We start from the raw sequence: 46,929 nt of genomic DNA, 5'->3' as shown, positions 1-46,929 counted from the left end.
GCGCGCGTAGTGAAGACGCGCAATGTCGTCCTCGCCTCCCCCGCAAGCGGAGGAGGGCTTCTGCTCTCCGGGCAGATCACCGCGTCGTGTCCAGCACCCGCCGGGTGTCGCGACGACCAAGCGGATATCGGGCCGCGACTCGGCGTGATACCCGGCGGGTGCACGCGGGAGGTGCTGGTCGCACAAATCGAATCAATCGCCCCTCATGCGCCCGCACGCGCGGGAGGGGATGACTGCATCACTTTCTTCCGAAGTCCGGAGTCCGGAGCTTTGGAGCCCGGACACGACACGGGGCCCGAAGGCCCCGTGTTTGACGCCGTGTTGGCGAGTGACCTCAGCGGCCGCCGCCGCGCGGACCGCGATTGCCGCCGCCGGGCGGACGACCGCCAGGGCCACGGTTGCCGCCCGGTGCGCCGCCCGGACCGCGATTGCCACCCGGGCCCCGGGCACCGGCGCCCTTCGGGCCGCGGTTGCCGCCCGGACGCGGGCCGCGCGGGCCGGCATTGGGGTTGAAGCTGCCCGGGTTGGCGTGGTCGGACGGAAACGTCGGTGCGCTGTCGGGGTGGCCGTAGGGCGCGCGCGGCCGGCCCGCGCCGCCGGCCGGCTTCAAGGCCCAGGGGCCCTGTGCGCCACCGCCGCCACGCGGCCCCTGGCCGCCCGGGCCGCCGGGACCGCGCTTCTTCGCGCCGGCACCGCCGTAGGGCTTCTTGGGGCCGCGGCCGTCGGCGTTGCGGTGGCCGGTCGGACCGGTCTCCACGCCGTCGGGCACGTACCAGGTGCGGAACGCCGCCGGGTTGCCCTCGGGCAGCGCGCGCGCGCCCTTGTCCTTGCGCTGCTTGAACGGCTTCTGCGACTGCTTGGCGGCGGCGTCGCCGCTGACGGTCAGGCCGCCGTGCGGCTTGCGCGGACCGCCGCGGCCGCGGCCGCGGTCCTCGCGCACGTGGTCGAAGCGGCGCAGCTCGCGCCCTTCGTCGGCGGTGTTGTGGCCGTTGACGTAGGCCTTGCCGGGCGTGCGGCCCAGATGCACCGTCGACTTGGCGGCCTTGCGCTGGCCGATCACCGGCTGCAGCGTCAGTGCCGGCGGCGGGCCTTCCTCGAGCTTGAGCTCCTTGCGCAGCGCGTCGACCTGCGCATCGGGCAGTTCCTGCGACTGGCCGCGCAGCAGCGGTTGCGGCAGCACGACCTGGCCGTAGCGCACGCGCTTGAGCCGGCTGACCTGGCAACCCTGCGATTCCCACAGCCGGCGGACCTCGCGGTTGCGGCCTTCCTTGAGCAGCACCTGGAACCAGTCGTGCGACTCGGTGCCGCCGATGCGTTCGATCTCGTCGAACTTCGCCGGCCCGTCCTCCAGCGCGACGCCGCGGCGCAGCCGGTCGACGATCTTCTCCGACACGGTGTCCTCGCCCTCGGGGGCGCGCACGCGGCAGACATACTCGCGTTCGACCTCGTAGGAGGGATGCATCATCGCGTTGGCGAGCTCGCCGTCGGTCGTGAGCAGCAGCAGGCCGGTGGTGTTGATGTCCAGGCGGCCGATCGCGATCCAGCGCGCGCCCTTGAGCGCGGGCAGGGCGTCGAAGATCGTCGGCCGGCCCTCGGGATCCTCGCGCGTGGTGACCTCGCCCTCGGGCTTGTTGTAGATCAGCACGCGCGCCGGCTCGGTCAGCGCGCTGGCGACGAAGACCTTGCCGTCGAGCTCGATGCGGTCGCCGCCCTTGATCGACATGCCGGTCTGCGCGACCTCGCCGTTGACCTTGACCAGGCCGTCGGCGATGCGCTGCTCGAGCGCGCGGCGCGAGCCCAGGCCGGCCTGCGCGAGCACCTTGTGCAGGCGCTCCTCGAGACGCGGCGCGGTCTCCGCGGCGGGCGTCTCGCCGCGCTTGAGGGACAGGGTGCGTGCGGGTTTTTCGGTGTTGCGTTGCTGCGTCATGTGGGGCTCCGGTCGCTGTCGCCGTCTGCGGCGAGGGCTTCGTCTTCGTCGGGTGTTTCGGGATGGTCGGGGCCGGACTGCGGGTCCGGCGGAAGGTCTTGCGGTGTGTCGGGTGTCGCGTCCTCGGCGTCGTCCGGCGCATCGGATGCGGGGGCCGGACCGTTGGCGGCGGCGCTCGTATCGCCGCCATCGCCATCGCCCCCGGCATCGGGCGTGTCGTCGCCGTCGTCGGCGCCGGCGATGCCGCCGATTCCGCGCGGTTCGCCGTCGTTGCCGTCGTCGCCGCCGCCGGCGGCACCGGCCAGGCGCAGTTGCGGGTCGAGTTCGGCGAAATCCTTGAGCTCGGACAATGGCGGCAGCTCGTCGAGCCGCTTGAGGCCGAAGTAGTCGAGGAAGGCCTTGGTGGTGCCCAGCAGTTCGGGGCGGCCGGGCATGTCGCGATGGCCGACGACGCGGATCCACTCGCGCTCCTCGAGCGCCTTGATGATGTTGCTGTTGGTCGCCACGCCGCGGACCTGCTCGATCTCGCCGCGGGTGATCGGCTGGCGGTAGGCGATCAGCGCCAGCGTCTCGAGCGTGGCACGCGTGTACTTGGTCTGGCGCTCGCTCCACAGCCGCGCGACCCAGCCGTGGACGTCGCCCCGGACCTGGTAGCGCCAGCCCGAGGCCAGCTCCACGAGTTCGACGCCGCGGTCGGCGCAGGCGGCCTGCAGGTCGGCCAGCGCCTGTTTCAGGCTGCCGTCGGGCGGCGCCTCGTCGAGCGTGAACAACGCGCCCAGCTGGGCGACGGTCAGCGGCTGCGTGGAGGCGAGCAGGGCGGCCTCGACGATGCGGTTGATCAGGGTCTGGTCCATCGGGACGGTCGAAAGATCCGTGGAAAGGGTCAGGACTGCGGCGCGTCGGGCACGTCGTCGTCGAACTCGCTGGAGAAGCGCGTCGGCGGCGCCTCGCCGTCGGCGCTGGCCAGCGACTTGATGTAGATCGGCGCCAGCGGCGCCTCCTGCACGATGTCGAGCAGGCGTTCCTTGGTGAGCTCGAGGACCGAGAGGAACGTCACCACGACGCCCAGACGGCCTTCCTCGGGCTCGAACAGCGACTCGAAACGGTGGAACGCGCCGCCGGCCAGGCGGGTCAGCACCTCGCCCATGCGCTGGCGCACGCTCAGCGCCTCGCGCCGGATCGCGTGCCCGGTGAACAGCTCGGCGCGCTTGAGCACGTCGTGCAGCGCCAGCAGCATCTCGCGCAGCTCCACCTGCGGCGGCTCGCGGTTGGCCGGCCGCTCGGGCAGCGCGACCTGCGCCGGCGTGGTGTCGCGGTCCTGTCGCGGCAAGCGGTCGATGTCCTCGGCCGCCTGCTTGAAGCGTTCGTACTCCTGCAGCCGGCGCACCAGTTCGGCGCGCGGGTCGCCCTCGTCGCCGTCCTCGACCGGCGGCCGCGGCAGCAGCATCCGCGACTTGATCTCGGCCAGGATCGCGGCCATGACCAGATACTCGGCGGCCAGCTCGAAGCGCAGTTCCTGCATCACGCCGATGTAGTCGACGTACTGCTGGGTGATCTCGGCCACCGGGATGTCGAGGATGTCGAGGTTCTGGCGGCGGATCAGGTACAGCAGCAGGTCGAGCGGGCCTTCGAAGGCCTCCAGGATCACCTCGAGCGCGTCCGGCGGGATGTACAGGTCCTGCGGGATCTGCAGCACCGGCTGCCCGTGCACCAGCGCCAGCGGCATCTCCTGCTGCTGGGGCGAGGGGCCGGCGGCCGCGGGCGCGGTCTCGGGCTGGCTCATTCGGGGCGCGACCCCATCGGGTCGCTCGGGAGCGGGATCACTGGCGAGGCATCATTGGCATGGCGTGGCGACAGGACGGCGGCCACTGCGGCGCGGGTCCGATCGGGTGCGCGGCATCGGCCTGCGCGATAGGGACAACGGTGCTGCGAGGACGTCTTCGGACCGTGCGCCATGCGCGACGCGCGTCTGCGGGCGGACAGGCGCGGGAATCGAAAGGCGTCGGACCCGGACCGGTGCGACGACCGCGGGCGGGCCGGCGTCGGAAAGACGCGCCGCCGCGGCGGAACGGGCCGGGGGGTGCTGGCGCACAGGGTACGCGCGTCGCCCGGGGGCTGTCCAGCACCCGGCGGCGATGGCGGCGATCGTCGCGAACGCGCCCGTCGCGAGGCCGGCCGCGCGTGTCCCGGTCGCGGCCGCGGACCGGAGGCGACCGCGCCGACGACGGCGTGTCGGAGCCCGGGCAGGGGGGACTCTCGGGCAGGGCGGGCACCTGCCCCACGACCATGCCTGGAGATGTCCCTGCTGCGCCGCAGCATTACAGAATTGGATGAAAACGCTTACATTCCGCCGCAATCGCGAACCGCGGAGTATGGATGAGCGTCACCATCAAGGATGTCGCGAAGGCCGCCAACGTGTCGGTGGCCACCGTGTCGCGCGCACTCAACGGCCACCAGAACGTGGCCGAGGCCGTGCGTCGGCGTGTGGTCGAAGCGGCGGCGGAGCTGCGCTACAGTCCCCACCATGCGGCGCGCAGCCTGAGCAGCCGGCGCACGCAGACGGTGGGTGTCGTGCTGCCGGATCTGCACGGCGAGTTCTTCTCCGAGCTCATGCGCGGCGTCGACCAGGTCGCGCGCACGCGCGGGCTGCACCTGCTGGTGTCCAGCTACCACGGCAATCCCGAGGCGCAGGGCGCTGCGCTGCGCGCGATGCGCGGGCGCGTCGACGGCCTGCTGTTGATGTCCCCCTACGTCCACGACGCGGATTTCCTCGAGCGCAACGTCGACATCAGCCTGCCGCTGGTGCTGATGAACGCGGCCGGCGAGAGCGCCTACCGGTCGATCGGCATCGACAACTATGGGGGTGCCCGCGAGATGGTCCGCCACCTCGTGGCGGCGGGCCACCGCCGCATCGCCTTCATCACCGGTCCCGACGACAACGACGATGCGTGCGAGCGCCTGCGCGGTTATCGCGACGGTCTGTCGGCCTCGGGCGCGGGGTATGCGCCCTGGGAACTGAAGGGCCAGTTCGACGAGGATTCCGGGCACCGGGCCGGCGAGGCGCTGCTGGCGATGGACGAGCGTCCCGATGCGGTGTTCGCGGCGAACGACATGATGGCGATCGGCTGCCTGTACGCCCTGGGGCGCGGCGGCGTGCGCACCCCGGACGAGGTGGCGGTGGTGGGGTTCGACGATATTCCGCTTGCACGCTACGTTCACCCGGCGCTAACGACGATGCGCGTCGACATCGCTGAACTCGGCGCGCGTGCCCTCAAGGCACTGGTGGCCCTGGAAGCGCATGCCGAAGGCGCGTCGTCCGCCGACGACGCGTTGCTGCGCCCCGTGCTGGTGGTCCGCGATTCGTGCGGCAGCCGGTCGTCGGGATGACCACAGCGCCACGCAGGGCACCTTGGGAGGGGCGCCGATGAAGACTCACTCGCACACGCGGGACCCGTCCGGTCATCTCCGGTCCGGATGACGGCGTCGCGCGTCGTGCGCACGACCGATCCTCCGGGCACCGCCCTCCGATCCGATCCCCCGATCCCTTTTCCAGAGAATCCCAGATGAAACCCCTTCGCCAACGCTCGCGCCTGATCTCGCGTTCCCTCCTCAGCATCGCACTGACAGGTTGCCTGTCGATGACCGCGCCGGCCGTGCTGGCGCAGTCCACGGCCGCGACCATCCGCGGCCAGGTGACCGTCGATTCGGCACCCGCCGGCGACGCGCGCGTGACCGCGATCAACACTGCGACCGGCCTGACCCGCAGCGTCGCGGTCGGCGCCAACGGCAGCTACAACCTCGCCGGCCTGCCGCCGGGCACCTACCGCCTGCAGGTCGAGGCGAACGGGCAGAGCACCTCGCAGAACGTGACGGTGGCCGTCGGCCAGACCGCGACGCTGAACCTGGGCGTGGGCGGCGTCGCCGAAACCGCGACCGCGGGCGAGGCGACCGACATGGACGCGGTGCGTGTCACCGCCGCGGCGCTGGTCGAGACCAAGACCTCGGAGGTGGCGACCTATGTGTCGCAGAAGCAGATCGAGTCGCTGCCGCAGGCCACGCGCAACTTCCTGGCGTTCGCCGACACCGTGCCGGGCATGGTGTTCGAGCAGGACGGCAACGGCAACGCGAAGCTGCGCTCGGGCGGCCAGTCGGCCAACAACATCAACGTCTTCATCGACGGTGTCGGCCAGAAGAGCTACACGATGCCCGGCGGCGTGCCCGGCCAGGACTCGAGCCGCGGCAATCCATTCCCGCAGTCGGCGATCGGCGAGTACAAGGTCATCACGTCCAACTACAAGGCCGAGTTCGACCAGATCAGCAGCGCCGCGGTCGTCGCCGCGACCCGCAGCGGCACCAACGAGTTCGAGGGCAGCTTCTTCTGGGATCGCACCGCCGCCGAGTGGCGCGCGCGCACCCCGGCCGAGCTCGACAACGGCACCAAGTCCGATTCCAAGGAAGAGCAGTACGGCGTGTCGTTCGGCGGCCCGATCCTGCAGGACCGCCTGCACTTCTTCGTCGCCTACGAGGCGAAGGAATACAACACGCCGCGCACGCTCGAGCTGCTCGACGACAGCCGCTACGACGAGGCCGATGTGCCGGCCGAGCTCGTCGCCGGCATCGGGCCGGCCAACTCGCCGTTCAAGCAGGACATGTACTTCGGCAAGCTGAGCTGGTCGGTCGACGACTACAACCTGGTCGAGCTGTCGACGCAGATCCGTCGCGAGGAGGAGACGATCCGCAACAACGGCGAGTACACGATCGACCGCGCGAGCTTCATCGACAACGACGTCAGCCGCTACGACCTGCGCTGGCAGTACAGCGGCGACCGCTGGCTCAACGACATGCACCTCACCTACGAGGACTCGGCCTGGGTGCAGCAGCCGCTGGTCGGCGGCAACGGCTACATCCTGACGGTGTCCGATTACAACACCACGAACGGTTTCCGCGAGAACACCCGCAATATCGTCAGTTCCGGTCCCGGCTCGGGCAACCAGGACAAGGGCCAGAAGGGCTGGTCGTTCCAGAACGACCTGACCTTCAGCGGCTGGGACGCGCACACGTTGAAGATGGGCGTGAAGTTCAAGCAGGTGGACCTGCTGTCGACCGAGCGCAACTTCACCAACCCGCAGCTCTACTACGACATCGCGCAGAGCACCGACCAGCCGTACCGCATCGAGTTCGGCCGGGCGATCCCGGGCACGCCCGGCGGCGTGTCGCAGTCCGACAACAAGCAGTTCGGCATCTACGTCCAGGACGACTGGGAGGTCAACGAGCACCTGACGCTGAACTTCGGCCTGCGCTACGACTACGAGACCACGCCGGCCTACGAGGACTACGTAACCCCGGCCGCCCTGGCCGAGAACCTGCGCAACTACCCGAACCTGCAGAATTCCGACATCGACGTCGAGAACTACATCAGCAACGGCAACAACCGCAGTGCGTACAAGGGCGCATGGCAGCCGCGCCTGGGCTTCTCCTACGACCTGGCGGGCGACCAGCGCCACGTGATCTTCGGCGGCGCGGGCCGGTCGTACGACCGCAACCTGTTCACCAACCTGCAGAAGGAGGAGCAGACGGTCTCCTACGCCGCGCCGTACCGCGTGTGGTTCACCGACGTCGACGGCCAGTGCCGCAACGCCGGCGGCTGCGTGGATTGGGACCCGATCTACCTGACCGAGGCCGGCCGCGACCAGCTGGTGAACTCCGGCCAGGTCTCGCGCGAGTACTACCTGATCAACAACGATCTCAAGGTGCCGTACTCCGACCAGTTCAGCCTCGGCATCCGCAACGCCTGGGACTTCGGCGAGACGACCTGGAACAGCGAGGTCGCGGTCGCCCACGTCCGCAGCCGCGACGGGCTGTCGGTGCGCCTGGGCAACCGCCGTCCGGACGGCAGCTTCTTCGAGCCGGGCACCGACTTCGGGCCGCCGTGGAACTACGACGCGCCGTTCGGCCGCCTGGTGCTGCTCGACAACGGCCTGGAAACCAAGACCAATTCGCTGCTGGTCAAGTTCGACAAGCCCTACACCAACGCATCGGGCTGGGGCGTCACGACCGCCTACACCTTCACCGATGCGGAGCGGAACTCGAACGAGGACGGCGCGGGCATCTTCGACTGGCCGTACGCGGGCTACTACGGCTACCTGCCGGTGTCGCAGATCCCGCGCCACCGTTTCGTTACCACCGGCATCTGGGACGGTCCGGGCGGCATCACGTACTCGGGCAAGCTCACGCTCGAGAGCCAGCGCGAGCGCGTGGGCGTCAACCGCAGCGGCGACGCCCCGTTCTTCGATTACTACAAGCCGGACGGCACGTTCGGCCACCTGCAGCTCGATCTCGCGGCGCAGAAGGTCTGGCAGGCGTCCGACGACATCAGCCTGCGCGTGCGCGCCGACGTGCTCAACGTGACCAACCGCTACAACTGGGAGTCGTACAACGACGACTGGACGAGCGCGAACTTCGGCCAGAACAATCTCGCCATCCGCCTGCCGACCCGCACCTTCAAGCTGTCGTTCGGCATCGACTGGTAATTCCCGCCTGCCGGTCCCCTTCGGGGGACCGGCAGTTTTATACTCCACCCTGAAAACGATTTCACCGCGAGGTTTCCTTCACGATGCGATCCCGTCTCCGTGCGTTCCCACTCCTGATGCTCGTCGCACTCGCGGCCCTGTTCCTGGCCGCCTGCGGCAAGCAGGAGCCCGCCGAACCGACGGTGCCGCCGCCCAAGCCGGGGCCCATCGCGCAGGTGCCCGAGCCCGAGCCCGAACCCGAGGAGCAGGGGCCGCCGGAGCTGCCGCCGCTGTTCGCCGACATCGAGCGCCGGACGTTCCAGTACTTCTGGGACACCACCAACGAGGTCAACGGGCTCACCCCCGACCGGTTCCCGTCGCGGCCATTCTCCAGCGTCGCCGCGGTCGGCTACGCGCTGACCGCGTATCCGATCGGCATCGAGCGCGGCTGGGTCAGCCGGACGCAGGCGGTCGATCGCACGCTGACCACGCTGCGGTTCTTCCGCGACGTGAAGATGGGCCCGCAGGCCACCGGCACCGGCGGCCACCAGGGCTTCTTCTACCACTTCATCGACATGGACACCGGCCACCGCGTCGAGCCGTGGGTGGAGCTTTCGAGCGTCGATACCGGCCTGATGATGATGGGCGTGCTGTTCGCGCAGTCGTACTACGACCGCGACGATCCGCGCGAGGCCGAGATCCGCAAGCTCGCCGACCAGCTCTACCGCAACGTGCGCTGGCCGTTCCTGCAGCAGCGCAAGCCGCTGATCTCGATGGGCTGGTATCCCGAGAGCGGCTTCATCGAGCACGACTGGACCGGCTACGACGAGGCGATGCTGGTCTACATCCTCGCGCTCGGTTCGCCGACCCATCCGGTCGGTCCGGAGGCATGGGAGGTGTGGACGCGGACCTACGACCGGCTGTGGGGCGTGTTCCGTGGCCAGGAGTACCTGAGCTTCGCGCCGCACTTCGGCCACCAGTACAGCCACGTGTGGGTCGATTTCCGTGGCATCCGCGACGACTACATGCGCCGCCGCGGCATCGACTACTTCGAGAACAGCCGCCGTGCGACCTATGCGCAGCGCCAGTACGCGATCGACAACCCGATGGGCTGGAAGGACTACGGCGAGAACGTCTGGGGCCTGACGGCCAGCGACGGGCCGCAGCGCACCGACCAGGACTACAACGGCGAGCAGCGCGAGTTCCGCCACTACAGCGCGCGCGGCGCCGGCCTGGACGTCGCGTTCGATGACGGCACGATCGCGCCGACCGCGGCGGTCGCCTCGATCGCGTTCGCGCCGGAGATCGTGATCCCGGCGACCGAGGAGATGCACCGTCGCTACGGCGACTACCTGTACTCGAGCTACGGCTTCCTCGACGCGTTCAACCCGAGCTTCACCTACGAGGACGTGCCGCTGAAGACCGGCCGCATCGTGCCGGGCAAGGGCTGGGTGGCCAGCGACTACATCGCGATCGACCAGGGCCCGATCCTGGCGATGATCGCCAACTACCGCAACGACTTCGTCTGGAACGTCATGAAGAAGAACCCCTACATCCGCGCCGGTCTGGAGCGGGCGGGGTTCACCGGCGGCTGGCTCGCCGGCGAGGACGAGCCGAAGGATTCGGGCCCGCCGGACGCCGACGCGGCGACCGCGCGCGCGGTCGGCATCGCCGAGTCGCGCGCTGCCAACCAGACGCCGCCGCGCGATGCGCCGGCGCCGGCGCCCGCGCCCGCGCGTGCGTCCGACCCGGTGCCGGTCGAGTGAGTCGCGGCGCGCGTCGCGCGTGGCGTGCACGGTCGGGTCGCGCATGACGACCGCGCTCCGCCGTGTCTGGCTGTTGTGCGCGCTGGTGCTGGTCCTGGCCGGCTGCGCGCGGCGGTCCGACGAGACGGTGATCCGCTTCTGGGCGATGGGCCGCGAGGCCGAGGTCGTCGCCGAACTGGTGCGAGAGTTCGAGGACCAGCATCCGGGCATCCGGGTGCAGATCCAGCAGATCCCGTGGACCTCGGCCCACGAGAAGCTGCTCACCGCCTACGCGGCCGACGCGTTGCCGGACCTGTGCCAGCTCGGCAATACCTGGGTGCCGGAGTTCGCCGTGCTCGGCGCGCTTGAGCCGCTGCAGTCGCGGGTCGACGCCTCGGCGACGATCGACCAAGCGGACTACTTCCCGGGCATCTGGGACACCAACGTCGTCGACGGCACGCTGCTCGGCGTGCCGTGGTACGTCGACACGCGGCTGGTGTTCTACCGCCGCGACCTGCTCGAGGCGGCCGGCGTGGAACGCTTCCCGGAGACCTGGGCGGAATGGGAGACGGCGATGGCGGCGGTCAAGCGCCACGTCGGCCCATCGCGCTACGCGGTGATGCTGCCGCTCAACGAATTCGAGCAGTTGCTGTCGTTCGGGCTGCAGCAGGACGATCCGTTGCTGCGCGACGACGACGGCCGCGGCAACTTCGCCAGCCCGGGCTTCCGCCGGGCGCTGGGCTTCTACACCAACATGTTCGAGCAGGGCTGGGCGCCGCGGATGTCGGAGACGCAGATCTCCAACGTCTGGGACGAGTTCGGCCGCGGCTTCTTCACGTTCTACGTGTCGGGCCCCTGGAACATCCGCGAGTTCCGCACGCGGTTGCCGGCCGAGCTGCAGGACAAGTGGGCGACTGCGCCGCTGCCTGGGCCAGAGGGTCCGGGTGTGGGGATTGCCGGCGGCACGTCGCTGGTGATGTTCCGCGATTCGCCGAACAAGGAAGCGACCTGGCAGCTGGTCGAGTTCCTGTCGCGGCCCGACATCCAGGCGCGCTTCTACCAGATGATCGGCAATCTGCCGCCGCGCCGCAGCACCTGGGCGTCGGGCGAGATGCGCTACGGCGTGGAGGCGATCGCGTTCCGCGAGCAGCTCGAGCGCGTGCGGCCCACGCCGAAGGTCCTCGAATGGGAGCGGATCGTGCAGGAGATGCGACTGGCCAGCGAACGCGTGGTGCGCGGCGGCATGCCGCAGGACCAGGCGCTGCGGGCGCTCGACGCGCGCGTGGACACGCTGCTCGAGAAGCGCCGCTGGGTGCGCGAGCAGGCGGCGGAGGCCGAAGCCGATGCCTCCGTAGGAGCGCGCTCGCGCGCGCATGACGCTGCCGGGAACGTCCCGTCGCGTGTTGGCAGTTCGACCGGGACAGCGCCATCGCGCGCGAGCGCGCTCCTACAGGGAGGCGATGGCCATGCGCGCTAGTACCGCCGGCTGGGTGTTCGCCGGGCCGGCGCTGATCCTGCTCGGGGTGTTCTTCGGCATCCCGGTGGCGTCGGCGCTGCTGCTGAGCCTGACCGACTTCGACCTCTACGCGCTGTCGGACACCTCGAACCTGCGCTTCGTGGCGCTGGGCAACTATCTCGACCTGCTGCAGACCCCGCTGTTCTGGAAGTCGCTGGGCAACACCGCGTACTTCGTCGTCATCGGCGTGCCGCTGTCGATCGCCGCGTCGCTGGGCGCGGCGCTGCTGCTCAACGCCAAGGTGGCGCGGTTCAAGGGCCTGTTCCGCACCGCGCTGTTCGCACCGGTGGTCACGACGCTGGTCGCGGTCGCGGTGATCTGGCGCTATCTGTTCCACACCAGCTACGGGTTGGTGAACTGGGCGCTGGGCCACATCGGCATCGCGCCGATCGACTGGCTCGGCGACCCGACCTGGGCGATGCCGACGATCATCCTGTTCGCGGTGTGGAAGAACTTCGGCTACAACATGGTGATCTTCGTCGCCGGCCTGGCGGCGATCCCCGAGGACCTGTACGAGGCCGCGCGCATCGACGGCGCCTCGCGCTGGAAGCAGTTCGTCCACGTCACGCTGCCGATGCTGGGCCCGGTGCTGCTGGTCGTGGCCGTCATCACGGTCTCGGGCTACTTCCAGCTGTTCGCCGAGCCCTATGTGATGACCCGCGGCGATCCGCTGCAGAGCACGGTCAGCGTGCTGTACTTCATGTACGAGGAAGGCTTCATGTGGTGGAACCTGGGCCGTGCGTCGGCCGTGGCCTTCATGCTGTTCCTGATCATCCTGGGCGTGACCACGCTGCTGCTGCGCGCCGGCCGGCGCCGGGAGATGGTATGAGCGCGGCGCAACGCGAGGTCGGCGCGTCGCGCTGGTCGGGCTGGCTGGTCAACGGCGCTCTGGCGGTGCTGGCGCTCGTGGCGCTGGCGCCGCTGCTGTGGATGCTGTCGGTTTCGTTCATGCCCACCGGCGAGGCCAGCAGCTTCCCGCCGCCGCTGCTGCCCTCGATGCTGACCACGGCGAACTACGAACAGTTGTTCCTGCGCGCGGGCATGGTCGGCTACTTCACCAACAGCCTGCTGGTCTCGGGCGCGATCACGCTCGGCGCGCTGCTGATCAACACCATGGCAGGCTACGCGTTCGCCAAGCTTCGCTTCGCCGGGCGCGAGCGGCTGTTCCAGCTGCTGCTCGCGGCGCTGGTGATCCCGGCGCAGGTCGCGATGCTGCCGCTGTTCCTGATGATGAAGGGCATGGGCCTGGTCAACAGCTTCGGCGCGGTGATCATCCCGGGCCTGGCGACGGTGTTCGGCATCTTCCTGGTGCGCCAGTACGCGCGCTCGATCCCCGACGAACTGCTCGAGGCCGCGCGCATCGACGGGGCAGGGGAGCTGCGGATCTTCTTCCAGATCGTGCTGCCGATGCTCAAGCCGGTGCTGGTGACGCTGACGATCTTCACGTTCATGGCCGCCTGGAACGACTTCATGTGGCCGCTGATCGTGTTGACCGACCAGAGCAACTACACGCTGCCGGTGGCGCTGGCCGCGCTGTCGCGCGAGCACATCCAGGACGTGGAGATGATGATGGCCGGCGCGGTCGTCACCGTGATCCCGGTGCTGGCGCTGTTCATCGCGCTGCAGCGCTACTACATCCAGGGCCTGCTGCTCGGCAGCGTGAAGGGGTGAGGGCGCATGCTTGCGAAGCACTGCTTCGCATGCGCCCGAACGCCGCGCCAGGGATGGCGCGGCCGGGCTCTCCGGAGCCGACCCTGCCGCGCCATGGATGGCAGAGGAACAATCCGGGGTGTGGGAGCGCTTGCGCGGCACTGCCGCGCGCTCGCCCGAACGCCGCGCCAGGGATGGGGCGTGCCCGTAGGAGCGCGCTCGCGCGCGATGGCGCTGTCCAGCAGGATCCGATCGCGCGCGAGCGCGCTCCTACACGGACGGCACCACAGGGCGTTCGAACGAACGCCTGCACGGACGGATGACGATCCGCCATCGATCCAGACACGAACCACGGAGTCACCGCACCGCATGAAGATCCTCGACACCCGCGCCGACCGCGTGCCTGCCGGACCCGACATGACGCCTGCCGGCGACGCCCCCGTGGGCGACGGCCGCGTCCGCATCGTGCGCACCGCCGGCATCGTCGCGCTCGCCGCCGCGCTGGCGGCCTGCGATGTCGCCCCGACGCCAGGCGGCGACACCGTCTCGACGAGCGATGACGGCGTCCGCGTGCTCGACGATTTCGAGGACCCGTCGGCCTGGACCGTGGTCACGTCCAACCAGGTCACCGGCACGCTGCGCCCCGTCGACGGCGCCGACGGCGCCGCGCTGTGCCTGGACTACGACTACAACGGCGTGTCCGGCCACGTCGGCATCCAGCGCGACCTGCCGCTCGACTATCCCGACAACTACCGCATCGGCTTCCGGCTGCGCGGCGAGTCGCCGGCCAACGACCTGCAGTTCAAGCTCATCGACGACAGCGGCGACAACGTGTGGTGGGTCAACCGGCCCCGGTACGATTTCCCCACCCAGTGGACGCAGGTCCAGTACCGCAAGCGCCACATCGACAAGGCCTGGGGCCCGGACCCGGACAAGACGCTGCGCGCGAGCCGCAAGGTCGAGTTCACGATCTACAACAACGCCGGCGGCAAGGGCAGCGTGTGCTTCGACACGCTGACGTTCGAGCCGTTGCCGGCCGACGACGATTCGCCGCTGACCGCCAACGCCGCCTCGACGACCACGCCCGACGGCGCGGGGAATGCGGTCGACGGCGATGCCGCGACCGCCTGGCAGGCCGGCGCCGCCCCGCAGAAGCTGGTGTTGGACCTGGGCAAGGTGCGCGAGTTCGGCGCGTTGCGCCTGCAATGGCTCGACGGCCGCCACGCGGCCGACTACACCGTCTCGCTGTCGCCCGATGGCGAGCAGTGGACACAGGTGCGCGACGTCGCGGGCGGCAACGGCGGCATCGACTGGCTGTCGCTGCCCGAATCGGAGGCGCGCTACGTCGGCCTCGACCTGCGGGCGGGCCCGGGGACGGGCTTCGCGCTGGCCGAGGCGGCGCTGCAGCCGGTGGCGGTCTCCGCCCATCCCAACGACTTCCTGAAGGCGGTCGCCGCCGAACGCCCGAAGGGCCACTTCCCACGCGGTTTCAGCGGCGAGCAGCCGTACTGGACGATCCTCGGCCTGGACGGCGGCACCGAGCAGGGGCTGATCGGCGAGGACGGCGCGATCGAGGTCGCGGCCGGCGGCTTCTCGATCGAACCCTTCATCCGGGCCGGCGACGGCCTGGTGACCTGGGCCGATGCGCGGATCACCCAGTCGCTGCAGGACGGCTACCTGCCGATTCCCAGCGTCGACTGGGCGCACGACGCGGTGTCGCTGCGCGTGACCGGCTTCGCGCGCGGCACGCCGGAGGCCTCGCAACTGGTCGCGCGCTACCGCCTGACCAACTCGGGCAGCCAACCGCGCGACTTCCAGTTCGCGCTCGCGGTGCGACCGTTGCAGGTCAATCCGCCGAGCCAGTTCCTCAACATCAAGGGCGGCGTGAGCCCGCTACACAAGTTGGCGGTGGCGCCTGACCGGATCGACGTCGACGGTGTACCGCGCGTGTTCGCGCGCGAGCCGGCGCAGCAGGCCTTCGCCACGACGTTCGACGGCGGCATGGACATCGAGCACGTTGCCGCGGGCGCATTGCCGGCGACGACCGAGGTTGAGGACGCGCAGGGGCTGGCCTCGGGCGCGCTGGTCTATGCGCTGCGGCTCGAGCCGGGCCAGTCGCGCGAGTTCGACCTGGTGCTCCCGATGACCGGCGAGATGCCGTTCGCGGCCGGCCAGTGGCAGCCGCAGGCCTGGCAGGACGAGATGGCGCGTGCCTGGCACGGCAAGCTCGGCGAGGTCGGCATCGAGGTGCCCGAGGCCGGTCGCGATCTGGCCAACACGCTGCGCACGTCGCTGGCGCACATGCTGATCTCGCGCATCGGGCCACGCCTGCAGCCGGGCACGCGCTCGTACGCGCGCAGCTGGATCCGCGACGGCGCGATGATCTCCGAAGGCCTGCTGCGGATGGGGCGGCCGGAGGTCGTCAGGGACTACGTCGAGTGGTACGCCCCGTACCAGTTCGACAACGGCATGGTGCCGTGCTGCGTCGACGACCGCGGCAGCGACCCGGTCCCCGAGAACGACAGCCACGGCGAACTGATCTTCAACATCGCCGAATACTGGCGCTACACCCACGACGACGCGTTCCTCGCGCGCATGTGGCCGCACGTGCTCGGCGCGTTCGACTACATGGAGACGCTGCGCGCCAGCGAGCGCACCGAGGAGAACCGCAAGGTCAACGCGGCGTTCTACGGCATGATGCCGGTCTCGATCAGCCACGAGGGCTACTCGGCCAAGCCGATGCACTCGTACTGGGACAACTTCTGGGCGCTGCGCGGCTACAAGGACGCGGTCGAGATCGCGCAGGCGCTGGGCAAGACCGAGGACGTGCGCCGGATGACCGCCGCGCGCGACGAGTTCCGCGCCGACCTCGACGCGTCTCTGCGCGCCGCGGCGCAGCTGCACGGCATCGACTACCTGCCCGGCGCGGCCGAGCTCGGCGACTTCGACCCGACGTCGACGACGATCGCGCTGGCCCCCGGCGGCGAGCAGGGCCGGCTGCCCGAGGACCTGCTGGTCAACACCTTCGAGCGCTATTGGACGCTGTTCGCCGACCGCCGCGACGGCCGCAAGCCGTGGAAGGACTACACGCCCTACGAATGGCGCAACGTCGCCGCGTTCGTGCGGCTGGGCTGGCGCGAGCGCGCCAACGAGGTCCGCGAGTGGTTCTTCGGCCATCGCGCGCCGCTGGCGTGGAACCAGTGGGGCGAGGTCGTCACGCCGACGCCGCGCACGCCGTTCTTCCTCGGCGACCTGCCGCATGCCTGGGTCGGCTCCGATTTCGTGCGCTCGGCGCTGGACATGTTCGCCTACGTGCGCGAGGTCGACGAGAGCATCGTGCTGGCCGCCGGCGTGCCCGCCGAGTGGCTCGACGGCATCGGCGTACGGCTGCACGGCATGCGCACGCCGCAGGGCACGCTGGGCTACCGGCTGCGCCGCGAGGATGGCGTGCTGTCGCTGGACGTCGACGCCGATGCCGGGCTGCCGCCGGGCGGTCTGGTGCTGCAGTGGCCGTATCCGAGCGTTCCGGGCACGACGACCATCGACGGCCGGCCGGCGCAGTGGCAGGGCAACGAGCTGCGCATTGCGCGCGCCGGCGCGCGGGTGCGCATCGCGGGCGCCGAGTGATGCGCCCGATGCCGGCGTAGGCGCGAGTTCGCGCGCAACGGGCGTCCCCGGTGGCGCCCTCGTGCACGAACGCGCGTATGCCGATCACCGTGGCAATGATGAACATGCAACCGACTTACGCGATCCGTGCAGGCGTGCGCTCGCTCGCGATGGGGGTTTTCCGGCGCAGCCCTCGGGCGCAAGCGCGCTCCTACGAATGACGTGGACGAAAGGACAACGATGACGACCAAGAAACTGCACCATGCGCTGCTGTTCGCGTTGTTCGTCGCCGCGCCGGTGACGGCCAGCGACGACAGGCCGTGGATGGACACGGCACTGACGCCCGACGCGCGGGCCGCGCTGCTGGTGGCGGCGATGACCCAGGACGAGAAGTTCCAGATGATCCGCAGCCGGTTCGCCATCGGTGAGAAGAAGCCGGCCGAGGCGCTGACCGCGGCCGGCTACGTGGCGCCGATCCCGCGCCTGGGGATTCCGTCGCAGGGCCTGGTCGATGCGGGCCTGGGCGTCACCAACCCCGGCGGCGCGCGCGAAGGCGACCATGCCACCGCGATGCCGTCGGGACCGGCGACCGCGTCGACCTGGAGCCGCGAGGTCGCGTTCCAGGGTGGCGAGACGATGGGCCGCGAGGCGTGGCGGCAGGGCTTCAACGTGCTGCTGGCCGGCAGCGTCAACCTGCAGCGCGATCCGCGCAACGGCCGCAACTTCGAGTACGCGGGCGAGGACCCGCTGCTGGCCGGCACGCTGGTCGGCGATTCGATCCGCGGCGTGCAGTCCCAGCACGTGCTCTCGACGATGAAGCACTACGCGCTCAACGACATGGAGACGCACCGCAACTTCCACAGTGCGCAGATCGGCGATCGCGCGATGCACGAGTCCGACTTGCTCGCGTTCCGCATCGCGCTCGAGATCGGGGCGCCCGGCTCGGTGATGTGCAGCTACAACCGGATCAACGGCGTCTACGGCTGCGAGCACGACGAACTGCTCAACAACGTCCTCAAGCGCGACTGGCAGTACCCCGGCTACGTGATGTCGGACTGGGGCGGGGTGCACAGCGCGTCGAAGGCGGCGCTGGCGGGCTTGGACCAGCAGTCGGCCGGCGAGGTGTTCGACAAGGCGGTGTACTTCGATCGTCCGCTGCGCATGGCGGTCGATGCCGGCGTCGTGCCACAGGCGCGACTCGACGACATGGCGCACCGCATCCTGCGCAGCCTGATCGCGGTGGGCGCTTTCGAGCATCCGCCGCAGCGCAGGCCGCCCGATGCCGAGCTCGACGCGGCCGGCTTCGCGGTCGCGCAGCGCACCGCCGAGGAAGGCGCGGTCCTGCTGCGCAACGCGGGCGACCTGTTGCCGCTCGGCACCGAGGTCCGCCGGATCGCAGTGATCGGCGGCCATGCCGACCGGGGCGTGATCGCCGGCGGTGGCTCGTCGATGGTCGGCTGGACCTCGCGCGGGCCCAATGCCGTGCCCGGCGTGAAGCCGACGACCTGGCCCGGGCCGGTGATGTTCCAGCCGTCCTCGCCGCTGCAGGCACTGCGCGAGGCGGCGCCGCAGGCGCGCATCGACTATGTCGACGGGACCGACCGCGCGGCCGCGGCGCGGCTCGCCCTCGAGGCCGACGTGGCGATCGTGTTCGCGACGCAATGGTCGGCCGAGTCGGTGGACCTGCCGGACATGCGCCTGCCCGATGGCCAGGACGCGCTGGTCGAGGCGGTCGCCGCGGCCAACCCGCGCACGGCCGTCGTGCTGCAGACCAACGGCCCGGTCGAGCTGCCCTGGGCCGAGCGCGTGCCGGCGATCCTGCAGGCCTGGTATCCGGGCATCCGCGGCGGCGAGGCGATCGCGCGCCTGCTGACCGGCGCGGCCAACCCGTCCGGGCGCCTGCCGGTCACCTGGCCGGTCGACGTGTCGCAGTTGCCGCGGCCGCACGTGCCCGGCCTGGGCTTCAATCCGCCGCAGAAGCCCGAGGACACGATCGATTACGACATCGAGGGCGCGAACGTCGGCTATCGCTGGTTCGCGGCCAAGGGGCTGACGCCGCGCTACGCGTTCGGCCACGGCCTGTCGTACACGCGCTTCGCGCTGTCGGACCTGACCGTGCACGCCGACGGCGAGCGCCTGACCGCGCGCTTCGAGGTCCGCAACACCGGCGCGCGTGCCGGCGCCGCGGTGCCGCAGCTGTACGTGCACCTGCCCGAGGGCCACGCCACGCCGCTGCGGCTGGCCGGCTGGGACAAGCTCGAGCTGCAGCCGGGCGAGTCGCGCCAGGTCGAAGTGGCGCTGGCCCCGCGCCTGTTCGCCGACTACGACCCGCGCACGCGCGGCTGGCGCATTCCCGCCGGCCGCTACCGCATCGCGCTCGGGCAGTCGGCGACCGACACCGTCGACACGGCGACGCTGGAACTGCCCGGACGCACGCTGGACTGAGCGGGCGCGGCGAACAGCGCCCCACCTCAGCCCTCCCCCGCGTTGCGGGGGAGGGGGCAGTGCCATGTCGCGCGCGGTCGATCGCGTCGCCTTCTGCCTCCCGAGCGTCGTCGAACCGATCGTGTCGCGCGTGCACCGGCCGGCAGATCCACCTCCCCCGCGCCACGGGAGAGGTCGGCGAGACGATGGAATGCGACATTCCGAGCCGCCACCTCCCCGCAGGGCGGGAGGTCGGCGCCTCCGGCGCCGGGAGGGGGGCACGGGGCTGCCCAGAGACGAGCCGCTAGGGTCGTCCCCAGTGGAGCGCCGGGGCCGTGGTTGCTACCGTCCGGGCTCCAGGCCCGGCATCCGTTCCCGACCCGGGTCCTTTCGTCCTTGCGGAGCTCGCGATGAATGCCCAGGTCTCGCCCCACCGTCCATTCGATCCACCGCCGCCGCCTGCCGTCGATACGCTGCAGGGCGCGTCCCGCGACGCCGCCAATGCCACCGTCGCGGGCATGGACGCGGCCGCGCTCGATACGCTGCGCAGCGACGTTCAGGCGCTGCCGGCCAGCGAGCGGCAGGGGCTGCTGAACGAGCTGGCGACGCGGCTCGACGCCGACAACCTGGCGCGGCTGGACGATGTCTTCGGACAGGACGCGGTGGCGTCGGCCGTCGACATGCGCGCGCCGGCCGATGTCCGCGAGGCCTACCAGGCGCCGGCGGGCGGGGCTTCGCCCGCGACGAGCGCGCAGAGCCCCGCGCTGCCGCCGATGGACATCGCGCGGATCGAGGCGCAGCAGCGGCAACGGGCGCAGGACGATTTCTCGGCGGCGGGCCTGGACACCGGTGCGATCAGCGGGCCCTACCAGCTGTCCGAGCTGGCGCGCGAGCACGCGAGCGAGCCCGCGTACCTGGCCGAACTGGTCCGGCTGGCGGACGACGCCGATCTGCTCGCGTCGGTCGTCGCGCCGCTGCACGGGCTCTACAGCCGCGACGCCGGCGGCGCGTATGCGTTCGCCGGCGCCGACGGCGATGCCGCGCGCGAGGCCATGACGCACGCGCTCGGCGTCGCGGTCGAACGCGGCGTGCTCAGCGAGGGCGGCATCCGGCACGCCGCGGCCGACAGCGCGGGCTGGGCCGATGTCGCCGGCAGGCTGGGCATCGACAACGTCGGGCGCACGCAGGCGAGCGGCGAGGCGGCGACCACGCTCGAGTCGCTGGGCAAGGACTACGACGACGCCAAGGCCGCGGTCGACAAGCTCGACGAGGAACTCAACACCTTCCTGCTGCGGGCCGGGCCGCTGACACCGGAGCAGCAGGCCGACTTCATCGAGGCATTCCGTAGCGCCGAAGGCCATGCCGAGGTCTACGCGGCCGAGATCGAGGCGGGCGATGCGCTGGCGCAGTATGTCGAGCAGAACCGCGATGCGCTGCTCGACGGCGCGATCCGCGATCCCGACGTCGCCCAGCAGGTGGTCGACATGCTCGGCCGGCTGGCCGACTCGGGCCACGGCGAGATGGCGCTCGCGTTGCTGAGCGAGATCGGTGCCGCGCCGACGTCGGCGCTGGGACAGGCGTTCGCCGCGCACGCCGACACGTTGCAGGGCGACCTGTTCGAGCGGATCTCGAGCGCAGCCGCGGTCGAGATCGTCGGCAGGCACGACGGCGACCTCGACGCGGCGATCGCCGAACTCAAGGCGCTGTTCGAGCCGTTCAAGGACGCCCACTCGCTGTTCAAGAACCTCAAGGGCGGTGTCGACAGCTTCGCCGAGGGCTTCCGCCTGCTCGAGCAGGCCGGCGACGGCAATTTCGACGCGCTCAAGAAGCTGGCCGATGGCTTCGGGGACGCATCGCCGTTCCAGCGCGCGCTGTCGGCGGCCGGCGTGGTCATCGGTGCGGTCAAGGCCGCCGAAAACGGAGCGGAGGGCAATTACCTCGAAGCGGTGCAAGGCTTCGCTTCGGCCGGCGAGAGCGGCCTCAACCTGCTGGCCGGCGCGACCAAGCACTTCGCCGACGCCGGGCGTCTGGCGCAGTACGGCGACGATGCGGCGCGCTTCGCTGCGTTCGCGACGCGCCTGGCGCCCGCACTGGGCGTCGTCGCCAGCGCGACCTCGATGGTCCTCAACGCGCAGAAGGCCGGCGACAACGACAACGTCGGCTACGCCATCGCCGCGATCGGCGATGCGTTCAGCGTCATGGGCAGTGCGGTGTCCGCATTTCCCGGCGGCCAGGTGCCCGGCATCCTGGTCAACGCGATCGGCACCGTGATCTCGACGCTCGGCGGCTTCATCGGCGACGCCATCGACAAGCACCAGACGCGCGAGGAACTGCGCGGCTACCTCGAAGCGGCCGGGGTCGAACCCGACGTGATCGAACAGATGCTGTTCGCCGGCGAGAAGGCGCACGAGGTGGCGGCCGAGCTCGGCCTCGACGCGAAGGATTTCCAGGCCCTGATCGCCGCGCATCCGGAGATCGGCGAATCGCCGGGCCATCTGGCGGCCTTCGCCGACCTGGCCGTCGCCGCAGGGATCCCATCCGGGCAGGTGCAGGACTTCGCCGACGCCCTGGCGCAAGGCAACCCCGATTTCGCCTGGGACCTGTTCGGCATCCAGTCGGCGTTGCCCACCTCGTCCTCCGGCCGCGAGGCCATGCTGCGCGACTATCTGGAAGCGAACTACCCGCAGGCCTTCGAACTGGCGAAGACGGCGTCGCCGGAGCTGTTCGGCGACGCTGCGCAGCAGCGCGAGACCGCGCGCGCCGACTACGAGCGCGATGGGGCCAGCCCGAGCTTCGAACTGGCGCTGGCCAACAACCTGATCCGCAACGACGACGCGGCCTATCGCGCCGAGACGATCGGCCTGCTCGCACGCGACGGGCGTCTGGAGATGTGGGTCGAACACCTGGCCGGCTACGGCGGCGAATGGGCCGACGCGGCAGTGGCCGCGCTCGACGATGCGGTCGCAGCCGGTGTGATCGACCGTGCGACCGCGGATTCCCTCAAGGCCACGCTGGGCTGACGTCGCCTCTCCGTGCGCGGCGGCGCATCCGCCGCGCACGGGCCGACCGCCGCGTCAGTACGCGTACTGCAACTGCACCCACAGCTTGTCGGTGTCGAGCGTGCGCGCCGCATCGTCGCTGCGATAGCGGGCGAGCTTGAGCAGCCCGGACAGGCCCTTCACGCCCGGGATCGCGTGGGCGTAGGACAGGTCGATCTCGTCGCCGTAGTCGCCGCCGCCGCGCTCGGGCGAGAAGTCGTGGTACCAGGCTTGCAGGCTGCCGCCGCCCAGCGGGACGGTCGCGCCGACATAGCGGTCGACGACGCCCGACGCGGGTGTGGTCAGGAACACGTCGGCCCAGCCCTGGAACGCGTGCTTGGTCGCAAGCGGGGTCTGGAACGCGCGGTTGCCGGTGCCGTCGCCGCCGCCGAGCGATTCGTAGCCCGCCTTGAAGGTCGTGCCGCGCCATTGGTAGCCCAGTTCGCCGAGCGCGTAGCGGCTGTCGAGCGCCCAGGGGTTGTCGCCCAGGTCGCGCTGGCGGGCGATCTCGGCGGCGTAGCGCCAGGCGCCGGACTTGCCTTCCAGGCGCAGGCCGGTGGTGTGGCTCGACAGCGTGCCGAGCGGCGCGGTCGCCGACCCCGCGATCCCGTCGAGGTCGAGGCGGTAGTGGTACGCGGTGGCCGACAGCGCCGGTGCGACGCGCAGGCTGGCCTGCAGCAGGTGGCTGCGGCCGTCGATGTCGGCGGGATTGGCGCGGGTGGCGAAGGCACCGTCGTCGGGGCCGAAGACGGTGTGGATGCGGCCGATGACCGCGTAGTCGAACGTGAGCCGGTCGAACGGCGAGAGCTGCAGCCGGACCGCGTCATAGGTCTGTTCGTTCTGGCGCCAGGCGACGCCGCCGACGAAGCGCTGGTTGCCGAGGTTGATGCGCTGGCGGCCGAACGTCGCGGTGCCACCGCCGAAGGCCCAGCGCACGAGGGCCTGGTTGACCTCGGCGCCGTCGGGATCGGCGACGACGGGATAGGCGCGCTCGCCGTTGCGCGTGTCGTTGAAGCGTTCCGAGCCCAGGTGCGCGATGCCGTCGATCTCGCCGAGCGCCGACCAGCCGTGCCATTGCGGCGTCAGGTAGCCGAGGCGCGCGCGCAGCGTGTGCGCGTCGGCGTCGCGCGCGAGGCCGTCCTGTTCGACGTGCTCGTAGCGATAGCGCAGGTCGAGGGACGGGCCGGGTTCGTCGGCGAGGGCGGCAAGGGGCAGGGCGGCGAGCAGCAGCGGCAGTGCGCGGCGGCGGAGCGTGCGGATCGACATGACGGTGTCTTCGTGTGGGGTAGGCGCACCTTCGTCCTCCGCGGGGCGCATCGCCATGATCTCGGTCAACCGCGTGCGATGCCCTGGCGATCGATTGCGGGATCGCGCCCACTGCGCGGGAGATTCGCCCGGAACGCCCTGCGGAGCGTGCGCCACTCCGCGCACGCGTAAATGCCGCCATGCCACCGTAGGAGCGCGCTTGCGCGCGAGGGGCCTTTCCGGAAACGTGCTCGCGCGCGAGGCGCCCCGGCGGGATCAGCCCGCGCGCGCCTCGCGCACGATCGCCGCGGCGCGGGACGAGGCCTCGCGTACGCGCGCGTAATCGCCGGCGGCCAGCCACGCCTTGTCGAGCATCCACGAGCCGCCGATGCACAGCACGTTCGGCTGCGCCAGGAACTCGGCGGCGTTGGACTCGGAGATGCCGCCGGTCGGACAGAAGCGCATGTCCTGCACCGGGCCGGCCAGGCCCTTGAGCATCGCCAGCCCGCCGACCGCGCTGGCCGGGAACAGCTTGCAGTTGCGGAAGCCCAGGTCGCGCAGCGCCAGGAACTCGGTCGGCGTCGCGGCGCCGGGCACGGCCGGCACGTCGGCCTGTGCCAGGGCCTCGGCCAGGCGCGCGGTCGTGCCCGGGGTGACGAGGAAATCGGCGCCGGCATCGATCGAGGCGCGGATGTTGTCGGCATTGAGCACGGTGCCTGCGCCGATGACGATCTCCGGACGCTCGCGCTTGAGCATGGCCAGCGCGTCGATCGCGACCGGCGTGCGCAGCGTCAGTTCCAGCGTGGTCAGGCCGCCTTCGAGCAGGGCATCGGCGAGCGCGCGCGCCTGGTCGAGGCTGTCGACGGTGATCACCGGCAGCACGCCGGCGGCCCGCAGCAGCTCGGCGGCGCGCTGCTGGCGGTCTTGCATCGAGGAAGTCGTCGTCATCGGGTCATGCGTCCTTGGAGTCGTGCGGTGCATCGAATGCGGCGGGCTCGGCGCCCAGATCGTACTCGGCGTCGTAGTCCCACACCGCGCCGTGGGTGGTGGCCGGGCCGCAGGAGATCGACAGTGCACCCTGGTCGGCCGGCGAGACGTTGGCGCGGTTGAACGCGAACAGGTTGCGGCCGAAGTCGGTGGGCGCCGGCGCGGTGTCGGGCGCGGCCTCGCGACGGTGCCATTCGTCGGCGTCGACCAGCGCCTCGAGCGTGCCGGCCTCGCCGTCCAGGCGCACGATGTCGCCCTCGCGGAGGTAGGCCAGCGGTCCGCCGCGGGCGGCCTCGGGGGTGACGTGGATCGCCGCGGGAATCTTGCCCGACGCGCCCGACAGGCGGCCGTCGGTGACCAGCGCGACGCGCCGGCCCTGGTTCTGCAGCATGCCCAGCAGCGGCGCGAGCGAGTGCAGCTCCGGCATGCCGTTGGCCTTCGGCCCCTGGTAGCGCACGACGGCGACGAAGTCGCGCGGCAGCGCGCCGGCCGCGTGCAGCCGGTTGAGCGCCTGCGGCGTGTCGACGACGACGGCCGGGGCCTCGATCGTGCGGAACTCCGGCTTAACCGCCGAGAGCTTGATCAGCGAGCGGCCGAGGTTGCCGCGCAGCAGGCGCAGGCCGCCCTGGGCCTCGAACGGCGCCGAGACCGGACGCAGCACGGCGTCGTCGGCGCTGGTGGCGATGCCCGGCGTGTACACCACGCGGTCGCCGTCGACCTTGGGATCGTCGCAGTAGGCGCGCATGCCGCCGGGCACGACGGTCGGGATGTCGCCGTGCATCAGCCCGGCGTCGAGCAGTTCGCGGAACACGAAGGCGTTGCCGCCGGCGGCGTGGTAGCGATTCACGTCCGCCTCGCCGTTGGGATAGACCCGCGCCAGCAGCGGCACGATTTGCGACAGCGCGTCCATGTCGTCCCAGGTCAGCACGATGCCGGCCGCGCGGGCCACCGCGATCCAATGGATCGTGTGGTTGGTCGAGCCGCCGGTCGCCATCAGCATCGCGATCGCGTTGACGATGGCGCGCTCGTCGATCAGCTCGCCCAGCGGCCGGTAGTCCTCGCCCAGCGCGGTGATCGCCAGCGCGCGCGCGACCGCCTCGCGCGTGAACGCCTCGCGCAGCGGGGTGCCCGGGTTGATGAAGGCCGCGCTCGGCAGCTGCACGCCCATCGCCTCGAGCAGGGTCTGGTTCGAGTTCGCGGTGCCGTAGAACGTGCAGGTGCCGGGCGAGTGGTAGGACTGCGCCTCGACCTCGAGCAACTCGGCGCGGGTGGCCTCGCCGGCCGCGTAGCGCTCGCGCACCTCGGCCTTGGTCTTGTTCGGCACGCCGGGCGTCATCGGCCCGCCGGGCACGAACACCGCGGGCAGGTGGCCGTAGGCGAGGGCGCCGATCAGCAGGCCGGGCACGATCTTGTCGCAGATCCCCAGGTACAGGCTGGCGTCGAACATGTCGTGCGACAGGCCGATGGCGGTCGCCTGGGCGATGACGTCGCGCGAGAACAGCGACAGTTCCATGCCGGCGCGGCCCTGGGTGACGCCATCGCACATCGCCGGCACGCCGCCGGCGACCTGCGCGGTCGCGCCGAGCGCGCGCGCGGTCTCGCGGATGAACGCCGGATAGGTCTCGTAGGGCTGGTGCGCCGAGAGCATGTCGTTGTAGGCGGTGACGATGCCCAGGTTCGGCGTCGGCTCGTTGCGCAGGCGCAGCTTGTCGGTCGGCCCGCAGCCGGCGAAGCCGTGGGCGAGGTTGGCGCAGCTCAGGCGGCCGCGCAGCGGCCCCTCGTCGCGCATGCGCGCGATGCCGTCCAGGTACGCGCGACGCGACGCGGCGCTGCGCTTGCGGATGCGCTCGGTGACGGAATGCAGAACGGGATGCAGGCTCATTGGCGGCGGCGATGAGACGGGAAGGAAGGGAGGCGTGCCCGACGACGCGGACGCGGCGAGCGGATGCCGTCGATCACGGGCACCAGTGCACGTGCAAGTCTGCGCCCGGCACGGTCAACGCGATGCGCGCGGGATACTCGCGGACGTCGTCGCTGCGCAACAGTTGCTCGAGCAGCGCGCGCTTGCGCTCGCCGCGGATCAGCAGCAGCCGGGTGTGGGCGGGCGCCAAGCCGGCCGGCGTGAGGCTGATGCGGCGGCTCCAGCGCTGCGCGCCCGGGCAGCCGCTCGCATCGACGCCGACGTAGGGCGTCGGCGCCGACAGCGCATCGTCGAGATCCTGCATGCCCGGGAACAGCGATGCGGTGTGGCCGTCGTCGCCCATGCCGAGCACCACGACGCCGGCGGGCTGGCGCGCGTGCAGGTTGGCGGTCGAGACCGCTTCGTCGAACGGCCGGCCGGCGCGCGTGATCGTCTCCAGCCGCGCCTGCTGCGCCTTGTTCTGGATCAGCGTCTCGCGCACCAGGCGTGCGTTGCTGTCCGGATCCTCGGGCAGCAGCCAGCGCTCGTCGACCAGCGCGACGTCGACGTTCTCCCACGGCAGCGGGGACTTCGACAGCGCGGCGTAGACGGGGCCGGGCGTCTTGCCGCCCGACAGCAGCAGGCGGGCGCGTGGACGCTCGCGCAGGTCGCGGGCGATCGCCGAGGAAATGGCGATCGCGGCGCCCCAGGTCCACTGGGTCGCGGAGTCGTAGGCGTGCAGGTGCATGCGCCCATCGTGACCGATTCCGGGCACATTGCCAAAGTCGCCGGCCCGCTGCGGGCTCATTGCGCGGCCCTGCGCACGGCGATCGCGGCCGCGCCGAGCAGCCCGGCGTGAGGATGCAGCACCGCCAGGCTCGGCACGCGGCCCATGTTCGGCGAGAAGCGGCCTTTGTGCTCGAAGCGCTGGCGGAAACCCGAGTGGCGGATCGAGTCGAGCATCCGGGGCACCAGGCCGCCGGTCAGGAACACGCCGTCCCAGGCGCCGAGCGTCAGCACCAGGTCGCCGGCGATCGCGCCGAACACCGCGCAGAAGATGTCGACCGCGCGCGCGCACAGGGGGTCGCCGGCCTGCGCGCGTGCGGTCACGTCGGCCGGCTGCAGCGGACCGGGATCGACGCCGGCGATCTCGCACAGCGCATGGTGGATGTTGACCAGGCCCGGCCCGCAGATCAGCCGCTCGTTGGACACGCGCCCGAACTGCGCGCTGAGCCGCTCGAGGATGCGCGTCTCCTCCGGCGTGCCCGGCGGGAAACTGACGTGGCCGCCCTCGGTCTCGAGCGGGTAATGGCGGCCGTCGCGGACCACCAGCGCACCGACGCCCAGGCCGGTGCCCGGACCGATGACCGCGTAGGTGCACGGCGCATCGGCGCGCTCGGGCACCGACCACGGCACGCCGCCGATCGCGGTGTAGTCGCCGGGTTGCAGCAGCGGGATCGCCATCGCCTGCGCGGCGAAGTCGTTGACCAGCTCGACGTCGTCGAAGCCCAGGCGCTCGGACGTGCGACGGCGCGAGATCACCCACGGGTGATTGGTGATCCGCGCCTCGTCGCCGTCCACGCGGCCGGCGACGGCGAACACGCCGCGGCGGATGCGCGATTCGCCGTCGTGACCGATGACCTGCAGGTAATGCTGGGCGGCGTCGGCCAGCGAGGGGAAGTCGGCGACCGCGAAGCCCTGCACGGTGTCGAGCTGCAGCGGCGTGGCGCTGGCGGTGTCGGCCAGCGCGAAGCGCGCGTTGGTGCCGCCGATGTCGGCGAGCAGGGCGAGGGGGGCGTCGGTCACGACTTGCGTCCGTTGTGCGTGGTCAGGGTGCGCGGCAGGAACGGGATGGCCTCGGGCGGGCCCCAGGACCCGGCCGGATAGTCACGGACCGGCGTGCCGGCCTGGCGCCAGGCCTCGCTGACGCTGTCGATCCAGCGCCATGCGGCCTCGACCTCGTCGTCGCGGACGAACAGGGTCTGGTCGCCCTTGAGCGCGTCGATCATCAGCCGCTCGTAGGCGATGCGGCGCTTGGGCGGCAGCATCGCCAGGTCCAGCGACATGGGCTGCAGCTCGTTGGCGCTCCATTCCGAGGCCGCCAGGCTGCCCATCAGGCCCAGCTCGATCGTCTCCTCGGGCTGCAGCCGCACGCGCAGCTGGTTGGCGCGCGCGCGCTTGCGCTCGTCGGCACCGAACAGCCAGTGGGTGACCGGCTTGAACGTGACCACGACCTCGGTCGTGCGCGAGGGCATGCGCTTGCCGGTCACCAGCCGGAACGGCACGCCGGCCCAGCGCCAGTTGTCGATCCACGCGCGCAGGCCGACGAAGGTCTCGACGTCGTCGCGGTGGCCAAAGCCCTGGACCGCGCGGCCGTCGACCACGCCGTCGCGGTAGCGGCCACGGATGCTGTCGGCCTCGGCGGCCGACGGCGCCATCGGCCGCAGTGCGCGCAGCACCTTGCGCTTCTCGTCGCGGATCGCATCGGGATCCATCGCCGCCGGCGGCTCCATCGCGATCAGCGCGAGCAGCTGCAGCATGTGGTTCTGCACCATGTCGCGCAGCGCGCCGTAGTCGGCGTAATAGCCCTCGCGGCCATCCACGCCGGCGGTCTCGGCGACGATGATGTCGACCGACTCGATCCAGCGCCGTTCCCAGACCGCCTCGAACAGGGTGTTGCCCAGCCGCAGCGCCAGCAGGTTCTGCACCGGCGCCTTGCCCAGGTAGTGGTCGATGCGGAAGATCCGCGACTCGTCGAGCGCGGCCTTGAGCGTGGCGTCGATCTCGCGCGCGCTCGCCAGGTCGTGGCCGATCGGCTTCTCCAGCACCAGGCGCGAGGGCGGCTCGAGCAGGCCGGCGGCCTTCAGGCCGCGGCACGCGGACGCGAACAGGTTGGGCGGCGTCGACAGGTAGCTGACCGCCGGGCGATCGGCGAACGGCGCGAGCGTGCGCGCCATGGCATCGGGGTCGGACAGGTCCACCGGCACGTAGCGCACGCGGTGCAGCAGCTCGTCGAGGGCGGCGGCGTCGTAGTCGTCGCCGAGCCGTTCGCGCAGCCAGCCGCGGAAGCTCTCGTCGTCGTGCTCGCTGCGCGCGATCGCCACGACCCGGAAGTCGGCGGGCAGCAGCCGGTCGCGCAGCAGGTGCAGCAGCGACGGGAACAGGTAGCGTTGCGCCAGATCGCCGGTGGCGCCGAACAGCAGCAGAGTGTCGTGCATGGACGCCTGGTTCGCCTCGTGTTCACGGAAAGGGGAATCGCGAAGTGTGTCGTGCAATCGCCCGGGACCGCAATGCCCGCCGCGCCGCGTGCCGTGCGACGCCGGCCCGGCCCGATGCGCGCCCGGTCGCGGCGGCGTTCCGGCCGTCGCCCGCTGGCGTGTAAACGATTACATGCCAGAATAGCGCATTGCATGCCGGCGCGCGGCGGTCCCGCGTCGCCGGCTCCATCATTCCAACGACGACACGTCCGAAGCGGGAGAGGCCATGGCGAAGGTGCGGTTCGACGCGGTACGCAAGGTGTACCCCAATGGCTACGTGGGCGTGGCGGGCGCGAGCTTCGAGGTCGCCGACGGCGAGCTGCTGGTGCTGGTCGGCCCGTCGGGCTGCGGCAAGTCGACGCTGCTGCGCATGGTCGCCGGCCTGGAGGCGATCAGCGACGGCACGCTGACGATCGGCGAGCGCGTGGTCAACGACGTCGCGCCGAAGGACCGCGACATCGCGATGGTGTTCCAGAGCTACGCGCTGTACCCGCACATGAGCGTGGCCGAGAACCTCGCGTTCGGGCTGAAGCTGCGCGGCCAGGACAAGGCCGACATCGCGTCGCGCGTGACCGAGGCGGCCCGCGTGCTGGAGCTGGACAAGGTGCTCGACCGCAAGCCCGGACAGCTGTCGGGCGGCCAGCGCCAGCGCGTGGCGCTGGGCCGCGCGCTGGTGCGCCAGCCGCAGGTGTTCCTGCTCGACGAGCCGCTGTCCAACCTCGATGCCAAGCTGCGCGCGGGCATGCGTGTGGAGATCGCGCGGCTGCACCGCTCGCTGGGCACGACCATGATCTACGTCACCCACGACCAGATCGAGGCGATGACGCTGGGCCAGCGCATCGTCGTGCTCAAGGACGGGCAGATCCAGCAGATCGACACCCCGATGGCGCTGTACGAGCGGCCGGCCAACCTGTTCGTGGCGACCTTCCTCGGCAGCCCGGCGATGAACGTGCTGCGCGGCCGCCTGCAGCGCGGCGAGGCCGGCTGGCGGCTGGCGCTGGGCGACGGCACCGCGCTGGCGCTGGGCGAGGCGGGGCTGCCGCAGGCCTGGGATGGCCGCGAGGTCGACCTGGGCATCCGGCCCGAGCACCTGCTGCCGGCCGCGCCCGCCGACGCCGGACTGGCGCCGGTAGTGGAGGTCGTCGAGGCGGTGGGCAGCGAGATCTTCGTGAACCTGCGGCTGGGCGAGCGCACGCTGGTCGCGCGGCTGCCGCCCGACCGGGTGCCGGTGCCCGGCGAGACCCTGCCGCTGGCCATCCCGGCCGGGCGCGTGCACGCATTCGACGTCGAGACCGGCGCCCGCCTGGTCGCGTAGGCGCCACGAGGCGGGCCGGGCGCCGCGGTCCGGCCGGCCGCTATACTGGCCGCTTGCGCGCGCGCGGCGCGCGGCCCGCCTCGCGGCTCCACCGCCCGGGCCGGTCGTCGCGTGCGCACCCGCCGCTCCACGACCCGGCGCCGGCCCGCCGGCGCCACGAGGCTCCCGACGCCCGCATGCGCCTGTCCACGATCAAGCTCGCCGGTTTCAAGTCCTTCGTCGACCCGACCACGCTGCACCTGCCGACGAACATGACCGGCGTCGTCGGCCCGAACGGCTGCGGCAAGTCCAACATCATCGACGCGGTGCGCTGGGTCATGGGCGAGTCCTCGGCCAGCCGGCTGCGCGGCGACTCGCTGACCGACGTGATCTTCGCCGGCTCGACCGCGCGCAAGCCGGTCTCCCAGGCGATGGTCGAGCTGGTCTTCGACAACAGCGACCACACGATCGCCGGCGAGTTCGCGGCGTTCAACGAGATCTCGGTCAAGCGCACCGTCAGTCGCGACGGGCAGAGCGGCTACTACCTCAACGGCACCAAGTGCCGCCGCCGCGACATTACCGACCTGTTCCTGGGCACGGGCCTGGGGCCGCGCAGCTACTCGATCATCGAGCAGGGCATGATCAGCCAGGTCATCGACGCCAAGCCCGAGGATCTGCGCATCTACCTCGAGGAGGCGGCCGGCATCTCCAAGTACAAGGAGCGCCGCAAGGAGACCGAGACCCGGATCCGGCACACCCGCGAGAACCTCGACCGGCTGGGCGACCTGCGCGAGGAGGTCGGCAAGCAGCTGCAGCACCTGGCCCGCCAGGCCCGGCAGGCCGAGCAGTACACCGCGATCCAGGCCGAGCGGAAGGTCCGCGACGCCGAATGGAAGGCGCTGGAGTGGCGCACGCTCGATTCGCGGCTGCGCGCGCTGCGCGAGGGCCTGGCGCAGGAGGAGACCCGGCTCGAGCAGCTGATCGCCGAGCAGCGCGAGGCCGAGCGCGAGCCCGAGACTGGGCGCGAGCGCCGCCACGAGGCCGCCGAGGCGCTCAACCGCGCGCAGGCGCAGAGCTACGAGGTCAGCGGCGCGCTCGCGCGGATCGAGCAGCAGATCCAGCACCAGCGCGAGCTGTCGGCGCGCCTGCTCAAGGCCCGCGACGAGGCCCAGGCGCAGCTGGCCGAGATTGGCGCGCACATCGACCAGGACCAGCTGCGGCTCGACACCCTGCACGAGAGCATCGCCGACGCCGAGCCGCGGCTGGCGCAACTGCAGGACGACGACGCGGTGCGCCAGGATGCGCTGCGCGACGCCGAGACCGCGCTCGCCGACTGGCAGGGCCGCTGGGAGGCGCACAACCGCGAGCAGGGCGAGGCGGCGCGCGCCGGCGACGTCGAGCGCACGCGCGTCGACTACCTCGACCGCCAGGCGCTGGAGACCGGCCGCCGGCGCGAGCAGCTGCAGGCCGAGCGCGACGGCTTCGACGTCGACGCGCTGAGCGAGGCCTTCGAGGACATCCAGATCCGGCACGAGGAGCAGAAGGCCGCCCTCGACGCGCTCGGCGAGACGCTGGAGACGCGCAAGGATGCGGCCGTCGAACTGCAGGACGCCCAGCGCCTGGCCCAGGAGGAGCTCTCGGGCGTGCGCAAGCGCGCGCAGGAGGCCCGCGGCCGGCTGGCCTCGCTGGAGACGCTGCAGCACGCCGCGCTCGGCCAGGAGCAGGGCGCGGCGGTCGAATGGCTGCGTCAGCGCGGCCTCGACTCGGCTACGCGCGTGGGCGAGCGGCTGCGCGTGGAGGCGGGCTGGGAGTTCGCGGTCGAGAGCGCGCTGGGCCAGCTGATCGAGGGCGTGCTGGTCGACGGTGACGGCGTGCCTGCCGAGCTGGTCGACGCGCTTGGCGAACTGGGCGAGAGCCGGCTGGCGCTGGTCGCCGCCGACGAGGCGACGGCGCAGTTCGCGCCCACTTCGCTGGCGGCCAGGGTGCAGGGTCCGCTGGCGATCCGGCGGTTGCTGGCGCGCCTGCACGTCGCCGACACCCTGGCCCAGGCGCGCGCGCTGCAGGCCGGTCTGGGCGAGCACGATTCGGTCATCACCCGCAGCGGCGAGCGCCTGGGCGCGGGCTGGGTGCGGGTGTCGCGCTCGGGCGCGGCCAAGCAGGGCGCGTTGCTGCGCGAGCGCGAGATCCAGGCGCTGCGCGAGGAGATCGCCGCGCTGCAGGACCAGGAACACGAGCTGGAGCGCGGCATCGCCAGCGGCCGCGACCGCCTGCTCGCCGCCGAGCAGCAGCGCGAGGAGGCGCAGCGCGCGCTGTACCTGGCCCATCGCGGCGTGTCCGAGCTCGCCGGCCAGGTGCAGAGCCAGCAGGGCCGGGTCGAGGCCGCGCGCACCCGCATCGCGCGCATCGACGCCGAGCTTGTGCAGCTCGACGAGACGCTGGCCCAGGCCGCGCAGCAGGCGCGCGAGGCGCGCGCCCGGCTCGAGGAAGCGGTCGGCAGCATGGGCGACCTGGAGTCCGCGCGTGCCGCGCTGGAAGCCGAGCGCCGCCGCCTCACAGAGGCCCGCGACGCCGCCCGCGCGGCCGCGCGCGAATCGCGCGACACCGCGCACGCATTGGCGCTGACGCTCGAATCGCAGCGCGCGCAGGTCGCCTCGCTGACCCAGGCGCTGGCGCGCATGGGTGGCCAGCGCGGCCAGCTCGACAACCGGCTCGGCGAGCTGTCGGCGCAGTTGGCCGGCGGCGATTCGCCGGTCGACGCACTCGAGGACCAGCGCCAGGTCGCGCTCGAGGAGCGCGTGCGCACCGAGCAGGCGCTGGCGCAGGCGCGTTCGGCGGTCGAAGGCATCGACAACGAACTGCGCACCTACGAGCAGGTCCGCCAGCAGCGCGATGCCCAGGCGCTGACCCAGCGCGAGGCGATCGGCCAGCGCCGGCTCGACCAGCAGGCCCTGGTCATCGCCGCCGACCAGCTCGGCGCGCAGGTCGTCGAAGCGGGCTTCGTCGTCGACGATGTCCTCAATGGCCTCGACGATGCGGCCAATGCGAAGGACTGGGAAAAGATGGTCGCCGACTTCGATGCGCGCCTGCGGCGCCTGGAGCCGGTCAACCTGGCCGCGATCGCCGAGCACGCCGAGGCCGCGCAGCGCAAGGAGTACCTCGACGCGCAGGACGCCGACCTCACTGCCGCGCTCGAGACGCTGGAGGAGGCGATCCGCAAGATCGACCGCGAGACCCGCGGCCGCTTCAAGGACACCTTCGATCGGGTCAACGCCGGCGTCCAGGCCCTGTACCCGCGGCTGTTCGGCGGCGGCCACGCCTACCTGGAACTGACCGGCGACGACCTGCTCGACACCGGCGTGGCGATCATGGCGCGCCCGCCGGGCAAGCGCGTGTCCAACATCTCGCTGCTGTCGGGCGGCGAGAAGGCGATGACCGCGGTCGCGCTGGTGTTCTCGATCTTCCAGCTCAACCCGGCCCCGTTCTGCCTGCTCGACGAGGTCGACGCGCCGCTCGACGAGGCCAACGTCGGCCGCTTCACCGCGATGGTCCGCGAGATGAGCGAGCAGGTGCAGTTCCTGTTCGTCAGCCACAACAAGGCGACGATGGAGGCCGCATCCCAGCTCAGTGGCGTTACCATGCGCGAGCCGGGCGTCAGCCGTCTGGTGTCCGTCGATCTTGCCGAAGCCACGCGACTGGCCGGCGCTGCCTAGGAGAACACCGCCAATGTCCGACGAGTGGATGCTGCGTATCGGGATCATCGTCGCCGGCGCGCTGCTGATGGCGGCGATCTGGTACTTCGGTACGCGCCCGCGGGGCGGACAGGGGCGGCGCATCGCGCCCGCCGACGACGCGCGGCTCGAGCCCACGCTCGGCGCGCAGCTCGAGCGCGACCTGGGCGAGGGCGATCCCGCGCAGGCCGCCGACGACGGCGCCGCGGTGCAGGCGGAGATGGACCTGCTCGACCGCACGGTCGGCGCCGTCTCGCCCAACAGCGAACTGGGCAAGCGCAACACCGACGACTTCGACAAGATCGTCACCCTGTACATCGCCGCGCGCGCGGGCAACGTGCTGCGCGGGCCCGACATCGTGGTGGCGGCCGAGAAGACCGGCCTGACCTACGGCCACATGAACGTCTTCCACCGCCTCGTCGACGGGCATCCCGAGCGCGGCCCGATCTTCAGCGTCGCCAACATCCGCAGCCCCGGCAGCTTCGAGATGAGCGAGATCCAGACGCTGGAGACTCCGGCGATCGCGTTCTTCCTGACGCTGCCGGCCCCGGTCCGCGCGCTCGATGCCTGGGACGCGATGCTGCCCACCGCCGAGCGCATGGCCGAGTTGCTCGACGGCGTGCTGCTCGACGAGCAGCGCAACGCACTGGGTCGCCAGCGCATCGCCGGCCTGCGCGACGAACTGCGCGCCTGGGACCGCGAGCGCGACGTGCCGCCGGTGACCCGCAGCCCGCGCTGGTGACGGCGGGCGGATGTCGATCTCCGGCATCAGTCACCTGACCGCCCGCGATCTCGATCCAAGCGCCACCCTCACTCCGTAGGAGCGCGCTTGCGCGCGATCGGGCTTGCACGGTAGAGCGCCATCGCGCGCAAGCGCGCTCCTACGGGTGGGGGGGCAGGCCGGGCGCCGACGACAGGCCGGGCGCCTACAATCTGCACATGTCCAGACCTGCCCCCGCCGAGCGTGTCGCCGAACTGCGCGCGCGTATCGAAGACGCCAATCACCGCTATTACGTGCTCGACGATCCGTCGATCCCGGACGCCGACTACGACGCGCTGATGCGCGAACTCGAGGCGCTGGAGACCGCGCATCCCGAGCTCGCGCGTGACGACTCGCCGACCCGCACCGTCGGCAGCCGGCCCGACGGCGGCTTCCCCGAGGTGCGCCACGCGATCCCGATGCTGTCGCTGGCCAACGCGTTCGAGTGCGCCGACGCGCCCGACGATGCCGACGACCGCACGCGCTTTGCCGAGGTCGCCGATTTCGAGCGCCGGATCGAGCAGAAGCTCGACATCGCAGCGCCCGTGTTCTCGGTCGAGCCCAAGCTCGACGGCCTGGCGATCAGCCTGCGCTACGAGGACGGCGTGTTCGTAAAGGGCGCGACGCGCGGCGACGGCAGCACCGGCGAGAATGTCACCGGCAACCTGCGCCAGGTGCGCGCGGTGCCGCTCCGGCTCCGCGTCGACGGCGCGCCGCCGGCAGTGCTGGAGGTGCGTGGCGAGATCTACATGCCGCGCAAGGCCTTCGCCGACTGGAACGCGAAGGCGTTGGAGAGCAACGAGAAACTACTCGCCAATCCCCGCAACGGCGCGGCCGGCTCGCTGCGCCAGCTCGATCCGGCGGTCACGCGCCGCCGGCCGCTGGCGTTCTTCGCCTATTCGGTCGGCGAGGTGCGCGGGCTGGAACTGCCCGAGACCCATTCGCAGACGCTGGCGATGCTGCGCGCGTTCGGGTTCCCGGTCGCGCCCGAGGTCGAGACCGCGACCGGCTTCGACGGCCTGATCGCCTATTTCCGCCGCATCGGCGCGCGGCGCGACGACCTGCCGTACGACATCGACGGCGTGGTCTACAAGCTCGACGACTACGACCAGCAGGCGGCGATGGGCTTCGTGTCGCGCTCGCCGCGCTGGGCACTGGCGCACAAGTTCCCGGCGCAGGAGCAGTCGACGCTGCTGCGCGCGATCGAGGTGCAGATCGGCCGCACGGGCGCGGTCACGCCGGTCGCGCGGCTCGAGCCGGTGCAGGTCGCCGGCGTCACGGTGACCAACGCGACGTTGCACAACGCCGACCAGATCGCGCGGCTCGACGCGCGCGAGGGCGACACGGTGATCGTGCGCCGCGCCGGCGACGTGATTCCCGAGATCGTGCGCGTGATCGAAGACCGGCGCCCCGCCGGCGCCGTGCCGTGGACGATGCCGGTCGACTGCCCGGTCTGCGGCTCCGAATTGGTGCGCGAGGAGGGCGCCATCGCCTGGCGCTGCAGCGGCGGGCTGACGTGCCCGGCGCAGCGCAAGGAGGCCGTGCGCCACTTCGCCTCGCGTCGTGCGATGGACATCGAGGGCCTGGGCGACAAGCAGGCCGAGGCCCTGGTCGAGTTCGGCTTCGTGCATTCGCCGGCCGATCTTTACGCGCTGAAAGTCGCCGACCTGGTGCGGATGAAGACCGCGCTCGACGCCGCGACCGCCGACGACTTCCAGCAGGCGATCACCGACAGCAAGGGCGGGCTGGTGCTCGACGCCGAGGGCGAGGCGGTGCTCGCGCAGGAGGCGCCGGTGTGGAAGGACGCTGCGTTCCTGCGCGCGCACCTGGCCGTCGAGACCGGCGGCAAGCTCGCGACCAAGTGGGCCGAAAACCTCGTCGCCGGCATCGACGCCAGTCGCCGCACCACGCTGGCGCGCTTCCTGTTCGCGCTCGGCATCCCGCACCTGGGCGAAACGACGGCGAAGTCGCTGGCGCAGTGGCTGGGCTCGCTCGCGTTCGTGCGCAGCACGCCCGCGGTGCTGCTGCAGGCGTTGCCCGACATCGGCGGCGAGGTGGCGCGCTCCATCGCGACGTTCTTCGAGCAGCCGGGCAACGTCGCAGTGGTCGATGCGCTGGTCGACGCCGGCCTGTCGTTCTCCGACGAGGGGGCGCCGTCGGCCGACCTGCGCGATCGGCTGGACCTGGCGCATCTGCTGGCCACGTTGCCGGTCGACAAGCTTGGCGGCAAGAGCGCCGAGCGGCTGGCGCAGACCTACGGCACGCTCGCCGCGCTGTTGCGCGCGAACGAGAGCGGCTGGGCCGGCGCGGGCGCGTCCAGCGCGGGTGCCGCGAATCTCGCGGCGTACCTGGCCGACGACCGTGCGCGCCAGGCGCTCGTCGATGCCGACGCGGCGATGCAACGCTTGCTCGCCGCCGCCCCGGCGCGTGCGGTGCGCAGCAGCGGCCCGCTCGACGGCAAGAGCGTGGTGCTGACCGGCACGCTGGCGGCGATGACCCGCGACGAGGCAGGCGAGAAACTCGAGGCGCTGGGGGCGAAGATCGTCGGCAGCGTGTCGAAGAAGACCTCGCTGGTGGTCGCCGGCGAGGCGGCCGGCTCCAAGCTCGACAAGGCGCAGGCGCTGGGCGTCGAGATCTGGGACGAGGCCGCGTTGCTGGCGTTCCTGGACGCGCAGGCGTGACGGTGGCGCCCGGGCCGACAGCGTCCTTCGACGCGCTGCGCCTGCGCGCGCGGCTCAACGCGACGCTGCGCGGCTTCTTCGCCGAGCGCGGCGTGATCGAGGTCGAGACCCCGGTGCTCTCGCGCGCCGGTAACACCGATCCCAACGTCGCCAGTTTCGCCACGCGCTTCGGCGGCCATGTCGACGCCGGGCCGCCGCTGCGCTGGCTGCGCACCTCGCCGGAGTTCCCGCTCAAGCGGTTGCTCGCGGCGGGGTTTGGCGACTGCTACGAACTGGGCCGGGTGTTCCGCGACGGCGAAGCCGGCGGCCGCCACAACCCCGAGTTCACGATGCTCGAGTGGTACCGCGTCGGCTGGGACCACCGCCGCCTGGCCGTCGAGACCGTCGCGCTGGTGCAGGCGGCGCTGGCGCTGGTCGGGCGCCGCGCCGAGGTCGTCGAGACCGACTACCGCACGCTCTACCGCGACCGCCTGGGCATCGATCCGATGACCGATCCGGACGCAGTGCTGCAGGCCGCGCTGGGCGAGGTGCGGATCGATCCCGAGGGCCTGGGCCGCGACGACTGGCTCGACCTGCTGATGACCCATCGCATCCAGCCGGCCAATCCCGACGACCGGATCCTGGTCGTGCACGACTACCCGGCCTCGCAGTGCATGCTCGCGCGGATCGCCGCGCGCGACGGCGTGCCGGTGGCCGAGCGCTTCGAGCTGTACCTGGGCGCGCTGGAGCTGGCCAACGGCTACCACGAACTGGCCGACGGCGCCGAGCAGCGCGCACGGTTCGAGCGCGACCACGCGGTGCGCACGGCGCGCGGCGCGGCGCTGCCGGCGATCGACGAGGCGTTGCTCGATGCGCTCGATGCCGGGTTCCCCGACTGCGCGGGCGTCGCGCTGGGCGTGGACCGGCTGATGATGGCGATGCTGGAGACGCCGCGGATCGCGGACGTGATCGCGTTCGATTTCGCGAGGGCGTAGCGGCTCGCTCTTGCCGTTGCCGGGCGCCTTTTTCGTTGCTGTTGCCGTTGCTCTGCTGTGCTGTGGCGTTTGCTCTGCCCTTCGAGCCGTAAAGCGAGCCGAGCACCCGAGCCTGGCGTGGCCGAAGAGCAGCCCTTGTCTGAGCGTAGCGAGTTTGGGCTGCGTGCCGCGCCAGGCGAGGCGCGGAGGGCACCGCCGCGGCTTCATGCGGCGGATCGCGTCCGGCGATGGCGGTTTTGCTTACTCTTGCCAAGACAAAAGTAAGCCGCGCGCGCCGCGCGCGGAAGCTGTGGACTTGATCCTGCTTCCTGCTTTTTCCTGGAGCAGCCGAGGCAGAACGCCAATGCCAAGGCACGTGCACGGCTTTCGCCCGTTGCACGGGCGAGTTTCTTTTGGAGGGACCCAAAAGAAACCAAAAGGTCCTTTCGCCGGATGCGATCCGCCGCGATACCGCCGCGGCGGTCCCCTGCGCTTCTCGGACAACGGGGCACGCAGCCCAAACTCGCTACGCTCAAACAAGGGCTGCTCTTCGACCCCGTCGTCCTGCGATGCTCGGCTCGCTTTACGGCTCGACACATCAAAAGCTCGAAACGAAAGCCAAACCCAAAGCCAAAGCCAAAGCCGAGCAGGGCACCGAGTTCTGGCGGGGCAGGAGCGGGGCCCAGGAGCCCCCAAGCGGCCTCCCCAACAGCAATCCAACCGCCCCGAACTACAATGGCGCCATGAACGCATCGCCCCTCGATTTCGACCGCTACGACCACATCCGCCCGATCCTGTGGACCGGCGACACGCTCGAACTGCTCGACCAGCGCAAGCTGCCGTTCGTGGTCGAGCATGCGACCTGCGCGACGAGCGACGAGGTCGCGCAGGCGATCCACGCGCTGACCGTGCGCGGCGCGCCGGCGATCGGCATTGCCGCGGCTTGGGGCGCGGTGCTGGGCGCGCGCGACATCGAGGCCGAGGACGGTGCGGCCGCGCTGGCCAAGCTCGAGCCGGCGCTGCAGCGGCTGAATGCCGCGCGCCCGACCGCGGTGAACCTGGCCTGGGCCTTGGCGCGCATGCGCCGGGCGCTGGGCGCAGCCGGCGGCGACTGGCCCGAGGTGCTGGCGCGCGAGGCGCAGGCGATCGCCGACGAGGACCTCGCGGCGAACCGGCACATGGGCGCGCTGGGCGCGGCCCTGATCGCGCCGGGCAGCGGGGTGCTGACCCACTGCAACACCGGTTCGCTGGCGACCGCCGGCTTCGGCACCGCGCTGGGCGTGATCCGCGCCGGCATGGCGCAGGGCCGAATCGCCCGGGTATTCGCCGGCGAGACGCGGCCTTGGCTGCAGGGCGCGCGATTGACGGTGTGGGAGCTGCAGCAGGACGGCATCGACGCCACGCTGATCGCCGACTCGGCCGCCTCGCACCTGATGAAGGGCGGCTTCGTGCAGTGGGTGGTCGTGGGCGCCGACCGCATCTGCGCCAACGGCGACACCGCCAACAAGATCGGCACCTACCAGCTGGCGATCGCCGCGCGCCACCACGGGGTGAAGTTCATGGTGGTCGCGCCGTCGTCGACCGTCGACATGGAGACCGCATCGGGCGAACTGATCGAGATCGAGCAGCGCGACCCGGGCGAGCTGTTCGGCGTCGGCGGGCATCGCACCGTCGCCGACGGCATCCAGGCCTGGAACCCGGTGTTCGACGTGACCCCGGGCAGCCTGATCGACGCGATCGTCACCGAGCGCGGCGTCGTCGAGCATCCGACGCCCGAGGCCATGCGCGCGCTGTTTTCCTGACGCCGCCGCGTTTCGCCGCCCTGGTCCGCACCGGGGAGACGCCGCCCAGCGCGATGACCCCGTAGGCGCGCGCTCGCGCGCGAAAGGCTTGCCCCGGAACTGCGCTCGCGGCCGGGCGGCGCCCGCATGCCGACGCAATTGCCGCCGCGGTTTGCCGATTTCCGCGGACAGACGCCCGCAGCATTCTCCCAAGTCCTTGTTTTTGCGTTAGAAACCTTGGGGCGGACCTGTCGTCCGTGCTATGATTTCCTGTCGTTTTGATCGCGTCGCCGGCGGCCGGTACGCGCAGCGCCGGCGCCCCGCGCCCGACGCCGGAAAACCGGGCCGCGCAGACAGGATGCAAACCCTCTAGATGGTCGATTCCGCGAAAGAAATCATCCCCGTCAATCTCGAAGACGAGATGCGCCGCAGTTACCTCGATTACGCGATGAGCGTGATCGTGGGCCGTGCGCTCCCCGACGTCCGCGACGGCCTCAAGCCGGTGCACCGCCGCGTGCTGTTCGCGATGAACGAGCTCGGCGCGCACAGCAACAAGCCGTACTACAAGTCGGCGCGTATCGTCGGCGACGTCATCGGCAAGTACCACCCGCACGGCGACCAATCGGTCTACGACACGCTGGTGCGCATGGCGCAGCCGTTCTCGCTGCGCTACCTGCTGGTCGACGGGCAGGGCAACTTCGGTTCGGTGGACGGTGACTCGGCGGCGGCGATGCGTTACACCGAGGCGCGCATGTCGCGCCTGACGCACGAGCTGATGGCCGATATCGACAAGGAAACGGTCGATTTCCAACCCAACTACGACGAGAAGGAGCTCGAACCGTCGGTGATGCCGACGCGCTTCCCGAACCTGCTGGTCAACGGCTCGGCGGGCATCGCGGTCGGCATGGCGACCAACATCCCGCCGCACAACCTGGGCGAGGTCGTCGACGCGCTGATCGCGCTGATCGACAACCCCGAGATCGACATTGACGGGTTGATGGAATACATCCCCGGCCCCGATTTCCCGACCGCGGGCATCATCAACGGCGTGGGCGGCATCCACCTGGCCTACCGCACCGGCCGTGGTCGCGTGCGCATGCGGGCCAAGGCCGAGGTCGAGGTGGCCGACAACGGCCGCGAGTCGATCATCGTCACCGAGATTCCCTACCAGGTGAACAAGGCGCGGTTGATCGAGAAGATCGCCGAGCTGGTCAAGGAAAAGAAGCTCGAGGGCATCAGCGAGCTGCGCGACGAGTCCGACAAGGACGGCATGCGCATCTACATCGAGGTCAAGCGCGGCGAGTCGGCCGAGGTCGTGCTCAACAACCTCTACTCGCAGACGCAGATGGAGTCGGTGTTCGGCATCAACATGGTGGCGCTGGTCGACGGTCGTCCGCAGTTGCTGAACCTGCGTCAGATCCTCGAGGCGTTCGTGCGCCACCGCCGCGAGGTGGTCACCCGCCGGACGATCTTCGAGCTGCGGCGCGCGCGCAACCGCGCCCACATCCTCGAGGGCCTGACGGTCGCGCTGGCCAACATCGACGAGATGATCGAGCTGATCAAGACCTCGGAGAACCCGAACGTCGCGCGCGAGCGGATGCTCGCCCGGCGCTGGGACGCCGGGCTGGTCGGCGCGCTGCTCGCCGCCAGCGGCGCCGAGGCCTCGCGTCCCGAGGACCTGCCCGACGGCGTGGGCCTGATCGACGGCAGCTACCAGCTCACCGAGGCCCAGGCCCAGCAGATCCTGGAGATGCGCCTGCACCGCCTGACTGGGCTGGAGCAGGACCGCCTGACCGACGAATACAAGCAGCTGCTGGAGACCATCCGCGGCCTGATCGAGATCCTCGAGGATCCCGACGTGCTGCTGGAGGTGATCCGCACCGAGCTGCGCAACGTCAAGGCCGAATTCGGCGACGAGCGCCGCAGCGAGATCCGCGCCAGCGAGGAGGATCTCGACATCCTCGACCTGATCGCGCCCGAGGACGTGGTCGTCACGCTGTCGCATTCGGGCTACGCCAAGCGCCAGCCGGTCAGCGCCTACCGCGCGCAGAAGCGCGGCGGACGCGGTCGCAACGCCGCGTCGACCAAGGACGAGGACTTCATCGAGCAGCTGTGGCTGGTCAACACCCACGACACGCTGCTGACGTTCACCAGTGCCGGCCGCGTGTTCTGGCTGCCGGTGCACCAGCTGCCAGACGCCGGTCCGAACGCGCGCGGCCGGCCGATCATCAACTGGATCCCGCTCGAGGCCGACGAGAAGGTCCAGGCGGTGGTGCCGGTGCGCGAGTACGTCGAGGGCCAGTACGTGTTCTTCGCCACCCGCGGCGGCACGGTCAAGAAGACCCCGCTGACGGAGTTCGCCTACCGGCTGGCGCGCGGCAAGATCGCGATCCGCCTCGACGAGGGCGACGCGCTGGTCGGCGTCGCGCTGACCGACGGCGACCGCGATGTGCTGCTGTTCGCGTCCAACGGCAAGACCGTGCGCTTCAGCGAGAACCGCGTGCGCTCGATGGGCCGCACCGCCGGCGGCGTGCGCGGCATCCGGCTCGATGCCGGCGAACAGGTCGTGAGCCTGATCGTCGCCGAGAGCGCGGGCGGCATCGAGGACGAGTCCTTCGAGGAGACGGTCGAGGACGCGGCCCCCGAGGGCAACGGCGAGGCCGTGGTGGTCGAGACCGGCGCCGGCGAGGACATCGGCTACATCCTCACCGCGACCGAGAATGGCTACGGCAAGCGCACGCCGCTGTCGGAGTACCCGTGCAAGGGCCGCGGCACGCGCGGCGTGATCGGCATCCAGACCACCGAGCGCAACGGCCGCCTGGTCGGCGCGGTGCTGCTGCGCAATGCCGACGAGGTGCTGCTGATCTCCAACGGCGGCACCCTGGTGCGCACCCGCGCCTCGGAGATCGCCCGGGTCGGCCGCAACACCCAGGGCGTGACGCTGATGCGCCTGTCCAAGGACGAGCGCCTGCAGGGCATCGAGCGCGTCGACGGCGCGATCGAGGACGAGAGCGTCGAGCCGATCGATCCGCAGCCCGCGGGCGAGGTGCCGGCCGCCGCCGCCGTGGACGCCCAGCCGCCCGAGGCCTGACAGGCCGTCACCGGCGAGACCGGGGCCAGCGTGCATTTTCCTCAGGAAAGTGCGCGCTGGCCCTTTTGCGTTCCTATACTGCGCCGTCGCCAGGCGGGGAACACGGGATGTCGATCGGATTTCGGGGGCGCCCGGGCGCCTGTTGCGTCGCGGTGCTGCTGCTGGCCGTGGCGGTCATGCTCGTGGGCGGCTGCCGGCGCGACCCCGGCGGCCAGGTCCCCGCCGCCGGCGGCGAGGCGATCCGCACCGAACGCGCGCAGGTCGAGGGCTTCGGCCTGGTGCGGGCGTTCCCCGACCAGCACGATGGCGCGCTGTCGCTGGCCCTCGAGTTCTCCGAGGCGCTGGTCGGCACCCAGGACTTCGATGCGCTGGTCACGCTGGCCGACAACGCCGGCCGCGACGGCAGCTGGACCCTCGACGACGACGGCAAGGTGCTGCGCTTCCCGCACGTGGAGGCCAACCGCGACTACACGGTCCGCATCTCCGGAAAGCTGACCTCGGCCGACGGCGACACGCTGGGCCAGGACCTCGAGCGCAAGGTGTTCACCGGCGAGCTCGATCCGGTCGTCGGCTTCGCATCGCAGGGCAGCGTGCTGCCGGCGAAGGAATCGCGCGGCCTGCCGATCGTCTCGATCAACGTCGAGGAGGTCGACGTGGAGTTCCTGCGCGTCGACGACGCGTCGCTGCCGGCGTTCTTCGCGCAGTACCAGCGCGGCGGCCGCCGCGGCAGCTGGGATCTCGACGACCGCTACGGCTACAGCGGACGCACGCCGCTGTCGAAGCTCGCGCAGCCGGTGTACGTCAACCGCTTCTCGATCGACGGCGCGCGCAACGAGCGCGTGCTGACCTACCTGCCGCTGCAGGGGATCAAGGAACTGCAGCAGCCGGGGCTGTACTTCGCGGTGATGAAGCGCGCCGGCGCATTCGCCGACCAGTTCGAGACGGCGTTCTTCACCGTCAGCGACATCGGCCTGCACGCACGTGCCTACCGTGAGCGCCTGTTCGTCCACACCGCGTCGCTGCGCGACGGCGCACCGATCGGCAACGCCGAACTCGAGGTGCGCGACGGCAAGGGCGAGACCGTCTTCCGCGGCAAGACCGACGCGCGCGGCAACGCAATGCTCGACTACCGGCTCGAGGCCGCGCACGTGCTCATCGCCCGGCGCGGCGGTGACGTGTCGATGCTGCCGTTCAACCAGCCGGCCCTGGACCTGTCGGAGTTCTCGGTCGGCGGCCGCGAGCAGGCCTGGTTCGACGTGTTCGCGTGGTCGGGCCGCGACCTCTACCGCCCCGGCGAGACGGTGCGCGTGTCGGCGCTGCTGCGCGACCACGACGGGCGCCCGGTGCAGGCGAAGGACGGCCGCGCGCAGACGCTGTTCGCCCGCCTGCGCCAGCCCGACGGCAAGACCTTCCTCGAGCGCCGGGTCGAGCCGGGCGAGGGCGGCTACGTCCGGTTCGAGCACGAGATCCCGGTCGATGCGCCGACCGGCAGCTGGCGGGTGGAATTCCGCACCGATCCGGCCAGCCGCGAGGCGGTGCAGGGCATGACGCTGCGCATCGAGGAGTTCCTGCCCGAGCGCATGAAGCTCGACCTCGACGCCGGACAGGCGACGCTGCGCCCCGGCGAGCCGCTGCGGCTGCAGGCGACCGGCGCCTACCTCTACGGCGCGCCGGCGGCCGGCAACCGCTTCACCGCGCGGCTGGCCGTCGCCGTCGAGCGCGCGCCGGTCGAGGGGCTGCCGGGGTTCTTCTTCGGGGATCCGACCGTGGAACTGCCGCGCGAGGCCAAGGAGGTCGTCGACGGCACGTTCGACGCGCAGGGCCGGCTGCAGGCCGACATCCCGCTGCCCGACGAGGCCCGGCCGGTGACGCCGATCGCCGCGATCGTCTCGGGCAGCCTCTACGAGACCGGCGGGCGCAGCGTGGACCGCACGCTCAAGCGGGTGCTGTGGCCGGCCGACGCGCTGGTGGGCGTGCGCCCGCTGTTCGATCCTGACGATGGCGCCGACGCCAATGCGACCGCGCGCTTCGAGCTGGTGCGCGTGGGCCAGGACGGCAAGCCGCGGCCGTTGCAGGGGCTGAAGGTCTCGCTGGTGCGCGAGCATCGCGACTACCACTGGCGCAACGACGACGAGGGCTGGCGCTACGAATTCACCCGCCGCTTCGAGACCGTCGAGACGCGCAGTGTCGATGCGGGCGCCGCGGCCGCGCGTTTCGACGTGCCGGTGGAGTGGGGCGAGTACCGCATCGACGTCGAGGACCCGCAGACCAAGCTGGTCTCGCGCTATCCCTTCCGCGCCGGCTGGGGCTGGGACGATGACAACCGCGGCCTCGATGCGCGTCCCGACAAGGTCAAGGTCGCGCTGGACAAGACCGGCTACCGCGCCGGCGACACGATGCGCGTCACGGTGACGCCGCCGCACCCGGGCAAGGGCCTGCTGATGGTCGAGAGCGACCGCATGCTCTATCTGCACGAGATCGACGCCAGGCCCGGCAGCACGTTCGAGATCCCGGTCACCGAGGACTGGGAGCGCCACGACGTCTACGTGACCGCGCTGGTGTTCCGCGGCGGCAGCGCGGCGAGCGCGGTCACGCCGGCGCGCGCGGTCGGCATCGCGCATGTGCCGATGCAGCGTCGCGAGCGCCGGGTCGCAGTCGGGCTCAAGGCGCCAGAGCACATCCGCCCCGAGGGCCCGATGCAGGTCACCGTGAGCGCGCCGGAGCTGGCCGGCCAGGCCGCCTGGGTCACGGTGTCGGCGGTCGACGTGGGCATCCTCAACATCACCCGTTTCCCGGTGCCCGACGCCTGGCGGCATTTCTTCGCGCAACGCCGGTTC

Annotated in this window: 25 protein-coding genes and 1 pseudogene (1 of these 26 only partly in view); 17 read left to right on the top strand and 9 right to left on the bottom strand. The window is 71.3% G+C overall.

All coding sequences use genetic code 11. From position 1 onward, the window contains the following. Positions 1-334: 334 nt before the first annotated feature. From WQ56_RS01680 to WQ56_RS01670, 3 genes and pseudogenes are all read right to left on the bottom strand, one after another. On the bottom strand, positions 335-1,927 hold the full coding sequence (locus WQ56_RS01680) for a pseudouridine synthase (RefSeq protein ID WP_047135297.1): 1,593 nt from the start codon (positions 1,925-1,927) through the stop codon (positions 335-337). A gap of 308 nt (positions 1,928-2,235) precedes the next feature. Beyond that, positions 2,236-2,781, bottom strand: a pseudogene (scpB, locus tag WQ56_RS19190) (SMC-Scp complex subunit ScpB); the annotation flags it as partial. A 29-nt stretch (positions 2,782-2,810) separates the two neighbouring features. Beyond that, a complete protein-coding gene (locus WQ56_RS01670) occupies positions 2,811-3,710 on the bottom strand; it encodes a ScpA family protein (RefSeq protein WP_047135296.1) in 900 nt (299 codons plus the stop codon). Between the two features lie 593 nt (positions 3,711-4,303). Here WQ56_RS01670 and WQ56_RS01665 point away from each other — a divergent pair. The 9 genes from WQ56_RS01665 to WQ56_RS17505 all read left to right on the top strand — a co-directional run bounded on the left by WQ56_RS01665 (position 4,304) and on the right by WQ56_RS17505 (position 22,397). After that, positions 4,304-5,314: a LacI family DNA-binding transcriptional regulator gene (locus WQ56_RS01665; RefSeq protein ID WP_047135295.1), complete on the top strand. Its 1,011-nt coding sequence runs from the start codon at positions 4,304-4,306 to the stop codon at positions 5,312-5,314. Between the two features lie 176 nt (positions 5,315-5,490). After that, positions 5,491-8,457 carry a TonB-dependent receptor gene (locus WQ56_RS01660; RefSeq protein ID WP_047135294.1) on the top strand — a complete coding sequence of 989 codons (2,967 nt, stop codon included), beginning with the start codon at positions 5,491-5,493 and terminating at the stop codon, positions 8,455-8,457. Positions 8,458-8,540: 83 nt separating this feature from the next. Then, positions 8,541-10,202, top strand: a complete 1,662-nt coding sequence (locus WQ56_RS01655) for a glucoamylase family protein (protein ID WP_047135293.1) — start codon at positions 8,541-8,543, stop codon at positions 10,200-10,202. A 43-nt stretch (positions 10,203-10,245) separates the two neighbouring features. Beyond that, a complete protein-coding gene (locus WQ56_RS01650) occupies positions 10,246-11,658 on the top strand; it encodes a sugar ABC transporter substrate-binding protein (protein ID WP_082132123.1) in 1,413 nt (470 codons plus the stop codon). Then, entirely contained in the window at positions 11,648-12,526 is an 879-nt protein-coding gene (locus WQ56_RS01645) for a sugar ABC transporter permease (protein WP_047135354.1), read from the top strand. Before WQ56_RS01650 ends, WQ56_RS01645 begins: the two co-directional genes overlap by 11 nt. Then, positions 12,523-13,368 (top strand): carbohydrate ABC transporter permease, encoded by an 846-nt coding sequence (locus tag WQ56_RS01640; RefSeq protein ID WP_047135292.1) that lies wholly within the window; start codon positions 12,523-12,525, stop codon positions 13,366-13,368. Before WQ56_RS01645 ends, WQ56_RS01640 begins: the two co-directional genes overlap by 4 nt. A 348-nt stretch (positions 13,369-13,716) precedes the next feature. After that, positions 13,717-16,974: a discoidin domain-containing protein gene (locus WQ56_RS01635; protein WP_231583317.1), complete on the top strand. Its 3,258-nt coding sequence runs from the start codon at positions 13,717-13,719 to the stop codon at positions 16,972-16,974. Positions 16,975-17,193: 219 nt separating this feature from the next. Beyond that, positions 17,194-19,398, top strand: a complete 2,205-nt coding sequence (locus WQ56_RS01630) for a glycoside hydrolase family 3 C-terminal domain-containing protein (protein ID WP_047135291.1) — start codon at positions 17,194-17,196, stop codon at positions 19,396-19,398. A 389-nt stretch (positions 19,399-19,787) separates the two neighbouring features. After that, positions 19,788-22,397, top strand: coding sequence for a hypothetical protein (locus tag WQ56_RS17505; protein ID WP_052772756.1), 2,610 nt, complete (start codon positions 19,788-19,790; stop codon positions 22,395-22,397). 54 nt (positions 22,398-22,451) lie between these two features. On the opposite strand, the gene WQ56_RS01620 is transcribed toward WQ56_RS17505, so the two are convergent. From WQ56_RS01620 to zwf, 6 genes are all read right to left on the bottom strand, one after another. Continuing rightward, positions 22,452-23,681: an alginate export family protein gene (locus WQ56_RS01620; protein ID WP_052772762.1), complete on the bottom strand. Its 1,230-nt coding sequence runs from the start codon at positions 23,679-23,681 to the stop codon at positions 22,452-22,454. Between the two features lie 255 nt (positions 23,682-23,936). After that, the gene (gene eda, locus WQ56_RS01615; protein ID WP_052772761.1) at positions 23,937-24,590 is read right to left on the bottom strand and encodes a bifunctional 4-hydroxy-2-oxoglutarate aldolase/2-dehydro-3-deoxy-phosphogluconate aldolase; all 654 of its coding nucleotides are present in this window, start codon (positions 24,588-24,590) and stop codon (positions 23,937-23,939) included. Between the two features lie 22 nt (positions 24,591-24,612). Further along, a complete protein-coding gene (gene edd, locus WQ56_RS01610) occupies positions 24,613-26,529 on the bottom strand; it encodes a phosphogluconate dehydratase (RefSeq protein WP_047135289.1) in 1,917 nt (638 codons plus the stop codon). A gap of 73 nt (positions 26,530-26,602) precedes the next feature. Beyond that, a complete protein-coding gene (gene pgl / locus WQ56_RS01605) occupies positions 26,603-27,295 on the bottom strand; it encodes a 6-phosphogluconolactonase (RefSeq protein ID WP_047135288.1) in 693 nt (230 codons plus the stop codon). A 56-nt stretch (positions 27,296-27,351) separates the two neighbouring features. Further along, positions 27,352-28,353: a glucokinase gene (glk, locus tag WQ56_RS01600; RefSeq protein WP_047135287.1), complete on the bottom strand. Its 1,002-nt coding sequence runs from the start codon at positions 28,351-28,353 to the stop codon at positions 27,352-27,354. Continuing rightward, on the bottom strand, positions 28,350-29,765 hold the full coding sequence (gene zwf / locus WQ56_RS01595; RefSeq protein ID WP_047135286.1) for a glucose-6-phosphate dehydrogenase: 1,416 nt from the start codon (positions 29,763-29,765) through the stop codon (positions 28,350-28,352). Before zwf ends, glk begins: the two co-directional genes overlap by 4 nt. A gap of 265 nt (positions 29,766-30,030) precedes the next feature. Between zwf and ugpC the strand changes: the two genes are divergently transcribed. From ugpC to WQ56_RS01555, 8 genes are all read left to right on the top strand, one after another. Beyond that, positions 30,031-31,119, top strand: coding sequence for a sn-glycerol-3-phosphate ABC transporter ATP-binding protein UgpC (gene ugpC, locus WQ56_RS01590; protein WP_047135285.1), 1,089 nt, complete (start codon positions 30,031-30,033; stop codon positions 31,117-31,119). A 176-nt stretch (positions 31,120-31,295) separates the two neighbouring features. Beyond that, a complete protein-coding gene (gene smc, locus WQ56_RS01585) occupies positions 31,296-34,808 on the top strand; it encodes a chromosome segregation protein SMC (protein WP_047135350.1) in 3,513 nt (1,170 codons plus the stop codon). A gap of 13 nt (positions 34,809-34,821) precedes the next feature. After that, positions 34,822-35,568 (top strand): cell division protein ZipA, encoded by a 747-nt coding sequence (gene zipA / locus WQ56_RS01580; protein WP_047135284.1) that lies wholly within the window; start codon positions 34,822-34,824, stop codon positions 35,566-35,568. Between the two features lie 197 nt (positions 35,569-35,765). Then, positions 35,766-38,267 carry an NAD-dependent DNA ligase LigA gene (gene ligA / locus WQ56_RS01575; RefSeq protein ID WP_047135283.1) on the top strand — a complete coding sequence of 834 codons (2,502 nt, stop codon included), beginning with the start codon at positions 35,766-35,768 and terminating at the stop codon, positions 38,265-38,267. Positions 38,268-38,269: 2 nt separating this feature from the next. Beyond that, positions 38,270-39,241 carry an EF-P lysine aminoacylase EpmA gene (epmA, locus tag WQ56_RS01570; RefSeq protein WP_197076402.1) on the top strand — a complete coding sequence of 324 codons (972 nt, stop codon included), beginning with the start codon at positions 38,270-38,272 and terminating at the stop codon, positions 39,239-39,241. Positions 39,242-39,963: 722 nt separating this feature from the next. Next, the gene (gene mtnA, locus WQ56_RS01565; RefSeq protein ID WP_047135281.1) at positions 39,964-41,022 is read left to right on the top strand and encodes an S-methyl-5-thioribose-1-phosphate isomerase; all 1,059 of its coding nucleotides are present in this window, start codon (positions 39,964-39,966) and stop codon (positions 41,020-41,022) included. 352 nt (positions 41,023-41,374) lie between these two features. Further along, on the top strand, positions 41,375-44,092 hold the full coding sequence (gene gyrA / locus WQ56_RS01560; RefSeq protein ID WP_047135280.1) for a DNA gyrase subunit A: 2,718 nt from the start codon (positions 41,375-41,377) through the stop codon (positions 44,090-44,092). 107 nt (positions 44,093-44,199) lie between these two features. Further along, positions 44,200-46,929, top strand: the 5' portion of a protein-coding gene (locus tag WQ56_RS01555; protein WP_047135279.1) for an alpha-2-macroglobulin. 2,199 nt of this gene lie beyond the right edge of the window; only the first 2,730 of its 4,929 coding nucleotides appear in the window; the start codon lies at positions 44,200-44,202; its stop codon lies off the right edge, out of view.

The organism is Luteimonas sp. FCS-9, from assembly GCF_001014645.1.
In the GTDB taxonomy this organism is placed as follows: Bacteria; Pseudomonadota; Gammaproteobacteria; order Xanthomonadales; family Xanthomonadaceae; genus Luteimonas.
Note: the sequence above shows the minus strand (reverse complement) of the source record. Positions and strands in the feature narration are given on the sequence as shown.

Excerpts from the sequence above, each read along its gene's own strand:
- WQ56_RS01680 (WP_047135297.1), bottom strand. The coding sequence starts at position 1,927 with ATGACGCAGCAACGCAACACCGAAAAACCCGCACGCACCCTGTCCCTC.
- WQ56_RS01670 (WP_047135296.1), bottom strand. The coding sequence starts at position 3,710 with ATGAGCCAGCCCGAGACCGCGCCCGCGGCCGCCGGCCCCTCGCCCCAG.
- WQ56_RS01665 (WP_047135295.1), top strand. The coding sequence starts at position 4,304 with ATGAGCGTCACCATCAAGGATGTCGCGAAGGCCGCCAACGTGTCGGTG.
- WQ56_RS01660 (WP_047135294.1), top strand. The coding sequence starts at position 5,491 with ATGAAACCCCTTCGCCAACGCTCGCGCCTGATCTCGCGTTCCCTCCTC.
- WQ56_RS01655 (WP_047135293.1), top strand. The coding sequence starts at position 8,541 with ATGCGATCCCGTCTCCGTGCGTTCCCACTCCTGATGCTCGTCGCACTC.
- WQ56_RS01650 (WP_082132123.1), top strand. The coding sequence starts at position 10,246 with ATGACGACCGCGCTCCGCCGTGTCTGGCTGTTGTGCGCGCTGGTGCTG.
- WQ56_RS01645 (WP_047135354.1), top strand. The coding sequence starts at position 11,648 with ATGCGCGCTAGTACCGCCGGCTGGGTGTTCGCCGGGCCGGCGCTGATC.
- WQ56_RS01640 (WP_047135292.1), top strand. The coding sequence starts at position 12,523 with ATGAGCGCGGCGCAACGCGAGGTCGGCGCGTCGCGCTGGTCGGGCTGG.
- WQ56_RS01635 (WP_231583317.1), top strand. The coding sequence starts at position 13,717 with ATGAAGATCCTCGACACCCGCGCCGACCGCGTGCCTGCCGGACCCGAC.
- WQ56_RS01630 (WP_047135291.1), top strand. The coding sequence starts at position 17,194 with ATGACGACCAAGAAACTGCACCATGCGCTGCTGTTCGCGTTGTTCGTC.
- WQ56_RS17505 (WP_052772756.1), top strand. The coding sequence starts at position 19,788 with ATGAATGCCCAGGTCTCGCCCCACCGTCCATTCGATCCACCGCCGCCG.
- WQ56_RS01620 (WP_052772762.1), bottom strand. The coding sequence starts at position 23,681 with ATGTCGATCCGCACGCTCCGCCGCCGCGCACTGCCGCTGCTGCTCGCC.
- eda (WP_052772761.1), bottom strand. The coding sequence starts at position 24,590 with ATGCAAGACCGCCAGCAGCGCGCCGCCGAGCTGCTGCGGGCCGCCGGC.
- edd (WP_047135289.1), bottom strand. The coding sequence starts at position 26,529 with ATGAGCCTGCATCCCGTTCTGCATTCCGTCACCGAGCGCATCCGCAAG.
- pgl (WP_047135288.1), bottom strand. The coding sequence starts at position 27,295 with ATGCACCTGCACGCCTACGACTCCGCGACCCAGTGGACCTGGGGCGCC.
- zwf (WP_047135286.1), bottom strand. The coding sequence starts at position 29,765 with ATGCACGACACTCTGCTGCTGTTCGGCGCCACCGGCGATCTGGCGCAA.
- ugpC (WP_047135285.1), top strand. The coding sequence starts at position 30,031 with ATGGCGAAGGTGCGGTTCGACGCGGTACGCAAGGTGTACCCCAATGGC.
- smc (WP_047135350.1), top strand. The coding sequence starts at position 31,296 with ATGCGCCTGTCCACGATCAAGCTCGCCGGTTTCAAGTCCTTCGTCGAC.
- zipA (WP_047135284.1), top strand. The coding sequence starts at position 34,822 with ATGTCCGACGAGTGGATGCTGCGTATCGGGATCATCGTCGCCGGCGCG.
- ligA (WP_047135283.1), top strand. The coding sequence starts at position 35,766 with ATGTCCAGACCTGCCCCCGCCGAGCGTGTCGCCGAACTGCGCGCGCGT.
- mtnA (WP_047135281.1), top strand. The coding sequence starts at position 39,964 with ATGAACGCATCGCCCCTCGATTTCGACCGCTACGACCACATCCGCCCG.
- gyrA (WP_047135280.1), top strand. The coding sequence starts at position 41,375 with ATGGTCGATTCCGCGAAAGAAATCATCCCCGTCAATCTCGAAGACGAG.